At 50.4% G+C, this 46,617-nt stretch carries 40 protein-coding genes; 39 read left to right on the top strand and 1 reads right to left on the bottom strand.

Annotated elements, in window-relative coordinates; all coding sequences use genetic code 11:
- Nucleotides 1–402: 402 nt before the first annotated feature.
- The 37 genes from spoIIID to ACFFK0_RS10545 all read left to right on the top strand — a co-directional run bounded on the left by spoIIID (nt 403) and on the right by ACFFK0_RS10545 (nt 40,962).
- Nucleotides 403–690, top strand: a complete 288-nt coding sequence (gene spoIIID / locus ACFFK0_RS10725; RefSeq protein ID WP_377470174.1) for a sporulation transcriptional regulator SpoIIID — start codon at nt 403–405, stop codon at nt 688–690.
- Nucleotides 691–891: 201 nt separating this feature from the next.
- On the top strand, nt 892–1,890 hold the full coding sequence (locus ACFFK0_RS10720; RefSeq protein ID WP_377470173.1) for a rod shape-determining protein: 999 nt from the start codon (nt 892–894) through the stop codon (nt 1,888–1,890).
- 111 nt (nt 1,891–2,001) lie between these two features.
- Nucleotides 2,002–2,910 (top strand): flagellar hook-basal body protein, encoded by a 909-nt coding sequence (locus ACFFK0_RS10715; protein WP_377470171.1) that lies wholly within the window; start codon nt 2,002–2,004, stop codon nt 2,908–2,910.
- Nucleotides 2,911–2,918: 8 nt separating this feature from the next.
- Entirely contained in the window at nt 2,919–3,770 is an 852-nt protein-coding gene (locus ACFFK0_RS10710) for a flagellar hook-basal body protein (protein ID WP_377470169.1), read from the top strand.
- Nucleotides 3,771–3,794: 24 nt separating this feature from the next.
- Nucleotides 3,795–4,016, top strand: a complete 222-nt coding sequence (locus tag ACFFK0_RS10705; protein ID WP_377470168.1) for a DNA-directed RNA polymerase subunit beta — start codon at nt 3,795–3,797, stop codon at nt 4,014–4,016.
- A gap of 52 nt (nt 4,017–4,068) precedes the next feature.
- Nucleotides 4,069–4,632, top strand: a complete 564-nt coding sequence (locus tag ACFFK0_RS10700; RefSeq protein ID WP_377470167.1) for a CDP-alcohol phosphatidyltransferase family protein — start codon at nt 4,069–4,071, stop codon at nt 4,630–4,632.
- 180 nt (nt 4,633–4,812) lie between these two features.
- Nucleotides 4,813–5,253, top strand: a complete 441-nt coding sequence (fabZ, locus tag ACFFK0_RS10695; RefSeq protein ID WP_377470165.1) for a 3-hydroxyacyl-ACP dehydratase FabZ — start codon at nt 4,813–4,815, stop codon at nt 5,251–5,253.
- Nucleotides 5,254–5,284: 31 nt separating this feature from the next.
- A complete protein-coding gene (locus ACFFK0_RS10690; protein ID WP_377470164.1) occupies nt 5,285–7,009 on the top strand; it encodes a phospho-sugar mutase in 1,725 nt (574 codons plus the stop codon).
- A 101-nt stretch (nt 7,010–7,110) separates the two neighbouring features.
- On the top strand, nt 7,111–9,165 hold the full coding sequence (locus tag ACFFK0_RS10685; RefSeq protein ID WP_377470162.1) for a DUF5693 family protein: 2,055 nt from the start codon (nt 7,111–7,113) through the stop codon (nt 9,163–9,165).
- Nucleotides 9,141–10,295, top strand: coding sequence for a polysaccharide pyruvyl transferase CsaB (csaB, locus tag ACFFK0_RS10680; RefSeq protein WP_377470161.1), 1,155 nt, complete (start codon nt 9,141–9,143; stop codon nt 10,293–10,295). The genes ACFFK0_RS10685 and csaB overlap by 25 nt, the downstream gene beginning before the upstream one ends.
- 7 nt (nt 10,296–10,302) lie before the next feature.
- On the top strand, nt 10,303–11,058 hold the full coding sequence (locus ACFFK0_RS10675; protein WP_512700672.1) for a WecB/TagA/CpsF family glycosyltransferase: 756 nt from the start codon (nt 10,303–10,305) through the stop codon (nt 11,056–11,058).
- Nucleotides 11,059–11,226: 168 nt separating this feature from the next.
- Nucleotides 11,227–12,327 carry a glycosyltransferase family 4 protein gene (locus ACFFK0_RS10670; protein WP_377470178.1) on the top strand — a complete coding sequence of 367 codons (1,101 nt, stop codon included), beginning with the start codon at nt 11,227–11,229 and terminating at the stop codon, nt 12,325–12,327.
- 166 nt (nt 12,328–12,493) lie between these two features.
- Nucleotides 12,494–16,426, top strand: coding sequence for an S-layer homology domain-containing protein (locus tag ACFFK0_RS10665; protein WP_377470176.1), 3,933 nt, complete (start codon nt 12,494–12,496; stop codon nt 16,424–16,426).
- A 430-nt stretch (nt 16,427–16,856) separates the two neighbouring features.
- Nucleotides 16,857–19,997 carry an S-layer homology domain-containing protein gene (locus tag ACFFK0_RS10660; protein ID WP_377470160.1) on the top strand — a complete coding sequence of 1,047 codons (3,141 nt, stop codon included), beginning with the start codon at nt 16,857–16,859 and terminating at the stop codon, nt 19,995–19,997.
- Between the two features lie 107 nt (nt 19,998–20,104).
- Nucleotides 20,105–20,695 carry a hypothetical protein gene (locus tag ACFFK0_RS10655; RefSeq protein ID WP_377470159.1) on the top strand — a complete coding sequence of 197 codons (591 nt, stop codon included), beginning with the start codon at nt 20,105–20,107 and terminating at the stop codon, nt 20,693–20,695.
- Between the two features lie 105 nt (nt 20,696–20,800).
- The gene (locus tag ACFFK0_RS10650; protein ID WP_377470158.1) at nt 20,801–21,073 is read left to right on the top strand and encodes an alpha/beta-type small acid-soluble spore protein; all 273 of its coding nucleotides are present in this window, start codon (nt 20,801–20,803) and stop codon (nt 21,071–21,073) included.
- A gap of 137 nt (nt 21,074–21,210) precedes the next feature.
- Complete coding sequence (metK, locus tag ACFFK0_RS10645) at nt 21,211–22,416, top strand: methionine adenosyltransferase (RefSeq protein ID WP_377470157.1); 1,206 nt, start codon at nt 21,211–21,213, stop codon at nt 22,414–22,416.
- A 199-nt stretch (nt 22,417–22,615) separates the two neighbouring features.
- Nucleotides 22,616–25,300, top strand: coding sequence for a stalk domain-containing protein (locus ACFFK0_RS10640; RefSeq protein WP_377470156.1), 2,685 nt, complete (start codon nt 22,616–22,618; stop codon nt 25,298–25,300).
- Nucleotides 25,301–25,410: 110 nt separating this feature from the next.
- Nucleotides 25,411–26,580, top strand: a complete 1,170-nt coding sequence (locus ACFFK0_RS10635) for a sensor histidine kinase (RefSeq protein ID WP_377470154.1) — start codon at nt 25,411–25,413, stop codon at nt 26,578–26,580.
- Nucleotides 26,573–27,295: a response regulator gene (locus ACFFK0_RS10630; protein WP_377470152.1), complete on the top strand. Its 723-nt coding sequence runs from the start codon at nt 26,573–26,575 to the stop codon at nt 27,293–27,295. The genes ACFFK0_RS10635 and ACFFK0_RS10630 overlap by 8 nt, the downstream gene beginning before the upstream one ends.
- 100 nt (nt 27,296–27,395) lie before the next feature.
- On the top strand, nt 27,396–27,809 hold the full coding sequence (locus ACFFK0_RS10625) for a glycosyltransferase family 2 protein (protein ID WP_377470151.1): 414 nt from the start codon (nt 27,396–27,398) through the stop codon (nt 27,807–27,809).
- Between the two features lie 31 nt (nt 27,810–27,840).
- Nucleotides 27,841–29,733: an ATP-dependent helicase ComFA gene (locus tag ACFFK0_RS10620; RefSeq protein ID WP_377470150.1), complete on the top strand. Its 1,893-nt coding sequence runs from the start codon at nt 27,841–27,843 to the stop codon at nt 29,731–29,733.
- A 6-nt stretch (nt 29,734–29,739) separates the two neighbouring features.
- Entirely contained in the window at nt 29,740–30,564 is an 825-nt protein-coding gene (locus ACFFK0_RS10615) for a ComF family protein (RefSeq protein ID WP_377470149.1), read from the top strand.
- A gap of 91 nt (nt 30,565–30,655) precedes the next feature.
- A complete protein-coding gene (locus ACFFK0_RS10610) occupies nt 30,656–31,078 on the top strand; it encodes a TIGR03826 family flagellar region protein (RefSeq protein WP_377470148.1) in 423 nt (140 codons plus the stop codon).
- Between the two features lie 111 nt (nt 31,079–31,189).
- Nucleotides 31,190–31,450: a flagellar biosynthesis anti-sigma factor FlgM gene (flgM, locus tag ACFFK0_RS10605; RefSeq protein ID WP_377470147.1), complete on the top strand. Its 261-nt coding sequence runs from the start codon at nt 31,190–31,192 to the stop codon at nt 31,448–31,450.
- Nucleotides 31,451–31,479: 29 nt separating this feature from the next.
- A complete protein-coding gene (locus tag ACFFK0_RS10600; RefSeq protein WP_377470146.1) occupies nt 31,480–31,980 on the top strand; it encodes a flagellar protein FlgN in 501 nt (166 codons plus the stop codon).
- Nucleotides 31,981–32,004: 24 nt separating this feature from the next.
- Nucleotides 32,005–33,588, top strand: a complete 1,584-nt coding sequence (flgK, locus tag ACFFK0_RS10595; protein ID WP_377470145.1) for a flagellar hook-associated protein FlgK — start codon at nt 32,005–32,007, stop codon at nt 33,586–33,588.
- 19 nt (nt 33,589–33,607) lie between these two features.
- Nucleotides 33,608–34,513, top strand: coding sequence for a flagellar hook-associated protein FlgL (gene flgL / locus ACFFK0_RS10590; protein ID WP_377470144.1), 906 nt, complete (start codon nt 33,608–33,610; stop codon nt 34,511–34,513).
- A gap of 22 nt (nt 34,514–34,535) precedes the next feature.
- Entirely contained in the window at nt 34,536–35,102 is a 567-nt protein-coding gene (locus ACFFK0_RS10585) for a DUF6470 family protein (RefSeq protein ID WP_377470143.1), read from the top strand.
- Between the two features lie 58 nt (nt 35,103–35,160).
- Nucleotides 35,161–35,607 (top strand): flagellar assembly protein FliW, encoded by a 447-nt coding sequence (gene fliW, locus ACFFK0_RS10580; RefSeq protein ID WP_377470141.1) that lies wholly within the window; start codon nt 35,161–35,163, stop codon nt 35,605–35,607.
- Nucleotides 35,588–35,821, top strand: coding sequence for a carbon storage regulator CsrA (gene csrA / locus ACFFK0_RS10575; RefSeq protein WP_377470140.1), 234 nt, complete (start codon nt 35,588–35,590; stop codon nt 35,819–35,821). Before fliW ends, csrA begins: the two co-directional genes overlap by 20 nt.
- Nucleotides 35,822–35,944: 123 nt before the next feature.
- A complete protein-coding gene (locus ACFFK0_RS10570; protein WP_377470139.1) occupies nt 35,945–36,748 on the top strand; it encodes a flagellin N-terminal helical domain-containing protein in 804 nt (267 codons plus the stop codon).
- A 65-nt stretch (nt 36,749–36,813) separates the two neighbouring features.
- Nucleotides 36,814–37,878: a glycosyltransferase gene (locus ACFFK0_RS10565; RefSeq protein WP_377470138.1), complete on the top strand. Its 1,065-nt coding sequence runs from the start codon at nt 36,814–36,816 to the stop codon at nt 37,876–37,878.
- A 66-nt stretch (nt 37,879–37,944) separates the two neighbouring features.
- A complete protein-coding gene (gene fliD, locus ACFFK0_RS10560) occupies nt 37,945–39,783 on the top strand; it encodes a flagellar filament capping protein FliD (RefSeq protein ID WP_377470137.1) in 1,839 nt (612 codons plus the stop codon).
- A 15-nt stretch (nt 39,784–39,798) separates the two neighbouring features.
- Nucleotides 39,799–40,194, top strand: a complete 396-nt coding sequence (locus tag ACFFK0_RS10555) for a flagellar protein FlaG (RefSeq protein ID WP_377470136.1) — start codon at nt 39,799–39,801, stop codon at nt 40,192–40,194.
- A gap of 7 nt (nt 40,195–40,201) precedes the next feature.
- A complete protein-coding gene (fliS, locus tag ACFFK0_RS10550; RefSeq protein ID WP_377470135.1) occupies nt 40,202–40,597 on the top strand; it encodes a flagellar export chaperone FliS in 396 nt (131 codons plus the stop codon).
- Nucleotides 40,594–40,962 carry a hypothetical protein gene (locus tag ACFFK0_RS10545; protein WP_377470134.1) on the top strand — a complete coding sequence of 123 codons (369 nt, stop codon included), beginning with the start codon at nt 40,594–40,596 and terminating at the stop codon, nt 40,960–40,962. Before fliS ends, ACFFK0_RS10545 begins: the two co-directional genes overlap by 4 nt.
- Before the next feature lie 32 nt (nt 40,963–40,994).
- Here ACFFK0_RS10545 and ACFFK0_RS10540 read toward each other — a convergent pair whose 3' ends face one another.
- Nucleotides 40,995–42,905, bottom strand: a complete 1,911-nt coding sequence (locus tag ACFFK0_RS10540; protein ID WP_377470133.1) for a tetratricopeptide repeat-containing glycosyltransferase family 2 protein — start codon at nt 42,903–42,905, stop codon at nt 40,995–40,997.
- A gap of 135 nt (nt 42,906–43,040) precedes the next feature.
- On the opposite strand from ACFFK0_RS10540, the gene ACFFK0_RS10535 reads away from it, so the two are divergent.
- Together ACFFK0_RS10535 and ACFFK0_RS10530 are read left to right on the top strand one after the other, a co-directional pair.
- Nucleotides 43,041–44,957 carry a glycosyltransferase gene (locus tag ACFFK0_RS10535; protein WP_377470132.1) on the top strand — a complete coding sequence of 639 codons (1,917 nt, stop codon included), beginning with the start codon at nt 43,041–43,043 and terminating at the stop codon, nt 44,955–44,957.
- Complete coding sequence (locus tag ACFFK0_RS10530; RefSeq protein ID WP_377470131.1) at nt 44,944–46,572, top strand: glycosyltransferase; 1,629 nt, start codon at nt 44,944–44,946, stop codon at nt 46,570–46,572. The genes ACFFK0_RS10535 and ACFFK0_RS10530 overlap by 14 nt, the downstream gene beginning before the upstream one ends.
- Nucleotides 46,573–46,617: the final 45 nt, after the last annotated feature.

The raw sequence follows: 46,617 nt of genomic DNA, 5'->3' as shown, positions 1-46,617 counted from the left end.
GGCTAAGGCCGCTTCATAGATCTTTATTTTTTGTGCTGTCTACTTGACGGGGTGCAGTTCATGATACAAGGGAGGGTGGCTTTTTTATGTTTGCGGTGTGGGGTCGATGGCGCCATACGGAGCAGAACGGAGGATGGGTTGTGGGTCGGAGAGCGAAGCGTGCGCCTTTAAACTCGGTTCCCTCAGCTTAAGAGTATTCAGTGGAACTCGAGTTTAAGAAAGCCGGAGACCCACAAGCCAATCCGCAGTGTCGCAGAGTTTGGAGCCATCCCCCATCCTCGCCGCAAACATTTCCGGGGAAATAATTTCCCCAAATCGGCCAACCTCCCTTGTCCATCAAGAATATAACGTTATGCCCCTCATATAATGTACCAATCTAATTCGAGCAGGGAGGCGAGGGGAGTGCACGATTACATCAAGGAGCGGACGATCAAGATCGGTACTTGCATCGTGGAAACCCGCAATACCGTCCGCACCATTGCCAAAGAGTTCGGTGTTTCCAAGAGCACGGTGCACAAGGACCTGACGGAGCGGCTGCCCGAGATTAACCCGGAGCTGGCCAACCAAGTCAAGCATATCCTGGAATATCACAAGTCCATCCGCCACTTGCGGGGCGGCGAAGCAACGAAGATCAAATACCGGAAAACAAGAAACCCCAGAACCTCGGAACTAGTCGCCAGCAAATCCTAAAATTTATGAACCATATCAGCGTTGTACCGGGCGGACCGTTCTTTCGGGCCGCCTTGGGCGATGCTTACCATACATGAATGTAATGTCGATTCTGGACAGATAAAAGAGGAAATGTCGACATTGTGGCGAATTTCGTTATAATGAGACTATGGATATTTCGGCTCTGAACGGGCTTAAGCAGTTTAGGAGGCTACAATCGTCATGTTAAGCAAAGATATTGGAATCGACCTGGGTACGGCGAACGTGCTGATCCACGTCAAAGGGCGCGGCGTCGTATTGGACGAGCCTTCGGTAGTGGCCATAGAGAGCGATACGAAGCGGGTGCTGGCCGTCGGCGAAGAGGCCAGACGCATGGTCGGACGGACTCCGGGCAATATCGTCGCAATTCGCCCGCTTAAGGACGGCGTTATTGCCGATTTCGAAGTGACGGAGCAAATGCTGAAGTATTTTATAGGCAAAGTAGGGGGAAAACGCTGGTACAGCCATCCTCGTATTCTCATTTGTGCGCCTACGAACATTACTTCCGTAGAACAGAAGGCGATTCGCGAGGCGGCGGAGCGGAGCGGGGCGCGCGAAGTTTTCATGGAAGAGGAGCCGAAGGCTGCCGCAATCGGGGCGGGCATGGACATTTACCAGCCGTACGGCAATATGGTTGTAGATATCGGAGGCGGCACAACGGATGTGGCCGTTCTGTCAATGGGCGATATCGTAACGTCTTCCTCCATCAAAATTGCGGGAGACAAGTTCGATATCGCGATCTCGAAGTATATCAAAAATAAGTACAAGCTGTTGATCGGCGAGCGGACATCGGAAGATATCAAAATCAAGATCGGAACCGTATACCCGAGAGGCCGCAACGAGACGATGGATATTCGCGGGCGCGATATGGTGTCCGGTCTGCCCCAGACGATTACGATTCACTCGGACGAGGTGCAGGAAGCGCTGTGGGATCCGGTATCATCGATCGTAACGGCGGCCAAGAGCGTGCTGGAGCGGACGCCGCCGGAGCTGTCGGCTGACATTATCGATCGGGGCGTCATCCTGACCGGCGGCGGCGCGATGCTGCACGGGCTGGATCAATTGCTGGCCGACGAGCTCAAGGTGCCGATTCTGATCGCGGAAGATCCGATGCACTGTGTTGTGAAAGGCACCGGCATCATGCTGGATAACCTGGATAAGGTGACGCGCCGCAAATTCTAGTGCAGGTGGAGGAACCTTCCTCTTCAAAATCTTGCTCGATTTGCCGTTATATAAGGTAATCGCGACTTCCGGGAGACACCGGGCGCTACCGCAAGGAGGAGAGACGCTCCTATGTTAAGAGGACTGTACACCGCTGCATCCGGCATGATCTCCGAGCAGCGTAAACACGATATTCTGACGAATAATATCGGCAACTTGAATACGCCGGGCTTCAAGCAGGGCAATGCGGTTTCCCGCTCGTTCCCCGAGATGCTGATTTCCCGGATTCGGGGCGGTCCGGAAGAGGCCGGACGATCGGTTACCGTCGGGCGTATCCATACGGGGGTGCTCGCGGAAGAGAACGTTTCTCTGCACGCGCAGGGGGATCTCCAAGAGACGCTGAATCCGTTCGACTTCGCGCTTGTTTCCGACATTCAAGTGCCGGGTGCGGCATTCGACGCTTCGGGCAAATATGTCGATGAGAACGGGCAGCGTGTGTTTCAGCCGCAGGCGCTCTTTACCGTGCTGAACGGTAACAACGAACGGCGTTATTCATTGAACGGCAAGTTTACAGTCAATGCGCTTGGGGAGCTTGTGAACGGCGACGGATTGCAGGTGCTCGGCCGCGACGGCCAGCCGATCCGGCTTGTTCGCGTAGTGAACGGGCAGGAAATTCCGATCCACGACTTCAAAGTGACCGCTGCGGGCGAATTTCTGGACGAGAACGGCCAGCCGCTCAACAATGCCGCAGGGCAACGAGTCGCTCTGCTCCTTTCCCGTGCGGATAACCCGAATTTGCTCGTACGCGAAGGAAACGGTCTCTATTACGTTCGGGAAGAGGATGCGGGGACGGTCACCGGGCTGCAGCCCGGTGACCAGGTGACGGTTCGGCAAGGCTTCATCGAGCGCTCCAACGTCGCCCCCGAGCAGGCGATGGTCGATATTATGGCGGCTTTGCGCGCCTATGAAGCGAATCAGAAGGTTATACAGTTTTACGATAAAAGCATGGAAAAAGCCGTGAACGAGATCGGGAGGGTGTGAGATAAACGATGAATAACTCCATGATTAACTCTTCCGTATCGATGCACACGCTGCAGCAGAAGCTCGACCTGTTGGCCAGCAACATCGCCAATGTCAATACGACCGGCTACAAGAAGAAGGAGGCTTCCTTCGAGGACGTGCTCACGAATGTGAAGCAGCAGCCGGAGCTGTTCCGCAAAGACGGCCGGCTAAGCCCGCTCGGTTATAACCTCGGCTGGGGCTCGAAACTTGTCAATATTCAGGCGAATTTTGCGCAGGGCCCGATTTCCCCGACGCAGAATGCGACAGATCTCGCCATCCAAGGCGAAGGGATGTTCCAGGTGCAGGTTCAAACACAGGATGCCAATGGGAACCCGGCGACGGAGACCGCCTATACGCGTAATGGAGCCTTCAACCTGTCGCCGGCTGCGGACGGTAACGGAGTCTTCCTGGCAACCAAGGAAGGACATCTGCTGTTAGGTACAAACGGTCAGCCGCTGCGGATACCGGAAGGCTTCCATCCGCAGATCGATGGTAAAGGCATTATTACTGCTTATAAAGATGGCTCTGCAGGACAACAGACTCAGCCGGTAGGCCAAATTAACCTGGTTCGCGTCGTTCGGCCTCAGCTGCTGGATGAAATGGGCGACGGTCTGTACAAGCTGCAGAATAATCCGGATCTTGTCGCTGCGAACGTTCTGGAGGTCGTAACGAATCGGGACGACGTTCAGGTACGCCAAGGCTATCTGGAGCAATCGAACGTAAATTTATCCGATGAGATGACGGAGCTGGTGACGGTCCAACGTGCGTTCCAGCTGAATGCCAGAGCGCTGACTTCGGCCGATACGATGATGAATCTGGCGAACAACCTGCGCGGGTAACGGCAGGAAGGAAGGAAGTACGGCATGACGGAACAAGGAAATACGAAAGAGGCACGCCGCAGGCCGATCTGGTTGAAGGTGACGCTGGGCTTGCTGAAATACGGCTGGTTTCCGGTTGCATGTCTCGTCGCCTTGCTCGTCGGTCTCACGGCCGGATATGTGGTATTAGGCGGAGGATCGGCTTCCGACGTCTTCGAATTTCAGACCTGGCAGCACCTGTTTGACCTGGTGTTTGCCGCCGAGTAACAAGACACTCCCGCAAGGGAGTTTTATTTTTGCCCGAGCAGCGGTATAATGGATGGGAAATATCGTAATTTATTCAGGGGTGAAGGGCGAAGTGAACGTACCGAACGCTCTGACGATCAGCCGCTTTATCCTAATTCCTATATATTTATTTGTTTTTTTTCAGGTGAATATGCAGCTCGCGTTCGCTATCGTCCTGCTTGCGGGTATTACCGATGTGCTGGACGGCTATTTGGCGCGCACACGGGGGCTGGTCACCACCGTCGGCTCCATGCTGGATCCGCTTGCCGACAAGTCGATGATGATTGCCGTATTCGTTTCGCTCGTGATCAGCGGCTACATCCCGATTGCAGCTGCCATTGCCATGCTGGCCCGCGACGCGGGGATGATCGTCGGCTCCGCCGTTTTCCATTTCCGCGGCAGCAAGACCGTTCCCGCCAATTGGATGGGGAAGCTGACGACGGTGCTATTTTATATTGCGATTGTATGGGTTGTTTTCGAATTGCCTTACGCAATCCCTTACCTATGGATCGTGATCGGGTTTTCTTTTGTAACCACGGTGTATTATATTATTAAATTTATTGCCGCCAACAAGGATAAAGGGTTAAGCCGGTCCTAGAGGACAAGCACATGATCGCAGGAAAAAAAGAGCCTATCCCCAGGTCGGAATGCGAACAACGCTTCGCCGCCTTGGGCTAGACTCCTTATCTCAACCTCCACGGCTGCAGCTCGTGAAGGATAATGTTATTGTAAGTTGAGACTTAACATTTTATTCAAACGCCGGAAGGGGAACGCACATATGCTTAACGTACAACAGATCCAGAACATCATTCCACACCGTCCGCCGTTTTTGCTGGTAGACCGGATCACCGAATTGGAAGCGGGGGTCCGTGCTGTAGGGATTAAGAACGTTACGATGAACGAGCCGTTTTTCCAGGGACATTTTCCAGGCTATCCGGTCATGCCGGGGGTGCTCATCGTTGAAGCGCTAGCTCAAGTGGGCGGCGTGGCGATGCTAAATGTCGAGTCGAACAAGGGCAAGCTGGGCTTGTTTGCCGGTATTGACGGGGTTCGTTTCCGCGGACAAGTCGTTCCGGGCGATACCGTTGTGCTGGAGGCAACCATCACCCGTTTGAAAGGGACGATTGCCAAGGTCAGCGCCGTTGCTAAAGTAGAAGGAAACATCGTTTGTGAAGGTGAACTGATGTTTGCCATGGTAGACGCAGGCACCTCTCAATAAACATTATATAGTCGAGATGAGGAGTGGACGTATGAACGAGATCAATCGTGTGCAAACCCAATATGAGCTGTGGATGCAAGATCCGGCTGTCGATGCGCAGACGAAAGAAGAGCTGAGAGCGATATCCGACCAGCCGAAGGAAGTGGAAGACCGCTTCTATCGGGATTTGGAATTCGGAACCGGCGGTCTGCGCGGTGTGATCGGGGCGGGGACGAACCGTATGAACGTTTACACCGTCGGACGCGCGACGCAAGGCTTGGCCCAATACTTGCTAGCTACTGCACCTAGAGGGAAGAACGATGCCGAACGGCCTTCAGTCGTCATCGCACACGATTCTCGCCATCAGTCGCCCGAGTTTTCGTTGGAGGCTGCGCTCGTACTGGCGGGCAACGGCGTGAAAGCTTATGTATTCGATTCGCTGCGGCCTACGCCGGAGCTGTCGTTCGCCGTCCGCGAGCTTGGCGCTTCAGCCGGGATTGTCGTTACGGCCAGCCACAACCCGCCGGAGTATAACGGGTATAAAGTATATGGAGCGGACGGCGGTCAATTGGTGCCTCAGTATGCAGAGCAGGTACTGGAGCAAATCAGCCTGGTGAACCGATTCGATCAGGTTAAGCGTCTGACGCGAGAGGATGCCGAAGCGCAAGGTCTGCTCGTTTGGATCGGCGAGGACATTGACCGGAAATTTATAGCTGCGGTTACCGCGGTCAGTCCAAATGCGGACGTTGTGAAGAAGATTAGCCCGGACTTCCATATTGTGTACACGCCGCTTCACGGTGCAGGGAATTTGTCGGTTCGAGCGGCACTTCGGGAAATCGGCTTCGAGCATGTTCATATTGTGGCCGAGCAGGAGCAGCCGGATCCGAACTTCTCGACGGTGAAGTCGCCGAATCCGGAAGAACGCGAAGCGTTCACTCTGGCGATCGAGCAAGCGAAGCAGGTAGGGGCGGATATCATCATCGGCACGGATCCGGACTGCGATCGGATGGGTGCCGTTGTGAAGGACGCAAACGGAGAATACTTTGTACTGACCGGAAACCAATCCGGCGCAATTATGGTTGATTATTTATTGTCCAGCATGAAAGAACGAGGCGCTTTACCGGCGAACGGGGTTGTGATCAAGACGATCGTGACGAGCGAGATGGGGGCAGTCATCGCGCAAAGCTATGGCGTTCCGACGCTCAATACATTGACAGGCTTCAAGTACATCGGCGAGCTTATGACGAAGTTTGAGCACAGCCGCGAATATGAATTTTTGTTTGGCTATGAAGAGAGCTACGGCTATCTTGCCGGTCAATATGCCCGGGATAAGGACGCCGTTGTCGCCTCGATGCTGATTTGCGAAGCTGCGGCGTACTACAAGAGCCAAGGCAAAACGCTGTACGATGTCCTGCAGGAGCTGTATGCGAAGCACGGCTTCTTCATGGAGAAGCTGGAGTCCAAGACGCTCAAGGGTAAGGACGGCGTTGAGCAAATCGCCCGCATGATGAGCCAGTGGCGTTCGGCGCCGCCTGCCGAAGTGGCGGGCGTACAGGTTGCCGAAGTCGAGGACTACTTGGTGGGCTTGCACGGCTTGCCGAAGGAGAACGTCCTCAAATTCAAGCTGGCGGACGATTCCTGGTTCTGTATGCGTCCTTCGGGCACGGAGCCGAAGATTAAGTTTTATTTTGCCGTGAAGGGAACATCGGGTACGGAAGCTTCGGAGCGGCTGCAGAAGCTGGTTCAAGCCGTGCTGCAAATCGTCGATAACGCTTAGATTCGAGGAGTCTGTCCGGATGAAGGAGGCTGAGCCGATGCTGTGCATCGGCACGTGCCGTACGGACAGACTCTTTACCCATCATGAAGGATGTGAACAGTTTGGCGAACTTGTATCGCTATTGGAATCAACGGACTCGGAGGCTGCTCTGGATCCTGACGCTGGTCGGCACCCTTTGCGCGCTGCCTCTGGTGTTCGCGCGGCAGCAGACGGAGACGTCGGCGAACCGCGTGGAGTTCGTATTTGACTATCGGGATCTGCTGGATATAGCCGATATGAAGCCGGCGCCGCAGGCATTCATAAACGCAGAATTGGCGAAGATGAAGCAGGCCGGCATCGGATCACTCGCCTTGTATGAGGCAACGCTGCAGGAGCTGCGCTTAAGCCGCCGCATTGAAGTGTTCAATTCCCGTGAAGCGGCGCTGGCGACGCAGACGGTTGCGAAGCCGGGCGAAAACTTTACTTACGTCGTGTTCACGGAGACGGCAACCCAGAGCACGCTGCAGTCCATGATTACCGAAGCGTTCACCGCGCTTGGCGTGCAGGTTCGGCCGTGGACCTATAAAGGTCAGCAGGGCCTTATTATTGAGATGTCGGCTGACGAAGCGACGCTGAAGCCGATGGATCCCGATCCGTTCACGATGAAAGCGCTGAAGGATCAAGACTTCCAGCTCGTCATGCGGGTGTCGAACAAGCGCCCGTTCGATCCGCAGAAGATGGACAAGCTGCTCGCCGATTTCCACGATCTCGGCGTTACGCGGATTCTGGTCGATGGGGACGAGGTCCCCGGTTACAAGGAGGACTCGAAGGAAGGGTTGGAGCAATTCAGCCACATGCTTCGGGCTCACGGCATCGGGCTGGCGAATATCGAGCTGCTGAAGACGCCGCAAAAAGGCTTTCAAACGGTTGCTAAGGAAACGTTCTACAATGTTGTCCGTCTGCATTCGTTCACCGAGAGGGACGGCGAGAAGCTGACGGAAGCGGGTATTACGCAAAGCATGCTCGATAGCAGGATCCAGGACGTGTCCGACCGGTTCGTGCTGGCCGTGAAGGACCGCAATATCCGGATGATTTTCTTAAACGCCAAGCCTGGCAGAAGTGTCGATAAGGGGATTATTACCGATCCGCTGAGCGGCATTTACAAGAGCTTGTCCGGTCCGGACGGGGCCGTGCAGCGGGTGCAGAAGTTCGGCTTCGAGATCGCTCCCGCAAAATCGTTCCAAATTACGCAATATGACGTATGGATGAAAGTCGCCCGCGTGTTTATTTTGCTCGGCGGTGTGGCATTGATAGCATTAACGGTATCTTACTTCTTGCCGCAAACGGCGCTTGCCCTGCTCCTGATAGGTACAGTCGGGGCGGTCGGCCTGCGTTTCCTGTCAGGAAGCTTGTACGCCCAAGGTTTGGCGCTGGCTGTTGCGGTATTCGCACCGAGCCTTGCGGTCATTCTGGCCATCCGCCGTATCCATAACGGACAAGCGTCCCGGGCGCGCTCTCGTGTCGGCTATGCCGCGCTGGAGCTGATCCGCACGTCGCTTGTATCGCTCATAGGGGTTGTATATGTCGTTGCCCTGCTGAATCCGATTACGTACTTGCTTGTAATTGAGCAGTTCCGCGGTGTCAGCATTCTCCACTTGCTGCCGTTCGTTATTGTCGGGCTGTATCTGCTGTTCTTCAGCGAGAAGCTTACGCGGAAGGAGCAGATTGCGCGCATTCGCAGCATGCTGGCTTTCAATATCAACGTCTTATGGGTGATTATTGCGGCGGTCGTCCTCGGAGCGGGCTTCTATTACTTGTCGCGGACAGGTAATGAAGGCCAAGCGTCCTCATTTGAGATGCTGTTCCGTTCCTTCCTCGAGAACGTGCTTCAAGTACGTCCGAGGTCGAAGGAGTTCCTGTTCGCCCATCCGATTTTCCTGCTTGGCGGGTACTTGGCGGTCAAATACCGTCATTCCGGCTACTTGTATCTCATCGGGGTGATGGGGCAGCTCTCTATCGTCGATACGTTCTGTCACCTGCATACACCGCTGCATATTTCGCTCATTCGGGTAACGTACGGCCTCGTGTTCGGCGCCTTGATCGGCCTCGTTCTGATCGCCTTATGGGAGCTGCTGGCAAGGAGTTGGAAGCGATGGTCTCCACTGCTGCAGGAGTAACGGGTTCCCCGCTGCGCACGGTGCGGCTCGTGCTGTCGGGATATTACGGATTTCAAAATAGCGGCGACGAAGCGGTGCTTCAATCGATTTTACTGGCATTGGAAGAACAGGGAGAACGCCAAGGGCTGCGGATCGAGCCGATCGTGCTGTCCATCGACCCGGAGCTTACGCGCCGGATGTACGGTGTACAAGCCTATCATCGGATGAGGTACAGCGAAGTGTCGGCGGCGATCCTCTCGAGCGACGGACTCATTTCGGGGGGCGGCAGTCTTCTCCAGGATGCGACGAGCGCCAAGACGATCCCTTATTACTTAGGCATCATCAAGCTGGCCCAGCTGCTCGGCAAGCCGACGTTCATTTATTCGCAGGGCGTCGGGCCGGTGAACCGGAAGCTGTTCTTCTCGTGGATTCGCGGCGTGTTCCGCAAAGCGGCTTACGTGTCCGTCCGCGACAGGGAGTCCGCCGAGCTGTTGTCGACGATGGGCTTGAAAGCGCCGGTCGAAATCGTACCGGACCCGGTCATGGGACTGCCGCTGAAAGCACCTGTGCAAAATCATGCGGGAGAAGCTTCGCCGGAGGCTAGACGTACGATCGGCGTCTCGGTGCGGTTCTGGAACGAAGACCGCTCGGAGCTTAACGGAATTGCCGCAGCGCTGCAGCGTCTGTTGGACGAGCGGGAGGATGTGGCCGTGCGGTTCCTGCCGTTCCATCTTCCTTCGGATGAGAAGGCTTCTGAATATGTAGCAGGGAAATTGTCCGATGCGGCTGCAGGCAGGGTGACGACGGCCCGCGGCGTAACGCATCCGCAGGATATGCTGGCCGAGGCGGCATCGTGCGACGTCGTTCTGGGCATGCGGCTGCACTCGCTCATCTACGCGGCCTCCCAGAAGGTGCCGATGGTCGGCATCTCTTACGATCCGAAGATCGATCAGTTTCTGCACCGGCTCGGCATGAACGCCGCAGCCTCCACGGCCGCATTCGATGTAGAGAGCGTCGTGCGGGAATGCAGGCGTCTGCTGCTTCACCGCGATGAGTGGCTCAAAGAAAAAGAGGCGGCCATCGAAGAATTGAAAAGACAGGCCCAGCTGCCTGCGCAACAAATTTGCTCCTATTTCCGTTCTAAAGGATGAGGTCATCGTGACAGCAGCACATCAAGGCATACCAACCGTATCCATCTACGGCGTACCCGTATCGAAAATGAACATGCGCGACACCGTTTCATATTTGACGGACGTAATCGAGCGCGGCGAACCGAATCAGGTAGTGACGGCTAACCCGATTATTTTGATGACCGGGCTGGACAATCCGAGCTACATGAAGATGCTTCGCGATGCCGAGCTCGTCGTTCCCGACGGGGCAGGGCTTGTTTGGGCCGCAGGCTACGTGGGCGAACCGGTTGCGGAGCGGGTGGCCGGCTACGACCTGATGCACGAGCTGATGAAGGCGGGGAACAGCCGCGGCTGGAAAGTGTATTTGCTGGGTGCGGCTCCGGGAATTGCAGACGCCGCGGCGGATAAAATTCGCGCCATGTATCCGGGCATCCAGATCGTCGGCTGCCGCGACGGGTTCTTCAAGGACGAGGAGGACGAGGCGGTGATTGCCCACGTTGCCGCTGCGGCGCCGCATATTTTGCTGGTCGCCCGTGGGGCCAACAATCAGGATCCTTGGATCGCCAAGTACAAGAAACGGCTCGGCGTCCCCGTAATGATGGGTGTCGGCGGCAGCTTCGACGTGCTGTCCGGCCGCTTGAAGCGGGCGCCCAAGCTGTTCCAGCGGCTTCGTCTGGAATGGTTTTACCGGCTGCTGCAAGAGCCTGCGCGGTACAAGCGCATGCTGATTTTGCCGAAATTCGCCCTTAAGGTGATGCGGGACAAAGAGAATGTAACGAAATAGCGCGCTGTCACGTCCAAACTCGCCGAAGTTACCGCAAAACGCTGGAAAAGGCACATTTTCCGTATGGCGCAGGTAAAGGTTTGGGAGTATAATTTGTAAGGTTATTTGCGATTTACAAAACATTTTCAGCGCGTAGACACGAGATAAAGGGGCTGTTGAGGAATTATGATGTTTGCGTTATATGGGATTGGATTCGTGGCCGCCTGCTTGATATCGCTGCTGATGACGCCGCTCGTCAAGAAGTTTGCCTTTTGGGTAGGTGCAGTGGATGCCCCCAATCATCGCAAAGTGCATACCCGCATCATGCCCCGCCTGGGCGGACTTGCGATATTTTTGGCGTTTGTCGGAGCCTACTTCATTGTCTCACCCGCTATTGATACCTTCAACAGGGATGCGGCAATGGCGCTTCTGGTCGGCGGTCTGGTGATCGTCATTACCGGCGGTTTGGACGACCGGTTCCAGCTGTCGCCCCGTTGGAAGCTGCTAGGTCAGCTGATTGCGGCGATTATTGTTGTAGCCTATGGCTTCCGCATTGACTTCTTGAATATCCCGTTCGGCGACTCTTGGAACTTGATGGAATGGATCAGTATTCCGCTGACCATCTTCTGGATTGTAGGCGTTACGAACGCGATTAATTTGATTGACGGCTTGGACGGCTTATCCGCGGGCGTCTCGGGGATCGCTACGGCGACCATTCTCGTGCTGGCTCTTCTGATGGGCGGCAGCGGCGTGACGGTCGTGCTTCTTAGCTCGATTTTGCTCGGGAGCATTGTCGGCTTCCTGTTTTATAATTTCCATCCGGCGAAAATCTTCATGGGCGATACCGGCGCTTTGTTCCTTGGTTTCAGCTTGGCAGTCTTCTCAATTATGGGCTTCAAGCAAGCGACGCTGATTTCGTTCCTGGTGCCGCTGCTGATTCTTGGCGTACCGCTGTCCGACACGTTCTTCGCTATCCTTCGCCGGTACGTGAATAAGATGCCGATCTCGGCTCCAGACAAGAGCCACTTGCACCATTGCTTACTGCAGCTCGGGTTCAGCCACCGTAAGACGGTGCTGATTATTTACGGTATTTCGGCTGTATTCGGTCTCAGCGCCATTCTGATGTCTCAAGCGGAGCTGTGGGTGGCGATTCTGATTGCCGCGGCGCTCTTCGCGATCCTGGTGATCGGTGCGGAGATGATCGGCATTATCAGCAAGAGCCGACGGCCGGTGCTGAACTTCCTGCAGAAAATCCGGGTTAAAGCGATGCCGGGCCGTATGCCGAAGTGATTACGGATCTAGTTGAATCGAGGGCTCCCTTCCAGAGAAGGGGGCTCTTCCTTTTTATCCCTTGGCTGAATATCCAATAAACAGGTAAACATTTTGAGACTTCCTGCCGATATAACAGATATACCTAACTATAAAATCAAGAGAAGGAGAGAGCATCTTGAGTAACATGACGAAGAAAGTGCTATGTTATCTGCTGACGCTCGCGCTTGTATTTACCCTGCTGCCGGTAAATCCTGTCGTAGCTGCAACTGCTAATGCACCGAACTACTTCATTCCGGACGACGGCACGATTAAAGCTACGGCTAACCTGGATTTGAAGACGACTCCGCTCACACGTGATATGGTGAAGATTTTCAATACCAGCACCATGTCGATAGCCGGTGTGTATCAGCAGGTAACCGCCAGCTCCATGAAGTTGACTGTAGATCAGATTATTTACGATTCAAAGACCAATTCGTGGGTTGCGGTTCCGGGCAATTCGATGACGATGCCGATCGTATCGTCGGCGAACAACCGATTCTCCGTTACCGGAATTACCTTGTATCCCGGCTTTAACCGGCTTTCCATGTCCGGCAATCAAGGCAATTCGACCAATACGGATTATTTCTATGTTTTGTATGATACCGCACCTATCTTGAACAGCATGCAAGCGGTGTCCAGTAACATTGCCTATGATTTGAACGAAGGATCGGGTCTTGTCGTTACGTCCAACAGCGTGATGCTGCAAGGTACGACAAGCAACGTAAAGACAATTACCGTTAACGGCACTTCATTTAATACATATGGCAACGGCTCCTTCTATTCACCGGGATTAACGCTTCAGCCGGGCATCAATGATCTGGACATCACGTTATCCAGCGTGTCTGATTCCATCAAGATTCAACGCCGGATCTATTATTATGATACAGCGAATCCGTTTACAAGAGTTGACTTGACAAACGGGCAAACCAAAAGCTTGATCGGCACAACGCCGCCGGCATTTACAGGAACGAACGCGACGCCAACAGTGGCGGTGGAGTTCCTGCTGCCGTACAACAGCAATACGTTTGCCGCGAACGGCTCCATTACATTCAACGGGGCTGCATCCCTTAGTGCTCCTACTGTAACTGAAACGGTGATCAACAGCACTTATGGCACGCCAGCATACCGTTTGGTTAAAGTGACTGGAACGTACAATATGACTGCCGATCCGACGGGGCCGGGAAGTTACGCGGCAACGCAGAATTTGGACGTTAAAGTGAGTTATACGCCAACTACCGGCACGTTTACACCAGTTTCCCACCGCTATTCGTATACACAAGCTTGGGGACAGGTGCTGGTCAACTCTGTGCTTTTGCTTCCTGATGCGACAAGTAAGAATACGGACCCTACTGCTATTGACGATAACACTGTAACGGCTCCGCTGAACGGTCAATCTATCGAAAATTCTTCGTTCTATGTGCTGGTTACTACTTCGGACCCTGGCGATAGTTTAGCCGTTCCGCCTATACCAGCGAACGGAGTGCCAGCCGGAAGCGCACTGAAAGTAGATGTTCTTTCTACCGGAACGAGTCCGTCAGTTTCGCTCACCGCTACGCAGCTTCCTTCGGTGACAATCAGCGGTGCCAAGTATAAGGGTGTCGTCTACAAAGTTTCCGGCATGACTGAAGGGAACCAAACCCTCGGTTTCTCGGTAGACCAAGCATCGCTGCCGGGTCCGGATTATTCGGCAACAGTGAATCATGTTTCTAAGAACTACATTACCATTGATAATTTGACGGAGGGTCAAGTCATTTATATGGATTCCTCAGGCGGGGCTACTTTAACGATCCCGTTCTCAGGAAAAATTATCGGCTTTGGCCCGCGTTTGATGACGAATCCACAGCTGTTGATCAACGGTGTGGACAAGACAAGTCTTTATATGCCGACAGTTACTCCTAATTCTGACGGGTTAACGCATGATATCCCAAGCAAAGACCTGCCTGTTGACCGGACAGCTGGTCCGTTGTTCTTCGGACAGAACGAAATTAAGGTAATTGCCAACTATTCAGACGGAGCTTCGGGTGTCCTTCGTCAATATGAAAAGTCGATTAAGTTCTATATTATTGATAAGAATGTACCTACATTCGCCAATGTGCGTCCGTTAACGCCGCCAGCGTCTTCGACAACGACCCGCGGACCGCTCAGCAGCTCGGACCCGGCCGCGTATTTGCCGGCATCACCGGAATTCCAGTATCAAACCACATACTATGCTACAACATTGGATGCGGTGGATTTGTTCTTCGAAGGATCCGGTGCGACGCACGTGGAAGTGTCTAACGGAAGTCCTACTTTATTGTATGTAGCTGATATCGCTTCGGGATTAACAAGCCAGACGATTGGCGTAACTGGCGTAACCGCCGATTTCTACGGCAGCACCAGCGGCTTCAGATTCCGTCTCAATAATGTACCACTAAATCTAGGGACAACTGTATTCACGATTGTGATTACAAACAGCAACGGCGGCAAATCGACACAGACGTTGGAGATCCAGCGTACGAACGAGCCGTACAAGCTGTATTCTCCGGTTGCTAACACCGGCGATCAAATCATCGTAAACAAAAACTTCGTTCTCTTCGATATTGAAGCGAAAGGTGCGAGCGAAGTTACGATTAACGGTAATAAAGCGGAACCGAGAACCGATTTCGCAGACCGTTACGTTTATACCGTTACCGGTCTCAAAGGCGATGCTGATAATAAAATTAATGTGGTTGTAAAGCGTGCTACCGGGGATATTAAAGATACGGTAACAGTCCGATATGTTACAGACCCTGCAGTAGGCTCCATGTACATGGAGAAGATGGGTACGAAGCATTCTGTCTTTGATAAGTCGGTTCAGCTTACCTTTGAGAAGGGCACACTGCTTCGCCGCGTAAGCGACGGCAAGGTTCAGCCGCAGGGAAATCTCCTGTTCGGTATAGCTGACCCGACTAACGGAAATACTGAACTCGTCAACGACTATGGTCAGAAGCTTGGTTCCGTTGCTGACAGCCGTACGCCGAATGCGGGCAGCATCATCCAAATCGGTTCCTTGTCGAACTTCTTCGCCGCTCAGTTCGGACGGGACCATTTTACACCGGTATCTTCCTACTACTGGATTTCGGCCGGCTTAGGGGAATATGGCAGCAAAGGCGAGTCTGGCTACCGGCCTGCAACCGGAGGCCTTCCTCCTTACTCGAAGGAAGGAGCCTACGCCCAGTATAACAACAACATCCCGCGCAAAATTGCACCAAGCGAACGCGGAGAGCTGACGCTGAAGTTCAACTCCGATGTAGTCGACATGGCGGGAACCAATTTGACCGTGTTTTATCTGGATGACGGAACTTCTACATTAGGCGGCATTCCGAGCTGGAAAAACCTCGGCGGCGTCGTTGATGTGAAGAACAATACGATTACAGTGCCTTTTGAAAATTTCGGTTTCTATTTTGTCGGCAAACTGAAATACGGTTATGACGACGTCACCGACCACGGTTGGGCCCGCGACATTCTGCAGGCGCTCTATTCCAAAGGCTACATGCCTGCTCTTTACAACAATGCGTTCGGTGCCAACGACAGCACAACTCGCGGCGAATTCGCCGGTATTCTGGTTCGTTCGCTGGGCATGAAGCTGTATACGGATCAAAATCCGAACAACCGTACTTTCATAGACGTCCTCCCGGGTGCCCATCCTATCACTTGGAGCTTTGAGGAGATTGAGACAGCAGCGAGAGCAGGGATCGTTCAGGGCCAAAATAACGGTGTATTTGCACCGAACGAGCCTTTGACCCGCCAGGATGCGGCCGTAATGATTGCACGCGCGCTGAGTCTGAAGCAGGCGGTTAACGATAGCAAGCTGAAAGCGAAAATCGAAAAGGCTTTTGCTGATGGCGCAGAAATTAACCATTACGCTTTGCCGGCAGTCGATGCGTTGAACTCAGCCGGTATCATGGTAGGTTCAACGAATGGCGTAGAGCCGACGGGTAAGGCAAAGCCGGCGGTGTACTTCAACCCTCTGGCAAATATGACTCGTGCCGAAGCCGGACAGATCGCTGTAAGATTGCTTCAGAAGTATCTTAAAGCACTGCCTGCGAACTTATCTTAATATGTCCGAAAGACCGTCCGATTGCGGGCGGTCTTTTGCTTTATTACGTGGAAAATTATACGTGATGACAATGAAGATGGATCATAGTATATTAAGACACGTAGACGAGGTGATACACAAAGAGATATACGAAAGAGCAACGCCGATCCCCTCGAAAAAAAGATTTCAAAGTTTTTTGCGAGACGCGCAACTTTTGCCGATAACTTGCGTTTAATACTTTGAAATCGCACAGTCGAGATCACCCGTCACTGGAACAAATTCACAAAAATATCTCTTTACTCGACCTTTTGACCATTGTATAATGTTAAAGTGGTTAGAGGCATCTCTAGTTCTCTATCTTTACTTACTAGTTTCTGTGGCCCCGAGTCACAGTACTTTATCCAATAAGGATGCTAACGGCTCTTACTCTGGAAAGGGGGTGAATCGGCAAATGAGAAATTCGAGCTACAATCATAATGACAAAGAAAACTTCCAACAACCGAAACATATCCGAGGAGGAGACAAAAAGGTTATGAAGAAAAGCTTAAAAGTGATCGCTTCCGCAGCAGTAGCACTCTCGATGTTTGCAACTTCCGCAATGGCGGCTGACACTACTACAACTACAACTACAACAACAGACGCTGCTGCAACGGCTGCGAAGACTTCCAAGGATTTCAAAGATCTCGAAGGCAAAGACGCAGCACTGCTTGCTAAGATCGATGCGCTGCTGAAAGCTGGTATCTTCGAAGGCGATTCCGAAGATTCTTTTGGTATCGACAAGCCGATGACCCGTGGACAGTTCGCTAAAATCCTGGTTAATGTATACGGCGTAGAAGTTGACGCTAACGTTAAGACTTCCAGCTTCGCTGACGTAGCTGCTGATCACTGGGCACTTAGCTTCATCGAAGCTGCTAAGAAAGCCGGCTACCTCGATGGCAAGTCCGACACTTCCTTCGATCCAGACGCTAACGTAACAATCGGCGAACTGGCAACTGGCCTTCTGAAAGGTCTGAAAATCAAGCCTAGCACTTCCGGCAACCCTTGGTACGCTGACGCTGTTAAGCAAGCTATCGAGAAGGGTGTTCTGGCTGCTGACGCTGACGGCGGTAAAGTAGCAAGCCGCTCCGACCTGGTAACTGCTTCGTACGGCGCTAAAGAAGCATTCGACAATGCTAATCAACCTGCAAAAGTATCTGTAAAAGAAGTTAAGCCAATCGGTGTTAAGAAGGTTCAAGTTACACTTGACCGCGATGTAGACACCGCAAAAGCTACGCTTACACTGAAGCGTGGATCTTCGGAAATCAAAACGACGACTAAATTCGAAGACAACAAGAGAGTGGCTGTACTCGAACTGACAGACGTTAAAATTTCCGCTGGTGACTATACTGTAACTCTTGCTGGCTTGGATGCTTCTGAAATCGAAAATGCTACAGGCTCCTTCACAGGTGAGAATGAAGTAGTTAAGAAGATTGAGTTCACTAACGCTAGTGACACAATTGCTTGGTCCAGCAAAGTACGCGTTCCTTTCCAGGCAACTAACCAATACGGTGAGAGATCCAGCCTGACTTCCGGTGGTTTCTCGGTATTCGCAACAACTGGTTCGCCGCAAATCAAGACTACATCGACTGGCGACACCTTTGTTGAGCTTTCGACTAAGAACGGAGATATTGCTCAAGGTCAGAGCCAAGTTTCCATCAACATCAACGATTCCAATTACAATGTTCAGGCGCAAAAGATTTTCAAAATCGGTAACGCACCGTATATTAGCAAGATTGAGCTTAAAGAACCTGAGTATCAAAACGGTGCAACAGCACTGAACAAAGAAGGCGACACAGCAAAAGTAACTCTGGTTGAGTATGACCAGTACGGTTGTGTTATTGTTAAAGGTATGGATACTGTAAACACACCTTCTGCTTATATTAGCCCGAACCCAACTATCTTTGAAGACATTAAGGATAGCAACTGGGAGTGGAACAGCGATGACATGCGCGTTGCAATCGTCAAGCTGAAGAAAAAGCCTGAAGGTAACGCAGAAGCAATTTTGAACGTATACGGTGCCAGCACTACCGCAACAACTAAAATCAAGCTTTCCGCTGCTAAAGTAGCATCGAAAGTTGAGATTGAGGGTAATACCTTTGCAGAAGGCGACACTGACCAATACGTAACAATCAATGCGTATGATGCAAATGGAGATAAGCTCAGTGTTGACGATATTGTACAAAATGCTAAAGACGGCAGATTTGACAACATCAATATTACCGGTGCGCTTGTGGGTGTTAAGGGTAGTGTCGGCGGCGTTTTGAAAGAAGGTTATATCGTTAAAGCCGGCGAGCACAAAGGTAAGATCCACATTTCCAGCGTGACAAAAGGTACTGGTTTCATCTACATTAATCTCTTTAACACATTCGGTGGCAATAGCACTACTGCTTCTCAAACGTTTAACGTATCTTCGCCTCGTTACGCTTCGTCCATTAAATTAGCTTCCGATATGCCTTCTAAAGTTGTTGATGGCGTAGGGGCTATCGAAGCAAAAGGCAAAGTGTATGTCTATGACCAAAACAACGCTCAATTTAAGAAAAAAGCCGATTACACGTACAGCGAAACTAACGGTGCTACTGTAAGTAATGATGTGTATGTAACCATTACTGGTAAAACTGAAGCTTTCGATGTTGCAATCGGTGATACTGCACTGTCAAATGGTCAGTCAATCAAAGATTTCAGCCTTGTAAACGACAAAGACTTTAAGATTACTCTTAAAGCTGGCGCTCCCGTAGCGGCTAACGATTATGTTGAAGTAAAACTTTTCGTTCGTAAACTTGCTAGCGACGGCACAGTGAAGGATTCTAGCGTAAGCAGCTTCACTAAGAGAATAACAGTAATTGATCCGGCGAAAGAAACTCTTAACTACTCTGTTGAAGCTCTGAATAATGCTTTCGCTGCTATTGACGACAAGACATACGAGGGCGGAGACTTTGATAACGCTGCTCTGAGCAAGCAGCATAAGGAAGTTAAGCTGATCGCGAAAGACAACGGCGGTAACAAAGTAGCTATCGATGCTGTGAACATGATTCAATCGGTAACATCTTCTGTTTACACAGTAGCTAGAGCGGCACAGTTGAATGATGTTGCAAGCTCTGACAACAAGAAGTGGTATGTACTCGGTAATAAAGCGGGAACTGCGACAGTAAGTGTTGACTTCATTAACGCTAAAGGCGAAAGCGGCCGTGTTTCCAGCGATATTACAGTTAAGACAGACGCAGTTGTGGTAGATACCATTACGGCAGATAAGAAGAGCCGTGATGACAAAACTTTGACTGAAATTAAAGCAATGAAGGCTCCAGAGGTTATGGACCTGAAGGTTGTCGACAACTACGGTATTGAGTACAAGACAACAAATATCAATAAGTATGACTTGCACCTGGGCGTACGTTACGGTGTATCCGATGTTCAAACCACAGACAAGGCTGCTGGTACTGTAAGCATCTCCCCAGACGGCACCTTCACTTTGAGCGATAACATTGAATCCTTTGTTATTACAGCAACAACTGCTAACGGTAAATCCGCAACAACTGCAGTTATTGTAAAGAAATAAGTACTAGTTGAAAAAAAGAAGACCCCGGAGGGTCTTCTTTTTTTGTCATAGACAAAAAAAGACAAACTCCCGTATCATGAAAGAAAAGCAGTAAAGGAAGTGTAGCATTGAAAGGCAGAGCCAAACTTGTTTATGCTTTTATCCTCAGCTCCCTGCTTTTTGCAGGCGGTTATAATTTTGTTCGAGCCGACAGTGGCACAACCTCAGGTGGCACAGTGGATGATCCGCTAGTGACGAAGAGCTACGTCGATAGCTTACTAAAGGGCGGCGGCACATCAGCAGCACAACAGTCAGGGACCCCAATAACCGAAGACAAGATTAAACAGATTATTAATGAGCAACTAAAAGCAGCCACTCCATCAACAGTAACAACCACTACTACAACAGAACCAACATCATCAACCATAACCATCGTCCAACTTAAGAACGGACAAACTCTTTACGCAGGAGCGGGAGCCGAACTCATCGTTCGTACCGGCAAAACTGTGGCCGTGAGTATCGACGACAACGGCATTCCGGATGTAACTGCAGGCAAGGACATTCCCGCGGGTGCGACCATCGAAGCCAACCATCTGCTTATTTTCCCGCGTGAGGGTCGAGGCATTAAGGCCGCGCCAAAGAATACGGCTGACATCTATGTGATGGTACGTGGTGCGTACTCGATCCTTAATGAAGATGAAACGAAAGTAACGCAATAACGGCTACACCCATAATTTTGCCCATATTGACAACAAGTTATTCGTGTCAGCCTGCTGAAATCGGTGATACTAGAACTAGACTTCACCGACAAGGAGGATGCACACATGGCGAGAAACAACAAAGTTGTTCCCGAGTGTCATAAGGAATTGGATGCGTTGAAGTACGAGATCGCCGCGGAGATGGGGCTGCCGGTTGGCCCACAGATTGTGAATTACGGTGCGGACACCGAATTTGCAACTGAGCTTGGCAGCATTCCGGCAACTCAAATCAAAGAGGATTATTGGGGGCATATCGCGTCCCGAGATGCGGGAGCAGTGGGGGGCGCGATCACAAGTCGTCTCATTCGCAAAGCGGAAGAATTAATGTTTACACTATAGTGGCATAATTCAACTAATTTATTGACAGGTATCGACAAATAGAGTAACATCATAAATTGAGGTTCAAAGCATGTAACCTTTTCCAAGAGGAAAAGGTTCATTTTTTGTAGAGACTAGGTAACAGGAGGTCGATGGACATGGCGGATACACGCGGTCGACGTTTATTTACTTCGGAGTCAGTCACAGAAGGACATCCGGATAAAATTTGTGATCAGATTTCAGACTCGGTGCTGGATGCGTTCTTGAAGAACGATCCGAATGCCCGTGTTGCATGTGAAGTATCGGTAGCTACGGGGCTGGTCCTCGTTATTGGTGAAATCACATCCCGTTCCGAGTATGTAGATATTCAATCTATCGTACGGGAAACGGTGAAGGATATCGGCTATACACGGGCAAAGTATGGCTTTGACTACCAAACTTGCGCCGTTCTGGTATCGCTCAACGAGCAGTCCCCTGACATTGCGATGGGCGTAAACAAGGCGCTTGAAGCTCGCGAAGGCCAAATGACCGACGATGAGATCGAAGCGATCGGTGCGGGCGACCAGGGTCTGATGTTCGGCTTCGCGGTCAACGAGACACCTGAGCTCATGCCGCTGCCGATTTCCCTGTCGCATCAACTGGCACGCCGCCTCACGGAAGTTCGTAAGAACGGCACGCTGGCATACCTGCGTCCGGACGGCAAAACCCAGGTAACGGTTGAATATGATGGAGATAAGCCGGTTCGTGTCGATACGATTGTCATTTCCACGCAGCACAGTGAAGACGTATCCCATGAGCAAATCGTCCGCGATCTGAAAGAGCAGGTAATCGGGCCGATCGTTCCGGCTAACCTCATTGATGCGGAAACAAAATATTTCATTAACCCAACAGGACGTTTCGTTATCGGTGGTCCTCAAGGCGATGCGGGTCTTACAGGCCGCAAAATCATCGTCGACACGTACGGCGGTTACGCGCGTCACGGCGGCGGCGCTTTCTCCGGCAAGGATCCTACGAAGGTAGACCGTTCCGGCGCTTACGCGGCTCGCTATGTGGCGAAGAACATCGTTGCCGCGGGTCTCGCCGATAAGTGCGAAGTGCAGCTGGCATACGCGATTGGTGTAGCCCGTCCGGTTTCGATCGCAGTCGATACGTTCGGTACAGGCAAAGTCAGCGAAGAGAAGCTGGTTGAGCTGGTTCGGAAGCATTTTGACCTGCGTCCCGCCGGCATCATCAAGCAGCTCGACCTGCGCCGTCCGATTTACAAGCAAACAGCTGCCTACGGCCACTTCGGCCGTACCGATGTGGACCTCCCATGGGAGCGTACAGATAAGGCGGAGCTGCTGAAGGCAGAAGCTCTCAGCTAAACAAAATCTAAACCTTAATCAGCACGGAAGCACCGGCTGTCCATCTCACCCGAGCGTGAGAAGGGCAGCCGTTTTTTATTTTGCTACTAAATACCTAACTCCAAACAACGTAACTTTTTTGCTAGAATTAGAGTCTATATTTAGATAGAGAGAGATTTAAATGATGCAAGACCGAGGAGAGAGGAGATTGTCACTCACCATGAAACCGTTCAACAAGCTGCTGCAAACTGTACTCGTGACTACAATTACAATAACAGGCGTATCGACGTCTTACGGCATCATCCTGCCGGCTTCGACGGCATATGCCGCCGATCCGCAGGCAACGACGACGATGAACATCGTATCCCAAGAACCGATAACCGCAGGGGCAATCTTGAAAAAATACAGATGGCAATCAATCCGATCCAAGAAGCCGGTATCCGTACAAGTAAACGTGATCGAAGTGGACGTAACCAATCCGAATGTGAAGCTCGATGTCATGACCGGCACAGGGGGACAATTCGCAAAGCGCAATACGACATCGGGGATGGTCAAGGAAACCGGCGCTGTAGCCGGTATTAACGGTGATTTCTATAACACGCAAGCTGAAGGAGCGCCTGACGGTCCGCAGATCGCCGGCGGTAAGCTGATGGCGACACCTCCTATCGGCCTCGCTGGTTTATACTCTTTCGCGCTGGATAAAAATAACCGCCCTATCATCGATTCGTTCTCCTTCCGCGGATCCGTAACGGCCAAAGACGGCTCCACCTTCCCGCTGGGCGGCGTAAACAAAACATCATATTGGTATGATGACAATAACGGCGTAGACGGCCAATACGGCCTGCTTGACGGGATGTTCGTGTATACGAGCGATTTTGCGACGGAGAGCCGCACGAATGACGGACAGGTCGTTCCTTCCGAAATTCTCGTGAAAGACGGTATCATTCAGCAGATTGCTATCGACAGCGTGATCCCGGGATTGGTTCCGCAAGGCGCTATCATTCTGAAGACAAACGGCAAGGCTACGGAGTACGTGAAGCAGCATCTTAAGGTCGGAGACCCGCTGAAGGTCGACTATGCGATCGTGCACGAGGATGCTTCTCGCGGCTACGACCCCAGTACGTTCAAAATGATGATCGGCGGCCAAACGCTGCTTGTGCTTGATGGGAAGCCTAGCATTTTCACACGGGATTTGAACGGCTTCTCCGGTTACTCTGCGGTATCCCGCACGGCAATCGGTTATTCGCAGGATAGCAAAACCGTTTACCTGATCACGGCTGATCTTAACGGAGATAGTGACGGTATGACCATTCCCGAGCTGCAGGACGCGATGGTTAGAGCCGGGGTATGGAAAGGTATGGTGCTGGACGGAGGCGGTTCGACGACGATGGTATCCCGTCCGCTCGGCGAAACGAGCGCCCAGCTTACGGCGAAGCTCCAGAATGGCGTGGAACGTCGTGTAGTCAACGGAGTCGGCGTATACTCTACCGCACCGAAGTCGACCGTCGTAAAGGGCTTGCTGGCGCGCGGCGCAACGATGCTGTTTATTGGAGAAAAGAGCGCTTATCAATTCAAGGCATACGACGAGTATTACAATCCGATGGACGCAGGGGCCATTACGACACAGTGGTCCAGCTCGCAGCCGATCGGGACGTTCGCAGGTAATGAATTTACGGCGACGAAGCCGGGAACGACCCAATTGAGCGTATCGTCGGGCCAAGGGCAGGCCAGTCTCGACGTTCAAGTGATCGGCCGGAACGATATCGCAGGCATGTCCATAAGAGGCTCAAACCTCATTCTTTCGGAAAATGAAACGTTCCGCCTCCCCGTCACCGTAACGACGAAATCCGGGCAAAAGCGCGAAGTGCCTTCCGAGCTGATCAACTGGGAGCTGAAAGGGTTTAAGGGAGAAGTAAAAGACGGTGCGCTCACTGTAACGAGCTTGAGCGGAAGCACCCTGGCGCAGATAATCGCCCGATACGACGGGTACAGCACGATGCTGGCGCTCCCCGTAGGCCAAGAACGGATGTGGTACAACCTGGACGGCAAGGCGACGATGACCACATCGGACAAAGCCCCGGCGGAAACGACGGCCCGCGTCCAAATCGTACAAGCACCCGAAACGACCGGCGCGAACAATGCGCTTGAGATTGCCTATGATTTCTCCAAGGGGACCGGAACGAAGGCGGCTTACGCTCTTTTCAACCAAACGGAGGGCGGCGCCAAGATCGACGGAACCCCTGAATATATGAAGCTGAAGGTGTACGGCGACAACAGCTTGAACTGGCTGCGAGCTCTGATCACGGACGCGAACGGCAAAGAATATCGCTTGGATCTGGCTAATCCGATCAACTGGTCCGGCTGGAAGACGGTTAGTCTCGATCTGTCGGAAGCTTCCGGCCTGAAATATCCGATTACGCTGAAGAGCATCTATGTCGCGAATCCGGAGCAAAATCAAGACGAACGCGCTTCGACAGGGAAAATTGCTTTGGATGACATCGCCTTCGTATATCCGGGTCAAATGCCGGCAGCAACCAACAATCAGGTGAAGCTGACGATCAATAACCGGAAGGGTTCGATTAACGGCAAGGCGGTTACACTGGAGCAAGCGCCGATTATCATTAACGGGAATACGATGATTCCGGTGAGGTTTGCGGCTGAAGCACTCGGTGCCAATGTCGAATGGGAGCCGAACGAACGAAAGGTTACGATTACCCGCGGAACGAAGCTGATCGATCTATGGATCGATAGTCCCGACCTACTGGTGAACGGTGGGCGGGTTACGGCAGAAGTGGCGCCGGTGATCCGCAACAACTTGACTCTCGTGCCGCTGCGCATTATTGCGGAAAATATGGGCTGGAAGGTAGAATGGGATCCAAAGAGCCAAAACGTAAATTTGCAATAATTGTTAGAAAATTGTTATGCCAAGTTACCAAACTCTTGTAGAAATATGTTACTATTAAAGGGACCCGATCGACCTACATCATGTATCTTCATCACAAAGGAGCCTGACCCGTGCAGCCGGATGCAATAGATAAAATTATTAAGAACGCCATCGAAGTGATGGAGAGCAGCAAATATCAAATCTTCGAAATCTCCGAGACGGCGCGGCAGGAGCGCGAGGCTCTGACACGGGAGCTGCAGGAAGTGATGGCGGAGACGTCGGCGACGATCGACAAGGTCGATAAGCTTGAAATCGATTATAGGCGGTCGAGGGTGCGGCTGACCGAGGTAAGCCGCGATTTCCAGCGATTCCGCGAAGAAGATATTAAGGTGGCCTACGAGGCGGCCACTTCCTTGCAGACGCAGCTGGCCGCCGCACGGGAGCGGGAGATGTATCTGAGGGCCCGCCGGGATGAGCTTCAGCAGCGGATCAAGAATGTGGACAAGCAGGTTGAACGAGCGGAGACGATCGTATCGCAGGTCAACGTCGTTCTGGAATACTTGTCCGGCGATCTCAATCAAGTGACGCGCATTTTGGAATCCGCCAAGAATCGCCAGCTGTTGGGGTTAAAGATTATTTTGGCTCAAGAGGAAGAACGCAAACGCATTGCCCGCGAGATTCATGACGGAATGGCCCAGACGATGGCTAATGTTGTGCTCCGGACGGAAATCGCCGAGCGCATGCTGGCGAAGGAAGAGTTTCAGGCCGTCAAGGAAGAGCTGGTCGATCTCAAGGGTCAAGTGCGGGGCGGACTGGAAGAGGTTCGCAAGATGATTTTCAACCTTCGGCCGATGGCGCTTGACGATCTTGGACTGGTGCCGACGCTTCGGAAGTTCGTTCAAGATTTTGAGGAGAAGACGAAGATCCGCACCAGGTTTGAGTTTAAGGGGCGCGAGACGCGTCTGCCGTCCGGAATGGAAGTGGCTGTGTTCCGTCTGGTGCAGGAGGCGTTCTCCAATGTGGTGAAGCATGCGAAGGCTTCTTTCGTTTCGCTGGAAACGACGTTCGGCCAAGATGAAGTGAGGCTGTACATCGTGGACAACGGCGTCGGCTTTAACTTGGAGAGAATGGTGCCGAAGCTTGCGGAGGAGAACCATTTCGGACTCATCGGGATGAAAGAGCGGCTTGAGCTGCTTGAAGGAAGAATGGAAATCGAATCGGAGAAGGACTCCGGAACGAAAATCACCATGTATTTACCAATCGGTACCGAATCGAAGGAGGATCAGGGCGGGAATGGATAATGCAACTAATCCCAAGAAAGTAAACATTATTCTCGCGGACGACCATCAGCTGTTCCGTGAAGGCTTGAAACGAATTATTAATATGGAGAGCGACATGGAAGTCATCGCAGAATGCGGCGACGGCATCCAGGTTATCGAGCTTTGCAATCAATATATGCCGGACGTCGTGCTTATGGACATTAATATGCCGATAGAGAACGGCGTAGTCGCGACAGAGCGGCTGAAGACGATTTTCCCGGACATCAAGGTCATTATTTTATCGATTCACGATGACGAGAGCTACGTATTCGAAACGCTTCGCAAAGGTGCATCGGGCTATCTTCTGAAGGATATGGAGGCCGAGTCGCTCGTGAACGCGATCCGCTCCGTCGTGAACGGCTACGCTTTTATCCATCCGAAGGTGACAGGGAAGCTGATCAATCAGCTGCGCCGGATGACGTATTTGGACGAAGTCGGCGTCGTCGGACCAAGCGCTGCGATTAAAGAGAGCGGCTTGCAATACGGAAGCGTCGAGAACAGCCCGCTCACGAAACGGGAGGCGGAGGTTTTGAAGCTGATGGCCGAGGGCAAGAGCAACAAGGTGATCGGCGACAATCTCTTCATTAGTGAAAAAACGGTGAAAAACCACGTTAGCTCCATTCTGCAAAAGATGGAAGTGGACGACCGGACACAAGCGGTCATTATCTCCATCAAGAACGGCTGGGTTACGATTTAAGGCCGGCCGAACGATAGGAACCTGCCAAGTTATGGCGGCATATACTACTTCTATCTTGGGAACGTAGTAGTCCTCTTGGATGAAGGGGAGGGGTGTTGTCATGCTTGGTTTGTTTGCTATTTTGGCTTGCTATGGGGCTGTTGTGGTACTGCTGCACTTGTGCTATTACCGGATCCGCAAACAAAGCGGCTTCAGCAAGCGGAAGAAATCCCACGTGGTTCTCATTACGCACAACAACCAATCACAGATTGAGTGGTATGTTCGATCGCTGTACTTCTTCTCCAGTTTGCAGGGGCGGCGTATCGATACAACCGTGCTGGACGAAGGATCGACGGATGACACGCTGCAAATTGTCGAGCGTCTGTCCCGCAAGCATTCGATGAACATTGGCAAATCCGGAGCCGACGGCGAAGGTGTCGACGAGTTTCTGCGGCTGTATGATCAGGACGAAGTGATCGTCGTTCGTCTCCAGCAGCAGGAGGATTTGACCAAATGGATGCAATTTCAGCAGTAACCGGTTACAAGATTCCATAGGCAGGTGAGTCATGAAGGCGGCTCTTTATGCTGTTCGCAGCGGATCGGCGAACCTGTGGCATTGGCAAACGTCGATCTGCTGGGAAGCCGACGTCGAGTTCTGGCGAAGCCAAACGGAGGGAAAGGCGAGTCTGTGGCTCGCTAGGTCCTCCTTGTCGTTCGGACAAGCTGAATGGCTGCGGCAATTGCTTCAAACCATTCATCAAGAACAACCTCATTCGTTACCCTCTACCATCATGACATCTGCTGCAATCTCCAAAACCCGACATCCTTTCCCGATACCGGCTATCGCCGGCGAGTATATATCCGCACCGATGAACGTATGCAGTCGCAATGCTAAAGCAGCCGAAATGGATGATCAAATGCGCCGCCTTGTTCCTGCGCTGGCCGGCAGGCAGCTGCTTATCCAGGAAGTCGTGGCCTTGGCCGAGCATCATGAAACGGTAAGCAGCGATGGGGGACTTCCCGCCCGGCTGCCGTACTTGCTGCAGCTGGCCAAGCTGCAAGGCTTTGTACGAATCGAAACGGGGCTGCAGGTGGCGAAGGTGAGTCCGTTTAGCCGGTTCATGCCCACAAGGCTGAACAGGCTGCTTGATGCAAGCGATCGGTTTGTATGGAACTGTAACCGATGCGGGAGCGGTACGGACAAGCTTCGTTGGACACATTGTCCGTATTGTGAACAAGCTTGCCCCTATTGCGAAGAATGCCTAACGATGGGGCGGGTGCGAGCCTGCGCGCCTCTGGTTGCCGGTACATCTGCCGATAAAGGCATAAGCCGGCGGTCTGATCACCCTATGGCGGGAATGACTGCGGCTCAAATGGCTTCTTTTCTTCAGCCATGGGGATTAAGCGATGCGCAAGCAGAGGCATCGAGAGCGGGACTCGAGTTTTTGGCGGCGAAGAACGAGGGCGGACACTTTCTCATTTGGGCCGTGACCGGAGCGGGGAAGACGGAAATGATGTTTCCGCTATTAGCTGCAGCGGTTGCTTCCGGTGGCAGAGCTTTGGTCGCATCGCCCCGAAAGGATGTCATTCTGGAGTTAAGCCCCAGGGTGGCAAGAGCCTTTCCGCAAGCTCGCGTCGTAACTCTTTATGGCGGCAGTGTGCAGCGTTGGGATAACGGCGAGATCGTACTCGCGACGACACATCAGCTGCTGCGCTTCCGGGAAGGCTTCGATGTGGTTGTGATCGACGAAATGGACGCATTCCCCTTTCATAACAATCCGATGCTTATCCATGCCGCCCGCAAAGCATGCCGGCCGCACGGTCGCACGATTCTGTTGTCGGCAACGCCTCAGCCGGAAATGCGGCGACTCGCGGAGAAGGGGCGCCTGCCGCACGTGAAAGTACCGGCAAGGTATCATCGTCATCCGCTCCCCGTGCCGCAGCTTCGTACATCGCCGTCCATTAAGCGTATGCAGGAATCCCGCAAGCTGCCGCAGACGGTGGTGACGGCGGTCCATAGCAGCCTGAAGCGGGGAGCTCAGCTATTCGTATTCGTTCCGGCGATAGCGCTGGTGGAATTCGTCGTGGCGATGCTTCGGGAAACCTGCAAATCCGTTGTTGTCGCCGGCACTTCCTCGAAAGATCCGGATCGGGCGGAGAAGGTGCAGGCTTTCCGGGATGGAACCATTCGCATCTTGGTCACGACAACGATCCTGGAACGCGGCGTGACCGTGCCGAAGAGCGATGTGATTGTGCTTGATGCGGATTCGAGGCTGTTTGACGAAACGTCGCTTGTCCAAATGGCCGGTCGTGCCGGCCGGTCGAAGCTGGATCCGGCGGGGAATGTAACATTCCTGGCGAAGGAGCGAAGCCGGTCGCAGGTTGCCGCCGTGCGGCAAATCCGCAGGATGAATCGGCTGGCGAGAAGCAAAGGCTATATCGAAGGCCAAGGGGGCTGAGGGGACATGTTACAGCAACGGGGGCAAGGAACGATTCGTAACCGGCTCCAGGGCTGGGCAAACCGGCTCACGAGTCTGCTCGGGCCGGTCTCATCGATATGCCGCTATTGTTCTAATACATATAACTCAGATGCAAACGGGAAAAGCGAACGCCCGATTCCGATCCGCGGCCTGTGCGCCAGCTGCCGGCGGTCGATTTCCTGGATTCGCGATATGGATGTGAAATGCAGCGTATGCGGGCGGTTCGAGACCTGCCCCGATTGCTCGCGGCGCGGCGTACGCCACTTCCTGAGAAACCGCAGCGCAGTCCGTTACGACGAAGAGATGAAGGCTTGGCTGGCCCGATACAAGTATCGCGGGGATGAACGGCTGGGTGAGCTGCTCGGCGAGATTTTGCTGCAGGCGTACCGGCTTCATCTTCAAGCTGACGCGGATGAAGGGATTGAGGCCGGCCATGCTTTGCTGACTTACGTCCCGATAAGCGAAGCACGGCGGCTTGACCGCGGCTTCAATCAGGCGGAGCAGCTTGCTCGCGTAGTTGGCAGGCATACAGGTTTGCATGTCGTGAGTCTGCTGCAGCGGAACCGGCATACGGAGAAGCAGAGTCTGAAATCCCGGGGGGAGCGGGTCAAGGATATGCGCGGATTGTTTTCGGTACACGATGAGGGACGGAGCCTCCTGCAAAGCCTGCAGGCTGACCGCAGCGCGGCGGATATGCGCATCTACATCGTAGACGATGTTTACACTACCGGAAGCACGCTGGATGCATGCTCCGAAGCGATCCGCAAGTGTACAGCCGTTCAGTTATGCGGGCTTGCGTTGGCCAGATAAATCGCTATTATTCGACAATAATGTTAGTCAATTCACAGAATTTGATGTAAACTAGTAGTAAAATGGTCGTAATACAAAGGGGATGTACCGAATGAGCTTGAGCGTATCCAATTGCCCGAGATGCGGCAAACTGTTTGCCAAAGGCCTCCATGACATTTGCCCCAGCTGCGTAAAGGAAATCGACCTTCAGTATGAGAAGTGTTTGAAATATCTGCGCGAGCATCGCAAATGTACGCTGCAGGAGCTGAGCGAAGCGACGGAAGTCAGCGTGAAGCAAATTACGAAGTTTATCCGTGAAGGCCGGATTTCGATTGATAACAACCCGAATATGTCATATGCATGCGAATTGTGCGGCGCGTCCATTACAACCGGTAAGATGTGCGACAATTGCCGGAGCGGCCTCCTGAAGGATGCAAACCATCTGAAAGAGGACCAGGCAAGGGGGCAAGCCCAGCAGTCGCAGGAGGAGAAAATCGGCTTCAACATTAAAGACAGACTCCAGGATCGCAGATGAAACTTTATTTTTTAGTTATTCTCTAAAATAATTTCAAACTTTGGCCGATAATAATGCTATACAATTATCGGTCTTTTTGATTTTGGACGGGATAGGACGAGGTGAGCCGTAATGAAAATTAACGAATCGCAGCGAGTCGGGGGAGTGAACCCCTACACACGAGCTCAAGGCGCAAAGCCGGGAGCGGGTGCAGGCGGTAAAGGAAAAGTGGACGAGGTGCAAATTTCGTCGGCCGCGAAAGAGCTCTTAGGCGCGAAGAACAGCGAGGAATACCGGAAGCGGATCGAAGAGCTGAAGCAGCAGGTGTCGGCGGGAACGTATCATGTTGAAGCGGGCAAGATCGCAGACAAGCTGCTTCCTTATTTTAAATAAGTCATCAAGATAAAGCGGGTGAAACGCAAGTGACGATCCAACCACTATTGGAAATAATGGAACAGCTGGAGGCCATCCATCTCGAATTGGTCGAATTGGCCAAGGAGAAGACGCCGATTCTCGTTCGGGGCGATATCGAGTCTTTGAACGCCTTGATTCATAAAGAGAACAAGCTGGTCAGAAAGGTAAGCGAGTTGGATCGGATTCGTGTACAGCGAACAGGGGAGTATTTAATATCGCGCGGTTACAACCCTGACCCGCGGGTTAAGGTGACTGACCTGATCAAGATTATTTTCAAAGCGGACGAGAAGGTTGCGCTCATGGAGGCACAGCGGAAGCTGGCAGGTGTACTTCAGGAGCTCAAGCGGCTGAACGAAGCGAACCAGAAGCTGATCCAGCAGTCGCTCGATTTTATCAACTTTTCGGTAGATTTGCTTGTAGACGATCCGAATCAGGATATGTTCTACAAAGCACCGGCATCTCCGCCAGGCGGAAGATCCAGAAACGGCATGTTCGATACCCGGGCGTAGGCTCGACTAAGGAGTGACACACAAATGGCTTCTACGTTTCACGGCATTGAGACGGCGCGGCGCAGCTTGTTTACGCAGCAGGCTGCTTTAAATACGACAGGGCACAATATTGCGAATGCGAATACGGAAGGGTACTCGCGGCAGCGGGTGAATATGCAGGCTTCGCTGGCTATTGACACTCCCGGGTTTACGCGGAACAACGTTCCGGGGCAGCTGGGGACGGGTGTGGAGTTTGCTTCGATTACGCGTGTACGGGAGAAGTTTCTTGACGACCAGTTTCGGAACGAAAATAAGTCTCTGGGAAGCTGGGAAATTCAAGCGGATACATTGGATAAGCTGGAGACGATCATGAATGAGCCGTCGGAGAACGGTATACGGACCGTTATGGACGAGTTCTGGAAATCGTGGTCGGACCTTAGTAAAAATCCTGAGGACGTAACAGGACGCAAAATCTTACGCGAGAATGCGATGGCACTTGCGGATGCCTTTAATCAAGTCAGCAAGCAGCTCTCCGATCTCAACAGCGATCTCACGACAAACATCGGTGTAAAGGCTACTGAAATCAACTCGATGATCACTACAATTGCAAGTCTCAATGCCCAAATCGTCAAGGTAGAAGGTATGGGAGATAGCGCAAATGATCTAAGGGATCAGCGGGATTTGCTGACGGACAATTTGTCCAAAATTGTTAACATTACCGTTACGGAAACTCCTCAAGGATACACCATTAACATGGGGACGACCAACCTTGTTACGGGCTCGACGGCCACGCCGACTTCTGTTGCAGCTCTAGAGGACGCGGTCACAACCGGCGCCTTGAATAGCGGCGAAGTATACGGAATGATTTATTCCCGGGATCAGTATGTAGAGGACTACCAAAATCAGCTCGACGTATTGGCTAACAGCCTGGCTAATGGTGACGTAACGATCACGCTTCCTGCAGGTACGGTGCTGCCGAATAATACGACACTGACGACTTCAAACGGGCCTGCAACTTACTCTGGAACCGTATTGCAGCGGACGCTCGGAACTGACACGGTAGTCACTGTGCAAGGGATTAACGGGTTACACAAGTTAGGATATTTGTTTACGAATCCGGCTACGACCGGGGGCGATATTTTCACGGCGAAGGCGGGCTCAACCGGCGTTACTGCGTCAAGCATTGAGTTGAATCCGGCGATTAAAGCGGACGCCTCCTTAATCGCGACATCGATGAGGGTCACGGGAACGTCGCCTAACGAAACGACGGTTAAAGGCAATAATACATTAACCATTTTAATGTCGCAGATGAAGGATTCGAAGTTTGCCTTTGCGGGCGGTACTTCGGGCAATGGCGTAACGAACGGCACTTTGGACGACTATTTCCGTTCCATTGTGGGGCAGATGGGTGTCCAGGCACAGGAAGCCAATCGGCAAACGAAAAATCAGCAGCAGCTCGTCGATCAAGTCGATTCCAGGAGACAAGCGGTTAGCGGCGTGTCCTTGGATGAAGAGATGGCCAATATGATTACGTTCCAACACGCTTACGGAGCGGCCGCCCGTTTCATGACGACATACGATCAGATTCTCGACAAACTGATTAACAGCACCGGCGTGGTCGGCCGTTAACACATAGGAGGATAAACGGATGGCTATTCGCGTGACTCAAGGGATGATGCATTCCCAGCTGCTTAGAAATGTCAACAACAATCTGGATCGGCTCCAAGTGAATCAAGATATATTATCGACAGGCAAGAAGATTAATAAACCCAGCGACAGTCCAGTAGGTATTACGTATGCGCTGCGCTACCGCAGTGAATTGTCTATGAATGAGCAATACCAGAAAAATATTGATACGGCTAAATCCTATGTCGAGCATACGGACACAATTCTCGGACAGGTCAATGATTTATTTCAACGGGCAAATGAGCTTACTACACAGGGCTTGAACGGGACAAATCCGCAAACGGCGCTCGATTCCATTGCTACGGAACTAGGGCAGATTTATGAGCAAGCTGTAGTGCTCGGTAATGATCAATTGAACGGCAAATTTATTTTTAACGGTCAGAAGACGGATATTCAGCCTTATCACAGCGCAACGGCCGCTGCTGATACACCCGATACCTATACGATTAATTATCAATTTGCCGCGGGGGTAACGATTCCGATTAACGTAACAGGTGAAGAGGTTTTCGGTGCTCCGGATGCTGCAGGTACTACGGATAACTTGTTTACTGTACTGAAGGGGCTGGAAAATGCCTTTAAGGCCAACGACAAGACGAAAGCGGCGGACCTCTTTGAGAAATTAAAAACACGTATGGATAAATTCCTGCAAGTTCGTGCAGAGGTTGGGGCACGTACGAACCGTATCGAACTGATGGAGAGCCGTATTCAGGACCTGGAAGTGAGTTTGAACGCTCTGGATGCCAAGGTTGAGGATGCGGATATGGCGGAGACGATCACAAAGCTGAAGATGGATGAGAATGTGTACCAGGCTTCGCTCTCTGTCGGCGCAAAAGTCATTCAACCAAGTCTTATTGACTACTTAAGATAAGCTGAAACGAGGGGATTCCCTGATGATCGATCTTCGACTCTCCATTCGCCAAACCTTCGGTCAAATCGGAATCCAGACGAATGAAGGCTCCGTCAGCATGGAATCAACCCGAGGGGAGATGCAAATTCAGCAGCCTCCGGCCAAAGTGGAGATGCAGTCCCCTGCGGCTGTGCTAACGATCGATTCTTCGGCGGCCTGGGACGCTCTAGGGGTAGGTCCAAATTTGGCGACAATGAGCAGAATATACAGCCAGTCGTCCAGCATTGCTCTTCAGGCTATTGCGAAGATCGTGGCTGACGGGAACCGCATGGCGCAAATCACGAACCCCAACAATGCCTTTGCTGAGCTTGCTGCCGACGTGTTTGAACGGGAGTCCCCGATTCAAATCGCCGGTGAGCCGGGTTACAATAACGTTAAGGTGCAAATCGAGGCACAGAAGCCGACCATAGACATTCAAGCGCAGAAGCCCGTTATTCAGTACACACCGGGAAATGTAAATATACAGTATACTCCCGGTAATGTAGACATTTATATGAGACAACAGAATTCCATTAAGATCTCCGTAAGTAGGTATGATATATTTCAATAATAATTCGTGATGCTATAGCGAAAGCTATAGCATTATATGTTAAAGGAGTGATTTTCCGGTGTTGGATTTTCTACATAATCGGGTTATTCAATTTCAGGGTAACATATTAGGATTTGAACAGCTGAATGAGTTCGTTATACAGATTGTTGAAGAAAACGGACCCTATGCCTACCTGCAAAGTACGGAGGACGAGCACATCGGGTTTCTTGTGGCGGCGCCGTTCGCATTTTATAGCGACTATGCGTTTGAAATTGACGACAGCGACAGGAACCACCTGCAATTGAACGCGCCGGACGATGCAGCCGTAGTAGCCATTGTAACTATACAGGAGCCTTTTGAAAGCTCCACGATGAATTTGTTGGCGCCAATTGTAATCAATGTCAAGACAAGCCAAGGTAAGCAAATCGTTCTTCCGCCAAAGACTACATACAGCACCAAAGAGGCTTTATTCCGCACTCCAATCCAGGAGAAGGAGGAAACGGCTAGTGCTAATTCTGACACGTAAGAAGGGGCAGTCGATCATTCTCAATAAAGACATCGAGATCTTGATCTCCGCGATTGACGGCGATCAGGTCAAGATCGGGATTAATGCGCCGAGGGATGTGAATGTCCTGCGCAAAGAGGTCTATGAAGCTGTGCAGAAGAGTAACAGGGAAGCAGTGTCCGGGAAGATGGACCTATCTGAGCTCAAAAACTTAACGAAAAAAGCGGATAAATAGCGGAAAAATTTTTCGAAAAACTATAAAGTTCGTTGCCTTTCCTGTCGATATATAGGAATGTAAGGCTTAAAGCCTACTCCACAAGGAAGTGGACATTCCAAATTTCAGGGAGGAAACAGAACCATGATTATCAACCACAATCTTAACGCAATGAACGCACACCGCAACCTGAGCTTCAACAACATCCAGCAAGGCAAGTCCAGCGAGAAGCTGTCCTCCGGTTACCGCATCAACCGGGCAGCTGACGACGCAGCAGGCCTCTCGATCTCCGAGAAAATGCGCGCTCAAATCCGTTCCCTGGGCCAATCCCAGCGCAACACGCAAGACGGTATCTCCCTGGTACAAACAGCTGAAGGTGCAATGAACGAAGTATCCGACATGCTGACTCGTATGAAGGAGCTGGCTACTCAGGCTTCCAACGGTACGTACAACACGTCCGACCTGACTTCCATCCAGAACGAGTACACTGCACTGTCGAACGCGATTTCCAACATCGCATCGAACACCAAGTTCAACGGTATTAACCTGTTGAACAGCACTAACTCAGTTACAATTCAAGCTGGTGATACTTCCAGCATGACAGTAACTGTATCGTTGCAAAACATCAGCAGCGTTTCGTCTTCCGTCGGCGCAGTAAGCTCGCAAAGCGCGGCTTCCTCCGCACTGGCTTCGATCGACACGCAAATCGGCGTAGTCAACGCAGCACGTTCCGCACTGGGTGCCGCTCAGAACCAGCTGGAGCATACTTACAACAACCTGGGCGCTACGAAAGAAAACCTGCAAGCTGCCGAGTCCCGCATCCGCGATACCGACATGGCAGACGAAATGATGACTTACACGAAGTTCAACATCCTGCAGCAAGCTGCCAACTCGATGCTGGCACAAGCCAACCAAGCTCCACAAGGCGTGCTGCAGCTGCTCCGTTAATTCATCGCCAACAAGAGGAAGGGTCCATTTTCGAATGGGCCCTTTTCTTTTCCTATGGAGGATATATGACTACTTTCAGCGTTTGTCTTATCGTGAAGAATGAAGAAAACAACATCCGCAGAGTTCTGAGGAGTATCCCGAAAAGCTGCGAGGTGATCGTCGGGGATACTGGGTCAACAGATCGCACGAAAGATATAGCGAGAAATCTCCGTGCGAAAGTATTCGACATCCCCTGGAATCACGACTTCGCCGAAGCCCGAAACGCAGCGGCGGCATTCGCGAGCGGTGATTATATCTTATTTCTGGATGCGGATGAAGAACTGCAAGCGGGAGCGGAGTCTGCTCTTAAGGCTTTCGTTAGAAAGCATCCGAAGCAGGCTGGCGCTGTGGCAATCCGTAATCTGATCGGTGATGAAGTACATGTGCATTTGATGGCGCGATTTTACCCGAATAATGGGGAATTTCAATATGCGGGGAAGGTACATGAAACGATCTTCAAAGGGGATCAGCCGGCGCCATGTTTGAAAACAGGTGTGACTATTCATCACTATGGATATGATCACGGCGTATATGAGGCCAAAGGTAAGGCGGAGCGGTATTTTCAACTCTATGAAAGCTGCCTTGCTTCGGATCCTAACAATGGATATATGCTGTATCAGTTAGGGAAGCTGCATTTTTCTTTAAAGCAATACGAACAAGCTGAAGCGGTGTTAAATAAAGGCGTACTTTTGGAAGAAGAGCAACAGCTTTATTTTCCGGTTATGCTGGTCATGCTGGGATATACATTGAAGAATTTGAATCGAAGTCAGGAAGCGGAACTGCTATTGGAGAAATACGCAGCTAAGTATAGTGATTTTCCCGATCTCCCGTTCCTCCTTGGGCTGCTTGCCATGGATACAGGAAAGCTGAGAGAGATCGAGACTTATTTTCTCAGAGCTCTTGCGATTGGTGATTCGGATATCTATACATCGGTTCATGGAACCGGCACATTCAAAGCAGCCTATAATCTAGGCGTTTACTACGAAATCACCGGCCAAACAGATAAGGCCTTCCAATATTACCGCAAGGCAGCTCAATATCAATATGCTCCTGCTAAACAGAGATTACAGATATTGCGAAAACATCTATAAAAAAAAAATCGCTCCATGACGATATAATGTATAGATATTCTTTAAAGTGAACGGGAGGGAATGTGCATGGTCATGCGCATTGGAGGAATGAGTTCCGGCCTAGATATCGATGCAATGGTAAGCGATCTGATGAAAGCGGAACGCATGCCGCTCGATAAGTTAAAGCAGAAGCAGCAGAGCATGACTTGGAAATCGGATGCCTACCGTGAAATCAATACGAAGCTAGCCAGCTTCCGCGATTTGGCGAACAGCATGAGATTCTCGGCAAACTGGAAAACCACGAAGGTCACGACATCGGATCCGAACGTGGTTACGGTGTCTTCGAGCGATTCTGCAGCAGTGCAGACAAGATCTATTTTGGTTCAGCAACTCGCTAAAGGTGCTGTTCTTACTTCGACAAATCCGGTATCGTCCAATTCGTTAGTGGCAGGCAGTGCGCTAAGCTCCAGCACAACTATTACATCAGGCGCTAATGATCAATTTAATGTAACCTTGAACGGCAGTACGAAGACGATTACTTTAACGGCTTCGGGTTCGCCTTATACCGAAGTGCAATTGAAAAACGAGGTGCAAAAGCAACTAGACGCTGCTTTCGGCGCGGGACAAATTACGGCTAGTCTTGATGCGTCCAATCAATTGGAGCTCAAACCGAACGGTACTGCGGGAAATCTCCCGCAATTAATCGTTGACAGGACTGGTTCCAATACCGGTTTATCAAACTTGGGCTTCTCGGCAAAACAATCTTTCAAGATTAATGTGGATGTGCCGCTTAATCAAGCCGGTAATCCGTTGGCAACGCCGATCAGTGCTCCAAGCGGTGCAAAATTTACCGTCAATGGCGTGGAAATTTCGTATCAAGCAACGGATACGCTTCAGTCGATTATGCAGCGAGTGAACAGCTCAACAGCAGGCGTGAATATGTCATATGATTCTATTACCGATAAAGTGACCTTCACATCGAAAGCGACCGGCGTCGCTTCGAAGGTAGAGTTGGCGGACGTGACGGGGAATTTTATTTCGGCCATGGGTCTAACCACATTATCCGCAGCAGGTCAGGATGCTAAAGTCACTTTCGATGGAAGTGCGACACCAACCTACTACAGCTCCAACTCATTTACCAACAACGGAGTCACTTACACGTTATTAAACACGAGTGCAAGCGCAGTTACTGTTGCCTCGACTAAGGATACGGATGCGATCTTCAACAAAATCAAAGATTTCGTTGCGAATTATAACAATACGTTGACCCTCGTGAATAAAAAGCTGACCGAAGTGAAATACCGGGATTTCCTTCCTCTAACCGACGAGCAGAAAGATGCGATGAGCGAATCCGACATCAAGAACTGGGAGGAGAAAGCAAAGAGCGGATTGCTCCAACGCGATGACATTTTAAAAAGTGCATCCACCAATTTCCGGCAAATGATCAATGCTAAAATAAACACGTCGAGCACATTTGATAGCTTGTTCAAGATAGGCATTACAACGACTTCCTTCTCGGGCAATGCCTCCACTTATAATTCGGTGACCGCAAATACGATTGTGTTGGATGAGAATAAGCTTAAAGCGGCGATTGCTCAGGATCCGGACGGTGTGATCAGTTTATTCTCCCGTCAATCCGGTTTAACGAATCCCACGATCAATGACGACGGTATCGCACAATCGATGTATAAAGAAGCGACCAGCCTTATCGATCGTCTGGTTGACAGAGCCGGGGGAACGACAACTGCGAATGACGATATTACCACAACAGTTGGCTTGCAAATTCATAACCTAGATTTAGATATTGAAGACATGGAATCTCGTTTGCTCAAGAAGGAAGACTACTATTATCACAGATTCACATTGATGGAGCAAGCTATACAAAAAGGCCAGGCCCAGCTGTCGTGGCTGTCAAGCTTGCGCTAAGGAGGGAGAGCCGAGATGATGGATGGGGTTAATTTTAATGGGAATGCCGCTGCGACATCAATGACCGGGATAGGTAGGGTGGAATCAGTGGCTTCAACGGAAAAGGAACCTGCAGCTACAGTAGAATCTCGCTCGCCATCCGCCCCTCAGCTACCAGCACCTAGGACTAACTCGGAATCGGCCTTCTCGGAAGAAGATGTCAAACGAGCGATTGAGAAGGCGAACCGAGCCATCATGGGGCCTCCAAAAAAATTTGAGTATTCCGTGCATGAATCTACGGGCAACATTGTGGTTAAAGTCATCAATTCCGAAACGAATGAAGTCTTAAAAGAATTGCCGCCAGAGAAGCTGCTGGATATTGTAGACGGTATTGTTGAGTCGGCCGGTGTTATTATCGACGAAAAGAGGTAAGGCAAACATGAATCCGCAAGCACAGAATTTATACCTCAGAACTCAAGTCAATACAGCCACGCCAGGCGAGTTAACTCTTATGCTCTATAACGGAGCAGTGAAGTTTATGAAGCAGGCCGGGGAAGAGATGAGGAAGAAAAATATTGAAGGCAAGCATATGAATATTATGCGAGCTATGGATATTATCGATGAGCTGAGAATTACATTGGACTATAAATACGAAATTTCCAATAATCTCTCGGCATTGTATGTGTTCATTCAAGAGAAATTGCTGGAAGCAAATATGAAACTTGATCAAGAAGCGCTGCAAGTGGCCATTCGTTTAACAACGGAATTGAGAGATACATGGGTGGAACTCTTGAAGGTGGTTAAAACTGAAACAAGTTCCCCAACAGCAAGATGAACAAACAGTCCCAATATGAGAGCTTGTTTGAGCAGTTGAGAGACTCAGCACAATCCATTCTTGTTTGGCTCGATGCTGAAGATGACGATCGGCAAGCGGAAGAAATAACGAAAATTCAGTTAAGGCAGGAAGACCTGCGCAATCAAATTGACAGTATGGCGCAGCAAACGGCTCAGACACCAGCAGTGAAGAAGCTGATTGCAGAATGCATTGCTCTTGAATCAGAAGCAAATCTGCGTATGCAGGCGCTTAAGCAATGGCTCAGCGAGCAAATCGTAGATATGCGAAACGGCGTCAGAGTGCGAGATGCTTACCAAAGAAGATTACCCCAGTACGAAGGTTATTTTGTTGATAAGCACAAATAAGAAAACACCCTCCACAAAAGGAGGGTGTTTTCTTATAGGTCTCTGACAAACGGAAGACTCCGAAAGTGTGGAGCACGATTCAATAATTTGGATTTCATGGCATTCCTCTTCTGAGGATCAGTACTGTGAGTGCAGTAGAGAACATACAAGGCAACGTGCTCGGGAGCAAGTTCAATAGCCTGCTCAATGAATGCAAGTGCTTGTCCAATTTCACCAAGGCTTATATACAGGTAAGCTAAGTTTTCATATCCTTGTGCATCCAGGATTTGATGTTCGAGCAGAACAGCATAATAGTCTACGGCGAGCTCGAACTGCCTTTGCTCATAAAAGAAATTCGCAAGAGAATTAATCGCTTCGGGTGATTGCACCAAGGAAATGAGCGACTCATATTCTTGATGATATCCGAGTTGGAAGAGCTCCTTAAGTATGCCTTCTAAATAAGGGGCGTCAACCGATTGTAATGATTGCTCCTCATTACGGAGGAACAGCAGCATGGGGTGCGCAGGTTGCTTGTCTAATAGCTTGTTCAGGAAATCGGACTCTTTCCAAACCAGGTAAGCAAGAGTAAGAAGCATGTTATAATCATTGATCACTGAATCGGGTGCAGGTAAATGGTAATGATTCTTGAACAATTCTCGATCTCCTAGCAGTAAAGCAACGTGCATATGATCCAATTGCCCAAGTGGAATTTCTTTTTTTGCACAACGATTGTAATAGTGAGCTGCCAAGTCGGCTATTCCAACCCTACAGGATACACGTAAGAGATACGCGCTATGTTCGGCATTTCCTGAGTACAAGCGATCAAGCATGTTTATGATTTCGGATGCTTCTTCGGAGCCTTTAAGTATAGTCAGTAATTTTGTAAGTAGCTGAAGGTCGCTATTGTTTGATTTTAACGCACCTGACAGGTGATAGACAGCCTGAGACCAGTCATGCCGTATCATATAAATTTGGGCTAAATATTTATGAGGCAGATACGATGCATAATCCAACTTTACCAGCGTGCTAGGGAGTTTTCTCTTCTCTCGGGATAGGGCCTGTTCAATACAAGTCTTCAGCTGAGCTTCTGCCAGTTCGGCAAAGCCGGCCGCCATATATAAATGGCCCAGTAAGAAAGAGAAATCAGCATATTCCGGCCAGAAGTCCAACGCCTCTTTAATGGCGGTATGCGCTTCCCGTAAGTGGGTAAGCTGCAGCGAAGCATGGATATATCCGTCATAACAGTACGGAGCCCAAATCAGGGTAGGTTTCATCTTCCGCATCGCTTTACCGTAGTAGTATTGTGCTTTCTTACAGTCGTTCATGGAAAGATATTCGTTACCGAGTGTGTAACAGTCATAAGGATCATTAGATTGGAGCTGTTTGAATATCTCCATATTACGATTTGACTTCTTTTTCTCATTGACTATTGTCCTTATGTACCCGGTATGCAAGATTGTTAACGATGTGGAAAGCAATTCCAGTTTGCCTTTTGAGCAGGCAAGTTGTTCGTGAATAGGTCTTTCAAAGTGGATCCCTTGACCGTTAGGGAAAAGTCTTGCCGCACTGGATTCCAGCACTCCGCTTATATTTTGTTCCGTTTCCCCAAGGTAGTTCATGATCTTCAACATGACACCAATGGGCTTGCGAACCTCGTAGTTTTCAAGAAGTTGACGAAAATGGTCTTCTTGTCCGGGCTTTAAGTATTCGTCCGCATCCAGAACGAGGATCCACTTGCCTGTAGCTCTTCGAATAGCATCATTCTTCGCCGCGGCGAAATCGTTAATCCATTCAAAATCATAAACATGAGTAGTATATTGTAATGCAATCGCTTTGGTTTGATCCGTGGAGCCGGTATCTATAATGATCATTTCATCAGCAATTGCTTTTACGCTATCCAGACAGCGGGCTAAAGTTTTCTCTTCATTTTTAACAATCATACATAGGGATAGTAGCTTAGTCATGGAGTCCTCCAGTTAGTACAGCATACTTCTAATATCGACAAATCGTCTATTAATGTTAAATATTGAGGCTCATGAAAATGCAGAACTTTGTCGATATAGAGATTATATGAGTGCTGCAGACTTGGGGGAGATCACTTGATTACAAGCATTGTCATTGCCACTTTCAATAAATTGGAATATACCCAGCAATGTATTGAGAGTATCCGAAGGTACACTGAGTATGGAACGTACGAAATCATCGTGGTCGATAATAACTCGCAAGATGGTACTCGTGCATGGCTTGCGCAGCAGAACGATATCAGAACGATATACAATGATCGGAACTTCGGTTTTCCAAAGGCATGCAATCAAGGCATTGAGATCGCTAAAGGCGATATCTTGTTGTTAAATAACGATACGGTGGTTACGACGAATTGGCTTGTTAACATGCGGACGGCATTGTACAGCAGCGAAAATATCGGTGCTGTAGGAACAGTTACCAACAACTGTTCTTATTATCAGGCGATTGCTGTAAATTATTCAACAATCGATGAAATGCAGAAGTTTGCGGCAGAGTTCAACCATTCTGATCCAAGGAAATGGGAAGAACGGCTCAAACTAATCGGTTATAACATGCTGATTAAGGCAAGTGTTGTTAAAGAAATCGGTTTATTGGATGAGCTGTTTTCACCCGGAAACTTTGAGGATGATGATTACGGGGTTCGGATCCGTTTAGCCGGATATAAGCTGATTTTGTGTAAAGACACGTTTATCCACCATATAGGAAGTGCTTCGTGGCGTGAAGATATGGGGAAGTTCAATGCTTTGCTGGTGGAGAATCAACAAAAATTTATTACAAAGTGGGGTTATGACTCGGATACGGCTTACCGTATTAGACTGGACCCTGTACAGGTCATTGACTTCCCGTATGATAAACCGATTCGAATTTTGGAGATTGGCTGCAAGGCGGGCGGAACTTTACTGTTGTTGAAACATACTTATCCGGAAGCCGAGCTTCACGGGATAGAAACGGACGAGATTCTCGCCGGCTTGGCTGCGATGGTTGGTAGAGTAACTTCTGGCGAGCTGAAAGCTGCAATTGAAGCATATCCGGATCATTATTTTGATGTCATACTCGCTCCTGCGGATGTAAAGGCAAGTTCGATTTCGTTACTGGATGCGGTGAAGCGCAAGCTATCGCCGAACGGTCAGCTCATCGCAGAATTCCCTAATGCGGCTCATTACTCGGTGTTCAAACAGCTTCTGAAAGGCGTGGTTCCAGCCGAAAGAACGGAACGATTCACACTTGAAGAGGTACAACAATATATCCAGCCCCTTCAGTTCCGGGATGTTCAATTCTATGAGGGTTCGGATGTTGTTTTGCTTGAAGAGGACAAGGCGTTAATTAGCAGTCTAGTTCAACTAACTCATCCGAGCAGAGCAAGACTACTGGAGGTAAGCAGATTTCTTGTCGCCGCTTCAGACCGAGATCCAATAGTATATGCATTAGAACAGCTACTTTCTCAGATCAATGTCGACAAGAATGTTGAGAAACTGCAAAAGTTCCAGGCGGATCAAGTCATTGAAGCCATATCTTCACGTTTTCCGGCTCATGAGACGATCGTCTTGAACGTGCTGGCAGTGCTCTTGATGGATCGAAAGCAAGTAGAGCAAGCTATGCCTTATCTCCAGAAGGCCTTCGAGTTAGATGGAAGCAATCCGCAAACGTTACTCAATCTCGGTGTGTCCACATACCGCTTGGGTCAAGCGGAATTAGCCTTGGAGTGGCTGAGTCTCATTCCGGAGAAGGATGCGGCGATGCTTCGTTGGATCGAGTCAATCGAGAAAGAAATAGAGATAGCGACCATCGATAAATATATGGTTAAAAATCTGCTGAGACGGATTGAACAGAATGTAGAGCGGGAAGCAAGCATCCAAACACTTGCCCAATATTTGCTGAACGAACTAACAACTTTAGATAAAATCATGCAAGTGGCCCAAAATGACCTTATTCATCCTGTAGATACGCTCAACTTGCTTATGGAAAGGGTGCAGCTTCTTGAATCCCAATAAGATATGTTTCATATATTGCGTGAATGACGAAATTAAGTTTGCAGAATCCGTCAAATACTTGGAACAGCTCTATATTCCGCAAGGCTTCGAGATCGAAGTCCTCAAAATAGACGACGCCCGGAGTATGGCATCGGGTTACAATTACGGAATGAAGCAGACTGATGCGAAATATAAGGTTTACTTGCATCAGGATCTTCTTATTATCAATCGCAACTTCATTGCGGATGTTGTGGGATTGTTTCAGAGCGCACCCAACTTGGGGATCGTCGGGGTTACGGGATGTAAGACGCTACCGGTAAATGCAATATGGTGGGAATCGTTAAGTACATTTGGGAAAATTTACGAAAGTCATACCGGCAAGATGGAATTACTCGCGTTCCAAGAGGTACGTTCGTCCTACGAGAAGGTATCCGCATTGGATGGACAAATTTTGATTACGCAGTATGATGTAGAGTGGAGAGAAGATCTTTTTAAAGGCTGGCATTTTTACGATGTTTCACAATGTATGGAGTTTGTCAAGGCAGGCTACGAGGTCGGAATTCCGAAACAAGAGCTGCCGTGGTGCATACATGATTGCGGAGCGGGGATTAATAACGGACTTTCCAGTTACAATCGATACCGTGAAATATTCCTGAAAGAATATAAAACGATTATGCATCCTTACACCCCCGTGCTACCTCGTAAGGATGAGAATTTCAGAGTCGTCGCTCTGATTGCTTCACACAATGATGGAGATGTCATCTATCATGTTATAGGTGATTTGATCCAACAGGGGGTAGAAGTTTATCTTTTAGACAACGCATCAACGGATAACACGGTTGAAGAAGCGAGTCGATGGTTAGGGCGAGGACTTCTGCACATAGAAAGGTTTCCGGAGGATGCCGGATACCCGTATCAGAGCGAAAAGGAGTATATGTGGTATCACATTCTTCATCGTAAAGAATTACTGGCGAATACGTTGGATGCCGATTGGTTCATTCACCATGACTCTGATGAATTTAGAGAATCGCCATGGCCCAATATTCCTTTAGCTGCGGCAATTGAGATGGTGGACATGGCAGGATACTCGGCAATTAATTTTCGGTTGTTAAACTTCCGTCCTACGGATAATGACTTTCAACCTGGGAATGATGTTCGCGAAGCCCTTGCCTATTTCGAATTTGGGGAGTATTTCAACCGCATTCAAATTAAAGCTTGGAAGAAGACGGAGCACCCTGTAAGTTTTGCGGAAAACGGAGGGCACCGTGCGGAGTTCCCAGATCGCAGGATATATCCAATCGACTTCCTGCTGAGGCATTATCCAATCCGGAGCCAAGAACACGGTTTGAAGAAAATTTTCCATGAACGTAAGAGTCGATTCAACCAGGCGGAACGAAACGGTCGAGGCTGGCATTTTCAATATGATCATGTGCAAAATGAGGGACACACCTTTATACATGACAAGCATTCACTCATACTGTTTGATCCGATTCTAACAAGACTTGCAATACTCGATGAGATGAACTTTTCGCAGTCAGTACAAATTGAAATAGAACGAGCTGTTCAGCTATTAGAAGCAATTAATGAATATGAAATCGGATCTCTCCTACGTGAACGATATCTAAAAGTCCGGTGAAAAAGTCCGCGTAAAGCAGGCCTTTATCACGGGTTTGTCGAATTT

This window comes from Paenibacillus chartarius (assembly GCF_042432825.1).
GTDB classification, from domain to species: Bacteria; Bacillota; Bacilli; order Paenibacillales; family NBRC-103111; genus Gordoniibacillus; species Gordoniibacillus chartarius.
Note: the sequence above shows the minus strand (reverse complement) of the source record. Positions and strands in the feature narration are given on the sequence as shown.

Bases quoted from the DNA above. Each gene is read 5' to 3' on its own strand.
- ACFFK0_RS10665 (WP_377470176.1), top strand. From the start codon at position 12,494: ATGACGAAGAAAGTGCTATGTTATCTGCTGACGCTCGCGCTTGTATTT.
- ACFFK0_RS10720 (WP_377470173.1), top strand. From the start codon at position 892: ATGTTAAGCAAAGATATTGGAATCGACCTGGGTACGGCGAACGTGCTG.
- fliD (WP_377470137.1), top strand. From the start codon at position 37,945: ATGGTCATGCGCATTGGAGGAATGAGTTCCGGCCTAGATATCGATGCA.
- ACFFK0_RS10650 (WP_377470158.1), top strand. From the start codon at position 20,801: ATGGCGAGAAACAACAAAGTTGTTCCCGAGTGTCATAAGGAATTGGAT.
- fliS (WP_377470135.1), top strand. From the start codon at position 40,202: ATGAATCCGCAAGCACAGAATTTATACCTCAGAACTCAAGTCAATACA.
- fabZ (WP_377470165.1), top strand. From the start codon at position 4,813: ATGCTTAACGTACAACAGATCCAGAACATCATTCCACACCGTCCGCCG.
- ACFFK0_RS10700 (WP_377470167.1), top strand. From the start codon at position 4,069: ATGGGAAATATCGTAATTTATTCAGGGGTGAAGGGCGAAGTGAACGTA.
- ACFFK0_RS10625 (WP_377470151.1), top strand. From the start codon at position 27,396: ATGCTTGGTTTGTTTGCTATTTTGGCTTGCTATGGGGCTGTTGTGGTA.
- csaB (WP_377470161.1), top strand. From the start codon at position 9,141: ATGGTCTCCACTGCTGCAGGAGTAACGGGTTCCCCGCTGCGCACGGTG.
- flgM (WP_377470147.1), top strand. From the start codon at position 31,190: ATGAAAATTAACGAATCGCAGCGAGTCGGGGGAGTGAACCCCTACACA.
- ACFFK0_RS10640 (WP_377470156.1), top strand. From the start codon at position 22,616: ATGAAACCGTTCAACAAGCTGCTGCAAACTGTACTCGTGACTACAATT.
- ACFFK0_RS10690 (WP_377470164.1), top strand. From the start codon at position 5,285: ATGAACGAGATCAATCGTGTGCAAACCCAATATGAGCTGTGGATGCAA.
- flgK (WP_377470145.1), top strand. From the start codon at position 32,005: ATGGCTTCTACGTTTCACGGCATTGAGACGGCGCGGCGCAGCTTGTTT.
- ACFFK0_RS10565 (WP_377470138.1), top strand. From the start codon at position 36,814: ATGACTACTTTCAGCGTTTGTCTTATCGTGAAGAATGAAGAAAACAAC.
- ACFFK0_RS10545 (WP_377470134.1), top strand. From the start codon at position 40,594: ATGAACAAACAGTCCCAATATGAGAGCTTGTTTGAGCAGTTGAGAGAC.
- flgL (WP_377470144.1), top strand. From the start codon at position 33,608: ATGGCTATTCGCGTGACTCAAGGGATGATGCATTCCCAGCTGCTTAGA.
- ACFFK0_RS10615 (WP_377470149.1), top strand. From the start codon at position 29,740: ATGTTACAGCAACGGGGGCAAGGAACGATTCGTAACCGGCTCCAGGGC.
- ACFFK0_RS10620 (WP_377470150.1), top strand. From the start codon at position 27,841: ATGAAGGCGGCTCTTTATGCTGTTCGCAGCGGATCGGCGAACCTGTGG.
- metK (WP_377470157.1), top strand. From the start codon at position 21,211: ATGGCGGATACACGCGGTCGACGTTTATTTACTTCGGAGTCAGTCACA.
- ACFFK0_RS10570 (WP_377470139.1), top strand. From the start codon at position 35,945: ATGATTATCAACCACAATCTTAACGCAATGAACGCACACCGCAACCTG.
- ACFFK0_RS10555 (WP_377470136.1), top strand. From the start codon at position 39,799: ATGATGGATGGGGTTAATTTTAATGGGAATGCCGCTGCGACATCAATG.
- ACFFK0_RS10540 (WP_377470133.1), bottom strand. From the start codon at position 42,905: ATGACTAAGCTACTATCCCTATGTATGATTGTTAAAAATGAAGAGAAA.
- ACFFK0_RS10630 (WP_377470152.1), top strand. From the start codon at position 26,573: ATGGATAATGCAACTAATCCCAAGAAAGTAAACATTATTCTCGCGGAC.
- ACFFK0_RS10715 (WP_377470171.1), top strand. From the start codon at position 2,002: ATGTTAAGAGGACTGTACACCGCTGCATCCGGCATGATCTCCGAGCAG.
- ACFFK0_RS10660 (WP_377470160.1), top strand. From the start codon at position 16,857: ATGAGAAATTCGAGCTACAATCATAATGACAAAGAAAACTTCCAACAA.
- ACFFK0_RS10585 (WP_377470143.1), top strand. From the start codon at position 34,536: ATGATCGATCTTCGACTCTCCATTCGCCAAACCTTCGGTCAAATCGGA.
- ACFFK0_RS10705 (WP_377470168.1), top strand. From the start codon at position 3,795: ATGACGGAACAAGGAAATACGAAAGAGGCACGCCGCAGGCCGATCTGG.
- ACFFK0_RS10710 (WP_377470169.1), top strand. From the start codon at position 2,919: ATGAATAACTCCATGATTAACTCTTCCGTATCGATGCACACGCTGCAG.
- ACFFK0_RS10670 (WP_377470178.1), top strand. From the start codon at position 11,227: ATGTTTGCGTTATATGGGATTGGATTCGTGGCCGCCTGCTTGATATCG.
- ACFFK0_RS10610 (WP_377470148.1), top strand. From the start codon at position 30,656: ATGAGCTTGAGCGTATCCAATTGCCCGAGATGCGGCAAACTGTTTGCC.